The organism is Variovorax sp. RCC_210 (assembly GCF_041355175.1).
Taxonomy (GTDB): domain Bacteria; phylum Pseudomonadota; class Gammaproteobacteria; order Burkholderiales; family Burkholderiaceae_C; genus Variovorax.
In genome coordinates this window covers 111671-165768 of sequence record NZ_JBFUPJ010000013.1, presented here as the reverse complement: position 1 = coordinate 165768, position 54098 = coordinate 111671, and the positions used below count along the sequence as shown (strand labels likewise).

At 69.1% G+C, this 54098-nt stretch carries 58 protein-coding genes (2 of these 58 running past the window's edge); 30 read left to right on the top strand and 28 right to left on the bottom strand.

The genetic code is table 11. The features are described 5' to 3' along the window. On the top strand, positions 1-780 hold the 3' portion of the coding sequence (gene ftsY, locus AB6807_RS29260) for a signal recognition particle-docking protein FtsY (protein ID WP_371087305.1). Its footprint begins 651 nt before the window's first position; the window shows 780 of its 1431 coding nt (coding positions 652-1431); the start codon falls outside the window, past its left edge; it ends in the stop codon at positions 778-780. Between the two features lie 200 nt (positions 781-980). On the opposite strand, the gene AB6807_RS29255 is transcribed toward ftsY, so the two are convergent. The 3 genes from AB6807_RS29255 to AB6807_RS29245 form a co-directional block, all read right to left on the bottom strand. Next, on the bottom strand, positions 981-1994 hold the full coding sequence (locus AB6807_RS29255) for a hypothetical protein (RefSeq protein WP_371087304.1): 1014 nt from the start codon (positions 1992-1994) through the stop codon (positions 981-983). 216 nt (positions 1995-2210) lie between these two features. Next, positions 2211-4001, bottom strand: coding sequence for an ATP-binding protein (locus AB6807_RS29250; RefSeq protein WP_371087303.1), 1791 nt, complete (start codon positions 3999-4001; stop codon positions 2211-2213). A gap of 8 nt (positions 4002-4009) precedes the next feature. Then, positions 4010-4747 (bottom strand): response regulator, encoded by a 738-nt coding sequence (locus tag AB6807_RS29245; protein ID WP_371087302.1) that lies wholly within the window; start codon positions 4745-4747, stop codon positions 4010-4012. Positions 4748-4931: 184 nt separating this feature from the next. On the opposite strand from AB6807_RS29245, the gene AB6807_RS29240 reads away from it, so the two are divergent. Beyond that, a complete protein-coding gene (locus AB6807_RS29240; RefSeq protein ID WP_371087301.1) occupies positions 4932-5396 on the top strand; it encodes a DUF962 domain-containing protein in 465 nt (154 codons plus the stop codon). Between the two features lie 98 nt (positions 5397-5494). Continuing rightward, the gene (rpoH, locus tag AB6807_RS29235) at positions 5495-6436 is read left to right on the top strand and encodes an RNA polymerase sigma factor RpoH (RefSeq protein ID WP_116909332.1); all 942 of its coding nucleotides are present in this window, start codon (positions 5495-5497) and stop codon (positions 6434-6436) included. A gap of 45 nt (positions 6437-6481) precedes the next feature. Here the strand turns inward: rpoH and AB6807_RS29230 are convergent, their stop codons facing one another. Genes AB6807_RS29230 through AB6807_RS29205 form a run of 6 tightly spaced genes read right to left on the bottom strand, consistent with a single transcriptional unit; the run spans position 6482 to position 11713 of the window. Then, the gene (locus AB6807_RS29230; protein ID WP_371087300.1) at positions 6482-7318 is read right to left on the bottom strand and encodes a DNA alkylation repair protein; all 837 of its coding nucleotides are present in this window, start codon (positions 7316-7318) and stop codon (positions 6482-6484) included. A 22-nt stretch (positions 7319-7340) separates the two neighbouring features. Continuing rightward, complete coding sequence (locus AB6807_RS29225) at positions 7341-7961, bottom strand: SCO family protein (protein WP_371087299.1); 621 nt, start codon at positions 7959-7961, stop codon at positions 7341-7343. Between the two features lie 11 nt (positions 7962-7972). Continuing rightward, on the bottom strand, positions 7973-8878 hold the full coding sequence (cyoE, locus tag AB6807_RS29220; protein ID WP_116909334.1) for a heme o synthase: 906 nt from the start codon (positions 8876-8878) through the stop codon (positions 7973-7975). A gap of 55 nt (positions 8879-8933) precedes the next feature. Beyond that, on the bottom strand, positions 8934-10160 hold the full coding sequence (locus AB6807_RS29215; protein WP_371087298.1) for a heme A synthase: 1227 nt from the start codon (positions 10158-10160) through the stop codon (positions 8934-8936). 10 nt (positions 10161-10170) lie between these two features. Further along, positions 10171-10851, bottom strand: coding sequence for a hypothetical protein (locus AB6807_RS29210; protein ID WP_371087297.1), 681 nt, complete (start codon positions 10849-10851; stop codon positions 10171-10173). Beyond that, the gene (locus AB6807_RS29205) at positions 10838-11713 is read right to left on the bottom strand and encodes an SURF1 family protein (RefSeq protein WP_371087296.1); all 876 of its coding nucleotides are present in this window, start codon (positions 11711-11713) and stop codon (positions 10838-10840) included. The genes AB6807_RS29210 and AB6807_RS29205 overlap by 14 nt, the downstream gene beginning before the upstream one ends. 27 nt (positions 11714-11740) lie before the next feature. On the opposite strand from AB6807_RS29205, the gene AB6807_RS29200 reads away from it, so the two are divergent. Beyond that, positions 11741-11971, top strand: a complete 231-nt coding sequence (locus AB6807_RS29200; RefSeq protein ID WP_093057631.1) for a twin transmembrane helix small protein — start codon at positions 11741-11743, stop codon at positions 11969-11971. A 74-nt stretch (positions 11972-12045) separates the two neighbouring features. Here AB6807_RS29200 and AB6807_RS29195 read toward each other — a convergent pair whose 3' ends face one another. The 7 genes from AB6807_RS29195 to AB6807_RS29165 form a co-directional block, all read right to left on the bottom strand. Then, positions 12046-12927: a cytochrome c oxidase subunit 3 gene (locus AB6807_RS29195; RefSeq protein ID WP_116909337.1), complete on the bottom strand. Its 882-nt coding sequence runs from the start codon at positions 12925-12927 to the stop codon at positions 12046-12048. A gap of 91 nt (positions 12928-13018) precedes the next feature. Beyond that, a complete protein-coding gene (locus AB6807_RS29190; RefSeq protein ID WP_116909338.1) occupies positions 13019-13645 on the bottom strand; it encodes a cytochrome c oxidase assembly protein in 627 nt (208 codons plus the stop codon). Positions 13646-13682: 37 nt separating this feature from the next. Continuing rightward, a complete protein-coding gene (locus AB6807_RS29185; RefSeq protein WP_286516058.1) occupies positions 13683-13796 on the bottom strand; it encodes a cytochrome oxidase small assembly protein in 114 nt (37 codons plus the stop codon). A gap of 19 nt (positions 13797-13815) precedes the next feature. Beyond that, on the bottom strand, positions 13816-15456 hold the full coding sequence (ctaD, locus tag AB6807_RS29180) for a cytochrome c oxidase subunit I (protein WP_116909339.1): 1641 nt from the start codon (positions 15454-15456) through the stop codon (positions 13816-13818). 43 nt (positions 15457-15499) lie between these two features. Continuing rightward, on the bottom strand, positions 15500-16678 hold the full coding sequence (gene coxB / locus AB6807_RS29175) for a cytochrome c oxidase subunit II (protein ID WP_116909340.1): 1179 nt from the start codon (positions 16676-16678) through the stop codon (positions 15500-15502). A gap of 61 nt (positions 16679-16739) precedes the next feature. Continuing rightward, positions 16740-17216 (bottom strand): DUF2244 domain-containing protein, encoded by a 477-nt coding sequence (locus AB6807_RS29170; RefSeq protein WP_116909639.1) that lies wholly within the window; start codon positions 17214-17216, stop codon positions 16740-16742. A gap of 225 nt (positions 17217-17441) precedes the next feature. Continuing rightward, positions 17442-18377 carry a biotin synthase gene (locus AB6807_RS29165; protein ID WP_116909341.1) on the bottom strand — a complete coding sequence of 312 codons (936 nt, stop codon included), beginning with the start codon at positions 18375-18377 and terminating at the stop codon, positions 17442-17444. 104 nt (positions 18378-18481) lie between these two features. Here AB6807_RS29165 and AB6807_RS29160 point away from each other — a divergent pair, with 104 nt between their 5' ends. From AB6807_RS29160 to AB6807_RS29150, 3 genes are all read left to right on the top strand, one after another. Further along, positions 18482-19207 carry a phosphoribosyltransferase family protein gene (locus AB6807_RS29160; protein WP_371087295.1) on the top strand — a complete coding sequence of 242 codons (726 nt, stop codon included), beginning with the start codon at positions 18482-18484 and terminating at the stop codon, positions 19205-19207. 32 nt (positions 19208-19239) lie between these two features. Further along, positions 19240-19701 (top strand): tRNA (uridine(34)/cytosine(34)/5-carboxymethylaminomethyluridine(34)-2'-O)-methyltransferase TrmL, encoded by a 462-nt coding sequence (gene trmL, locus AB6807_RS29155; RefSeq protein WP_116909343.1) that lies wholly within the window; start codon positions 19240-19242, stop codon positions 19699-19701. Between the two features lie 137 nt (positions 19702-19838). Further along, complete coding sequence (locus AB6807_RS29150) at positions 19839-20132, top strand: DUF4148 domain-containing protein (protein ID WP_116909344.1); 294 nt, start codon at positions 19839-19841, stop codon at positions 20130-20132. Between the two features lie 27 nt (positions 20133-20159). On the opposite strand, the gene AB6807_RS29145 is transcribed toward AB6807_RS29150, so the two are convergent. After that, positions 20160-20630 (bottom strand): MaoC family dehydratase, encoded by a 471-nt coding sequence (locus AB6807_RS29145; RefSeq protein ID WP_116909345.1) that lies wholly within the window; start codon positions 20628-20630, stop codon positions 20160-20162. Between the two features lie 113 nt (positions 20631-20743). Then, positions 20744-21364, bottom strand: a complete 621-nt coding sequence (locus AB6807_RS29140; RefSeq protein ID WP_371087294.1) for an AAA family ATPase — start codon at positions 21362-21364, stop codon at positions 20744-20746. A gap of 137 nt (positions 21365-21501) precedes the next feature. On the opposite strand from AB6807_RS29140, the gene AB6807_RS29135 reads away from it, so the two are divergent. Both AB6807_RS29135 and kefC read left to right on the top strand, forming a co-directional pair. Then, positions 21502-22254 (top strand): NAD(P)H-dependent oxidoreductase, encoded by a 753-nt coding sequence (locus tag AB6807_RS29135; protein WP_371087293.1) that lies wholly within the window; start codon positions 21502-21504, stop codon positions 22252-22254. Between the two features lie 2 nt (positions 22255-22256). Continuing rightward, positions 22257-24167 carry a glutathione-regulated potassium-efflux system protein KefC gene (gene kefC, locus AB6807_RS29130; protein ID WP_371087292.1) on the top strand — a complete coding sequence of 637 codons (1911 nt, stop codon included), beginning with the start codon at positions 22257-22259 and terminating at the stop codon, positions 24165-24167. A 13-nt stretch (positions 24168-24180) separates the two neighbouring features. On the opposite strand, the gene AB6807_RS29125 is transcribed toward kefC, so the two are convergent. Together AB6807_RS29125 and AB6807_RS29120 are read right to left on the bottom strand one after the other, a co-directional pair. Further along, positions 24181-25131: a succinylglutamate desuccinylase/aspartoacylase family protein gene (locus AB6807_RS29125; protein ID WP_371087291.1), complete on the bottom strand. Its 951-nt coding sequence runs from the start codon at positions 25129-25131 to the stop codon at positions 24181-24183. A gap of 58 nt (positions 25132-25189) precedes the next feature. Next, positions 25190-26185, bottom strand: a complete 996-nt coding sequence (locus AB6807_RS29120) for a Bug family tripartite tricarboxylate transporter substrate binding protein (protein ID WP_371087290.1) — start codon at positions 26183-26185, stop codon at positions 25190-25192. 122 nt (positions 26186-26307) lie between these two features. Here AB6807_RS29120 and AB6807_RS29115 point away from each other — a divergent pair, with 122 nt between their 5' ends. Beyond that, positions 26308-27195, top strand: coding sequence for a MurR/RpiR family transcriptional regulator (locus AB6807_RS29115; RefSeq protein ID WP_371087289.1), 888 nt, complete (start codon positions 26308-26310; stop codon positions 27193-27195). A gap of 15 nt (positions 27196-27210) precedes the next feature. Here the strand turns inward: AB6807_RS29115 and AB6807_RS29110 are convergent, their stop codons facing one another. Beyond that, positions 27211-28122 carry an amidohydrolase family protein gene (locus AB6807_RS29110; RefSeq protein WP_286516055.1) on the bottom strand — a complete coding sequence of 304 codons (912 nt, stop codon included), beginning with the start codon at positions 28120-28122 and terminating at the stop codon, positions 27211-27213. Between the two features lie 104 nt (positions 28123-28226). Here AB6807_RS29110 and AB6807_RS29105 point away from each other — a divergent pair, with 104 nt between their 5' ends. The 10 genes from AB6807_RS29105 to AB6807_RS29060 all read left to right on the top strand — a co-directional run bounded on the left by AB6807_RS29105 (position 28227) and on the right by AB6807_RS29060 (position 40672). Then, the gene (locus AB6807_RS29105) at positions 28227-29000 is read left to right on the top strand and encodes a crotonase/enoyl-CoA hydratase family protein (protein ID WP_116909350.1); all 774 of its coding nucleotides are present in this window, start codon (positions 28227-28229) and stop codon (positions 28998-29000) included. Continuing rightward, the gene (locus AB6807_RS29100; RefSeq protein ID WP_371087288.1) at positions 28997-30862 is read left to right on the top strand and encodes a feruloyl-CoA synthase; all 1866 of its coding nucleotides are present in this window, start codon (positions 28997-28999) and stop codon (positions 30860-30862) included. The genes AB6807_RS29105 and AB6807_RS29100 overlap by 4 nt, the downstream gene beginning before the upstream one ends. A 31-nt stretch (positions 30863-30893) precedes the next feature. Continuing rightward, positions 30894-31691: an SDR family NAD(P)-dependent oxidoreductase gene (locus tag AB6807_RS29095; RefSeq protein ID WP_371087287.1), complete on the top strand. Its 798-nt coding sequence runs from the start codon at positions 30894-30896 to the stop codon at positions 31689-31691. A gap of 83 nt (positions 31692-31774) precedes the next feature. Further along, the gene (locus tag AB6807_RS29090) at positions 31775-32917 is read left to right on the top strand and encodes an ABC transporter substrate-binding protein (RefSeq protein ID WP_371087286.1); all 1143 of its coding nucleotides are present in this window, start codon (positions 31775-31777) and stop codon (positions 32915-32917) included. A 40-nt stretch (positions 32918-32957) separates the two neighbouring features. Further along, entirely contained in the window at positions 32958-33998 is a 1041-nt protein-coding gene (locus tag AB6807_RS29085; RefSeq protein WP_116909354.1) for a branched-chain amino acid ABC transporter permease, read from the top strand. Position 33999: 1 nt separating this feature from the next. Beyond that, entirely contained in the window at positions 34000-35811 is a 1812-nt protein-coding gene (locus AB6807_RS29080; RefSeq protein ID WP_371087285.1) for an ATP-binding cassette domain-containing protein, read from the top strand. 1 nt (position 35812) lies between these two features. Next, positions 35813-36556 carry an ABC transporter ATP-binding protein gene (locus AB6807_RS29075; protein WP_371087284.1) on the top strand — a complete coding sequence of 248 codons (744 nt, stop codon included), beginning with the start codon at positions 35813-35815 and terminating at the stop codon, positions 36554-36556. Between the two features lie 58 nt (positions 36557-36614). After that, positions 36615-38351: a tannase/feruloyl esterase family alpha/beta hydrolase gene (locus AB6807_RS29070; RefSeq protein WP_371087283.1), complete on the top strand. Its 1737-nt coding sequence runs from the start codon at positions 36615-36617 to the stop codon at positions 38349-38351. Between the two features lie 20 nt (positions 38352-38371). Next, a complete protein-coding gene (locus AB6807_RS29065; protein WP_371087282.1) occupies positions 38372-40135 on the top strand; it encodes an acyl-CoA dehydrogenase family protein in 1764 nt (587 codons plus the stop codon). Positions 40136-40180: 45 nt separating this feature from the next. Next, the gene (locus AB6807_RS29060; RefSeq protein WP_371087281.1) at positions 40181-40672 is read left to right on the top strand and encodes a MarR family winged helix-turn-helix transcriptional regulator; all 492 of its coding nucleotides are present in this window, start codon (positions 40181-40183) and stop codon (positions 40670-40672) included. A 47-nt stretch (positions 40673-40719) separates the two neighbouring features. Here the strand turns inward: AB6807_RS29060 and AB6807_RS29055 are convergent, their stop codons facing one another. Next, entirely contained in the window at positions 40720-41373 is a 654-nt protein-coding gene (locus AB6807_RS29055; protein ID WP_116909360.1) for a TetR/AcrR family transcriptional regulator, read from the bottom strand. Positions 41374-41506: 133 nt separating this feature from the next. On the opposite strand from AB6807_RS29055, the gene AB6807_RS29050 reads away from it, so the two are divergent. The 5 genes from AB6807_RS29050 (at position 41507) to AB6807_RS29030 (ending at position 44905) form a co-directional block, all read left to right on the top strand. After that, positions 41507-41956 carry a VOC family protein gene (locus tag AB6807_RS29050; protein WP_371087280.1) on the top strand — a complete coding sequence of 150 codons (450 nt, stop codon included), beginning with the start codon at positions 41507-41509 and terminating at the stop codon, positions 41954-41956. Positions 41957-42011: 55 nt separating this feature from the next. Then, a complete protein-coding gene (locus AB6807_RS29045) occupies positions 42012-42539 on the top strand; it encodes an SRPBCC family protein (protein ID WP_371087279.1) in 528 nt (175 codons plus the stop codon). Positions 42540-42553: 14 nt separating this feature from the next. Next, a complete protein-coding gene (locus tag AB6807_RS29040; RefSeq protein WP_371087278.1) occupies positions 42554-42973 on the top strand; it encodes a VOC family protein in 420 nt (139 codons plus the stop codon). A gap of 5 nt (positions 42974-42978) precedes the next feature. Further along, entirely contained in the window at positions 42979-44451 is a 1473-nt protein-coding gene (locus AB6807_RS29035; RefSeq protein WP_371087277.1) for a DHA2 family efflux MFS transporter permease subunit, read from the top strand. A 94-nt stretch (positions 44452-44545) separates the two neighbouring features. Next, positions 44546-44905, top strand: coding sequence for a DUF1428 domain-containing protein (locus AB6807_RS29030; protein ID WP_116909365.1), 360 nt, complete (start codon positions 44546-44548; stop codon positions 44903-44905). A gap of 18 nt (positions 44906-44923) precedes the next feature. On the opposite strand, the gene AB6807_RS29025 is transcribed toward AB6807_RS29030, so the two are convergent. From AB6807_RS29025 to AB6807_RS29015, 3 genes are all read right to left on the bottom strand, one after another. Beyond that, positions 44924-45682 (bottom strand): sulfite exporter TauE/SafE family protein, encoded by a 759-nt coding sequence (locus AB6807_RS29025; protein ID WP_371087276.1) that lies wholly within the window; start codon positions 45680-45682, stop codon positions 44924-44926. A gap of 156 nt (positions 45683-45838) precedes the next feature. After that, the gene (locus AB6807_RS29020; protein ID WP_116909367.1) at positions 45839-46444 is read right to left on the bottom strand and encodes a nuclear transport factor 2 family protein; all 606 of its coding nucleotides are present in this window, start codon (positions 46442-46444) and stop codon (positions 45839-45841) included. A gap of 30 nt (positions 46445-46474) precedes the next feature. After that, positions 46475-47344 (bottom strand): intradiol ring-cleavage dioxygenase, encoded by an 870-nt coding sequence (locus tag AB6807_RS29015; RefSeq protein ID WP_371087275.1) that lies wholly within the window; start codon positions 47342-47344, stop codon positions 46475-46477. Between the two features lie 210 nt (positions 47345-47554). Here AB6807_RS29015 and AB6807_RS29010 point away from each other — a divergent pair, with 210 nt between their 5' ends. Both AB6807_RS29010 and AB6807_RS29005 read left to right on the top strand, forming a co-directional pair. Next, positions 47555-48484: a LysR family transcriptional regulator gene (locus AB6807_RS29010; RefSeq protein WP_371087274.1), complete on the top strand. Its 930-nt coding sequence runs from the start codon at positions 47555-47557 to the stop codon at positions 48482-48484. Between the two features lie 234 nt (positions 48485-48718). After that, on the top strand, positions 48719-49123 hold the full coding sequence (locus tag AB6807_RS29005; RefSeq protein WP_371087367.1) for a DoxX family protein: 405 nt from the start codon (positions 48719-48721) through the stop codon (positions 49121-49123). A 12-nt stretch (positions 49124-49135) separates the two neighbouring features. Here AB6807_RS29005 and AB6807_RS29000 read toward each other — a convergent pair whose 3' ends face one another. Further along, a complete protein-coding gene (locus tag AB6807_RS29000; protein WP_207786682.1) occupies positions 49136-49915 on the bottom strand; it encodes a Crp/Fnr family transcriptional regulator in 780 nt (259 codons plus the stop codon). A 29-nt stretch (positions 49916-49944) separates the two neighbouring features. On the opposite strand from AB6807_RS29000, the gene AB6807_RS28995 reads away from it, so the two are divergent. From AB6807_RS28995 to AB6807_RS28985, 3 genes are all read left to right on the top strand, one after another. After that, on the top strand, positions 49945-51618 hold the full coding sequence (locus tag AB6807_RS28995; protein WP_371087273.1) for an adenylate/guanylate cyclase domain-containing protein: 1674 nt from the start codon (positions 49945-49947) through the stop codon (positions 51616-51618). Between the two features lie 113 nt (positions 51619-51731). Then, positions 51732-52118: a helicase SNF2 gene (locus AB6807_RS28990; RefSeq protein ID WP_371087272.1), complete on the top strand. Its 387-nt coding sequence runs from the start codon at positions 51732-51734 to the stop codon at positions 52116-52118. A gap of 225 nt (positions 52119-52343) precedes the next feature. Continuing rightward, the gene (locus AB6807_RS28985) at positions 52344-52706 is read left to right on the top strand and encodes an alpha/beta hydrolase (protein ID WP_371087271.1); all 363 of its coding nucleotides are present in this window, start codon (positions 52344-52346) and stop codon (positions 52704-52706) included. Between the two features lie 34 nt (positions 52707-52740). On the opposite strand, the gene AB6807_RS28980 is transcribed toward AB6807_RS28985, so the two are convergent. Both AB6807_RS28980 and AB6807_RS28975 read right to left on the bottom strand, forming a co-directional pair. Beyond that, entirely contained in the window at positions 52741-53802 is a 1062-nt protein-coding gene (locus AB6807_RS28980; protein WP_371087270.1) for a maleylacetate reductase, read from the bottom strand. A 114-nt stretch (positions 53803-53916) separates the two neighbouring features. Then, positions 53917-54098 carry the 3' portion of a DoxX family protein gene (locus tag AB6807_RS28975; protein WP_371087269.1) on the bottom strand. Its footprint extends 238 nt past the window's final position, so only the last 182 of its 420 coding nucleotides appear in the window; its start codon lies beyond the right edge, outside the window; its stop codon occupies positions 53917-53919.

Below are 54098 nucleotides of genomic sequence, written 5' to 3'. Positions count from 1 at the left end.
CTGCTGATGGCCGACACCGGCGTGAAGGCCACGGAGTTCCTGCTCGACGACCTGCGCGGGCGCGTCAAGCGCCAGATGGCCACCACCGCCCCGCAGGTCAAGCTGCTGCTGGCCGATGCCATCGCCGACCTGCTGAAGCCGCTGGAAAAGCCGCTGGTCATCGGCGAATTCACCCCCACGGTGATCATGGTGGCCGGCGTGAACGGCGCGGGCAAGACCACCTCCATCGGCAAGCTCACCAAGCACCTGGCCACCGAGGGCGCCTCGGTGCTGCTGGCCGCGGCCGACACCTTCCGGGCGGCGGCGCGCGAGCAACTGCTGGTCTGGGCCGACCGCAACACGGTCGAGATCGTGAGCAACGAAGGCGGCGACCCCTCGGCCGTGAGCTTCGACGCCGTGAATGCCGGCAAGGCCCGCGGCAAGGACGTGGTGCTGGTCGACACCGCCGGGCGCCTGCCCACGCAGCTGCACCTGATGGACGAGCTCAAGAAGATCAAGCGCGTGGTCACCAAGGCCGACGCCACCGCCCCGCACGAGGTGCTGCTCGTCATCGACGGCAACACCGGGCAGAACGCGCTCGCGCAGGTGAAGGCCTTCGACGAGACGCTGGGCCTCACCGGCCTGATCGTGACCAAGCTCGACGGCACGGCCAAGGGCGGTGTGCTGTGCGCCATTGCCCGCGAGCGGCCGATTCCGGTTTACTTCATCGGCGTGGGCGAGAAGCTGGAAGACCTCGAGACCTTCAGCGCGCGCGAGTTCGCGCAGGCCCTGCTGGGCTGACACGGCGCCGTCACCGGCGCGGGCAGCGACGCGGGCAGCACCCCATAAAAAAACGGCCCCCGCTCGCGCTGGGGCCGTTTTTTCTTTTTCTTCTTCTCTCCCTGTCTCCCTGACCTCCGGCCCGGTGTGCGAGGTCTGCCCCGTCTACCGGACCTTCTTCCTCGCGGACGGCGAGCCGTCCGCTCCTCGCATGCCTGCCGTCAGAGCCCGAACGGGCTCGTCGGCTTGCAGATGACGACGCCCGCGCAGTTGGTGGGCTTGTAGTAGTAGTTGCGCTGCTCGGTGCCCACGATCAATGGGCCGACAAAGCCGTAGCCGGTCGCGCCCAAGGTGTTCGACTGGACGATGTCGGCCTCCAGCGTGGCCCCCTCGGTCAGCGCCTGGTAGCTGAAGGTGCTGGACTGCGACAGGTCCTTCACGAAGACGCTGCCCTTGAAGCTGCCGAACATGTACGGGAAGCGGTAGCGGAAGCCGCGCGCGCCCTTCTCGTCGAACTGCGCCAAGGCCCCGTTGGTGTCCGACGCGGCGTCGCCCAGTTCGTAGGCGTAGGTGGCGTTGCCGGCCGAGCTCTTCTCGAACACCGCAGAGATGACCCCGCCGAAGCCGTAGCCCGGCGCGGTGTTGAAGTAGCCCGCCGCGCCCTGTGCGTTGACCTGTGCGAGGAAGCCGTCCTTGTCGGTCGCGGGAGCTTCGGTGCGGTAGGTGTAGGTGGCGTCGGCGTCGCTGTCCTTGCGGTACAGCATCACCACCGTGCTGGTGCTGCCGACAGCCAGCGCACCGACCCAACGGAAGCCACGGCTGCCGGCTTCGTTGGCCTGCGACAGGAAAGCACCAGCGTCCGCAGGTGGGGACTTCAGTTCATAGACATAGGTCGCGTCGCCGGTCTTCACATAGACATGGGCCGCGCTGCCACCCGAACCCAGCGCGCTGAGGAACATGAAGCCCTTCGCGCCCTCGCTGTTGAGGTTGCTCAGCAGGCCGGCGTTGTCAGCGGGATACGGCAGTTGCTCGTACAGGAAGGTGTTCGTGGCCGGTGCAGGCGCGGGCGCAGGTGGCGGGGGCGGGGGCGGAGCCGGTGGGGCTGGCGGCGCGGGCGGCACGATGTTGCCGATGGGCGCGAACGAGGCGCCGTTGTCGCCACCACCGCCGCCGCACGCCGCGAGAGCGAGGGTGGCGGCCACTGCAGCGGCCACCGCCGCGAGCTTGAAATTCATTGAAAGAAACCTCCGTTCCGATTGTTTTGAGGCAACGCGGGAACGAGCCCGGTTGCGTGGCACCCCGGGCGAACCGGGAGCGAAGTCGAAGGTAAAGGGAGGCGCTGCAACCGGCCAGTGCCGAAAGTCACGACATCGGTTGGCTACGGATGCCATCGGCATTCAAACGAATACCAATGGCTTCAAATCAAGAAAATTGACGTGCGATGGTCGAAATCAGGCCGAAGGCGCGGCCTCCGCCATGGCGCGCAGCAACGACTCGGCCGCCACAGGCTTGAACAGCACCGGCACCCGCGACTCGCGCACGCGCAGCAGCCGGTCCGGCGAGGTCTCGCCGGTAATGAGCAGCAGCGGCGTCGCCGCGCGTGCTCCTCCGCCCTGGCTCAGCCGCAGTCCGGCGTCGAGCCCATCCGCGCCGTCGGCCAGCCGGTAGTCGCACAACAGCAGCTCGAACGGGCGGCCCTCGGCGGCGGCGCGCCGCAGCGCCTCGGCCGCGGCCTCCTCGCTCGCGACGGCGTGCGCGTCGACCGCGTGGGAGCGAAGCAGGCCGGTCATGGCCTCGCGAATTTCCAGTTCGTCGTCCAGCAGCAGCACGCGGGCCGGCAGCACGGGCGCGGGGCCGCGTCGCAACGCCGAGGGCGCTTCCGCCGACGGGCTGAGCGCGCCCACCGGCGCACCCACTGCGGGCAGCACCACCCGAAAAAAGGTGCCCCGCCCCGGCCGCGAATGCATCTGCACCGGATGGCCGAGCAGCCGAGACAGCCGCTGCACGATCGACAGCCCGATGCCCAGGCCCCGCGAGCGGTCGCGCCCCGGGTTGTTGACCTGGTAGAACTCCTCGAAGATCCGGCTCGACTGCTCGGGCGCGATGCCGATGCCGCTGTCGCGCACCTCGATCCACACCGCGTCGCCGCGGTCGCGCGCCGTCACGGTGACGCCGCCGCGCGCGGTGTACTTCAGCGCGTTGTCCATCAGGTTGGACAGCATGCGGTGCAGCAGCTGCGGGTCGCTGTGCACCCACAGGCCGCTGGCGCGCACGCGCAGTTGCAGCTTCTTGTGCTCGGCGCGCGCGGCGAAGGTGTGGTTCAGCGGCAGGAACAGCGCGTCGAGCTGCACGGGCTGCAGCGCGGGCGTGATCACCCCCGCGTCGAGCCGCGACACGTCGAGCATGGTGTCCAGCGAGGCGCCCAGCGCATTCACCGCGCGCATCAGCCGCTCGGCGTTGCGGCGCTCGGGGCGGTCGCGCAGTTCGTTTTCCAGCGCGGCGCCGAACAGCGCAATGGCGTGCAGCGGCTGGCGCAGGTCGTGGCTGGCGGTGCCGAGAAAGCGGGTTTTCTCTTCGCTGGCGCGCTCGGTAGCGGCAATCTGCTCGCCCAGCCGCGCGGCGAGCGCCTCGTTCTCGAAGCGCAGCATGAGCGACTCGGTCAGCAGCTTGTGCTGGCCCACGCCCGCGTGCAGGGTCAGCAGCAGGTAGGCCGCGCCGGCCGCGGCCAGGAACAGGTGCAGGCCGTCGCCCTGCCAGGCCAGCGCGGTGATCATGCCCATCGACATCGGCATCGTGTAGCCGAAAAGCGCCGGCTTCAGCGGCCAGAGCGACTGCGCCGCGCGCGCGCAGCTGCCGACGATGACGGCCATCAGCAGCGAGGTCATGGGCAGGTTGTCGTGCGGCACGATGAGCCAGGGCACCACCGCCGTGACCATGCTCACCAGCGTGACCATGCGCGAGATCTTGCGCGCCCAGTAGGCGCTTTCGCGCGCCGGGCGCTCGGGCGTCCAGCGCGGCGTGAACAGCACGTAGAGGTCGGCCGCCAGCAGCGTGCCGGCCCAGAACAGCAGGCTCGGGTCTTTCAGCTGCGAATAGATGATGGCGCCGAACACCAGCACGAACGCCATGTGCGTGAGCGTGGAGGCGATGTAGGTGCTGTAGACCGACGCGATGTTCTCGCGCAGCACGCGCTGGGCGAGCGTGTGGTCGGCCAACGGATCGCTCGGCGCCACGGTCGGCACGCCCGGGCTCAGTGCAGGGTGCTGATCAACTGGGCGCGCGAACGCATCCCGAACAGCAGCAGGATGGTCGAGACGTGGTTCTTCACGGTGCCTTCGCTCAGGTTGGCGAGCTGCGCGATTTCCTTGTTGGCCTTGCCTTCGAGCACCCACTGCAGCACCTGCATCTGGCGCGGCGTGAGCTCCTGCCAGGCACTGGCATGGGCGAACTCCGCGTAGCCCGCGAGCGGCTTCGAGACCGCCGGCAGCTCGGCCGCGCCGGTGGCCGGGTCGAGCAGCCCGCAGGCGCGGATGAAGCTCACGACCTCCTTCAGGTCGGCCGATTTCGGCAGGAAAGCGGCCGCGCCCAGCGCGAGCACGCCCTGCGCCAGCGTGCTGTTGCCGGTGCCCGAGAGCACCACGATGCGCGCGGACGGAAAGCGCAGCCGGAATTCGGCCAGCCCGCTCAGGCCGTGCGTATCGGGCAGCGCCAGGTCGAGCAGCACGAGGCCGATGCGGGCCTGGTGGGTTTCATACAGCGCGAGCGCGTCGGCGGCGTTGCCGGCCTCGAACACCTCGATGGTCGCGCCGGACGAGGCGGCCTGCGCCTGCACCAGCGCGCAGACACCCAGGCGCAGCAGGTCGTGGTCGTCGACCACCAGGATGGCCGTGGGCGCGCGGGTTGACGTGCTGGGCGCGCCGGGCGTGCCAGGCTTGCCGGGCTGCGACGAGGAGGACAGGGGTGCGGGGGCGGAGTCGATGGAGGACACGCGTCGATCTTAGCGGCGTAACCTTTTGGTGACAGTGTAGAAAGTCATGGGACAGCCCACGGCCGTAGTGCTTAATGCTACTTTTTTGATAGCGATTTCTCATGGCTTGCTCGCTTGCCATCGGGCTTTTCTGTCGGCACCATGGTCGTTCGGCCGCATCGCAAGGCGGTCCTGGAGACATCGCATGACCCACACCGCCGCCGCCCCGCTGGCCTCGAGCGACCGCAAGGTCGACCGGTTGCTTGCCCACTATGAAGAGAGCCACCGCAACCCGACCAACGAGCTGATCCACTTCGTGGCCATCCCGGCCATCATGCTGAGCATCGTCGGGCTGCTGTTCGCGATCCACCCCTGGGTGGCGTATGGCTTCGTGGGCGCCAGCCTCGTCTATTACGCGCTGCTGCGGGCGCCCGCCTTCCTGCTGACGATGGTGCTGCTGACCGCGCTGGCGCTGGCGCTGGTGCACGCGATGGGCGGGCTTGTATTGCCGGTTTCAGCCGCTATCTTTGTAGTGGCCTGGGTGTTCCAGTTCGTGGGCCACAAGATCGAAGGCAAGAAACCTTCGTTCTTCGAAGACATCCAATATCTGTGGGTCGGACCGCTGTTCGTACTGTCCAGGCTTTTTCTAAAGCTGGGCATCCGTTGGTAGCCCCTGACTATCTTGCCGATAGGAATTCAAGGGAACCCTTGGCTTAGCACTCCCTCTAACCGAGTGCTAATATGGCCAACACTAAGGAGTTTTCCCTGATGACAACGCTGTCTGGAGTCTCTGCCAACCAGCTGGCCGTCGCCAACCCATGGTCGATGGTTCCCCCGCTGGGCAACCTGGATGCCTACATTTCGGCCGCCAACCGCCTGCCGATGCTCACGCTCGAAGAAGAGCAGGGCTTCGCTCGCAAGTTGCGCGACCAGAACGACCTCGAATCCGCCGGCGCGCTCGTGCTGTCGCACCTGCGGCTCGTGGTGTCCATTTCCCGCCAGTACCTGGGCTACGGTCTGCCGCACGGCGACCTGATCCAGGAAGGCAACGTCGGCCTGATGAAGGCCGTGAAGCGCTTCGACCCCGACCAAGGCGTGCGGCTCGTGAGCTACGCCATGCACTGGATCAAGGCCGAGATCCACGAGTACATCCTGAAGAACTGGCGCATGGTCAAGGTCGCGACGACCAAGGCCCAGCGCAAGCTGTTCTTCAACCTGCGCTCGATGAAGCAGGGCTTCAAGGCCGACTCGGCCGCGGCCGACAACGGCACGCACCGCGAAACGCTGAGCCCCGACGAGGTCTCGCAAATGGCGACCCGGCTGAACGTCAAGCCCGAGGAAGTGCTCGAGATGGAAACCCGCCTGTCGGGCGGCGACGTCATGCTCGATCCGGGCCCGACGGACGACGGCGACGAGGCCTTCGGCCCCATCGCCTACCTGGCCGACGCCACGCAGGAACCGACCGCGCTGCTCGAATCGCAGCAACGTGACCGCCTGTCGAGCGACGGCATCGCCACCGCGCTCGAGGCGCTGGACGATCGCAGCCGCCGCATCGTCGAAGAGCGCTGGCTCAAGGTGAACGACGACGGCTCGGGCGGCATGACGCTGCACGACCTGGCCGACGTGTACGGCGTGAGCGCCGAGCGCATTCGCCAGATCGAAGTCGCCGCCATGAAGAAGATGAAGAAGGCGCTCGCGGACTACGCGTAAGTCTCTTCACGTCAATGAACGAAGCCCGGCAATGCCGGGCTTTTTTCATTTGGAGAGCGTTCGCATCGCCCGCTTGGCGATGTAGCGGGTCTGGTCGCAGTCCGACTCGGCCACCCAGCGCGCGCACAGACCGTCGACCCATTCGCCCTGGCCGGCCTGGCCCTTGCTCGCGTCGTTCAGCCAATTGGCCACCGAGTTCTGCACGTAGCGGCTCGGGTCGGCGCGCAGCGGCTCCAGCAACGGCAACGCGCGCCACGGCTCGGCCTTCAGCGCCTCGATCTGCGCGCACCACACGCCGCGCGGGCGCGTGAGTTCGCTCGCGAAGCGGCGGATGTTGGGGTCGGCGTCGAACACCCAGGGCTGCAGCAGCGCCAGCGCTTCGTCAAGCGATGCGATGACCGCGTCGCGCACCGCCATCCACGCGATCTCGCGCACGCCGAAGTGCGGATCGGCCGCAAAGCGGCGCACGGCCTCGAGCTGCGCCGGCAGCGGCAGGCCCGACAGCGTGACCCACTGCGCGGCCCAGCAGCGCGCCACGTCGCTGGCATGCGTGGCGAGCCTGTGGGCGACCGCATCGCGCTCGCCATGCAGGGCCGCCAGGTCGTAGAGCGCGCGTGCGATGTGCCCGTGGCGCTGCATCGGCTTGAACGCGGCCAGCATGGCCAGCGTGTCCACCAGCCGTTCGCTTTGCGCATCGAGCCCGATGTGCCCGGCCACGCTGTGCGCCAGCCGTGGCAGCTCGAGCGCCATGAATTCGTTGAGGTTGACGGTTTCGAGCAGCCCGTCGTTCAGCGCGCCCAACACTTCGGGCGGAATCAGCGCGATGCGAAAGGCGCCCTTGCGCCCTTTCAGGTGCGCGACCGCGTCGCTAGGGACCACCACCGCGTTCATCCGCAGGCCCGGCTCAGGAAGCCAGCAGCATCTTCAGGTCGGACACCATCGGCGCGACGCCCGCGCCGTAGCGCGCATAGAGCCGCAGGCGGCCTTGCGTGTCGTAAACGTAGCTGGCGGCCGAGTGGTCCATCGAGTAGCTGGTCGGCGTCTTGCCGTCGACCTTCTTGTAGTAGACCTTGTAGTCCTTGGCGACGGCCGCGAGCTCGTCGGCCGTGGGAATCAGCGCGACGAAGCTGGGGTCGAACGCGCCCATGTAGGCCTTCAGCACCTCGGGCGTGTCGCGCGCCGGGTCGACCGTGAGGAACAGCACCTGCAGCTTGTCGCCGTCCTTGCCGAGCTGCTGCTTGACCTGCGCCATCTCGGTCATGGTGGTCGGGCAGACGTCGGGGCACTGCGCGTAGCCGAAGAACAGCACCACCACCTTGCCCTTGAAGTCGGCCATGGTGCGGACCTTGCCGTCGGCGTCCTTCAGCGAAAAATCTTTCGCGTAGTCAGCGCCGGTGATGTCGACGGCATTGAAGTTCTGCTTCGCCTCGCCGCTGCACGCCGACAGGCCCAGCCCCAGGCCTGCGCCCGCGCCCACCCAGGCGGCACCGGTGGCAATCAACTTGAGGGCGTGGCGCTTGTTCATGGAAAAGATGTTCAACGAAGGTAGTGGTCGACGAGCAGCGCCAGGAACAGCACGCTCAGGTGGATCAGCGAAAACCTGAAGGTCTTGCGCGCCAGCGTGTCCGAGTAGTTGCGCCACAGCGCGAACGCGTAGCCGGTGAAGCCGATGCTCACCACCACCGCGACCGCGAGGTACAGCCATCCGCTCATGCCGTAGATGAAGGGCATCAGGCAGGCCGCGAAAAGAATGAAGGTGTACAGCAGCACCTGCAGCCGCGTGAACTCGTTGCCGTGCGTGACCGGCAGCATCGGCAGGCCGGCCTTGCGGTAGTCCTCGACACGGTAGAGCGCCAGTGCCCAGAAGTGCGGCGGCGTCCACAGGAAGATGATGAGGAAAAGAATGAGCGCCTCGGGGCCCACGTCGCCCGTCATCGCGGCCCAGCCCAGCACCGGCGGCATCGCGCCCGAGGCACCGCCGATCACGATGTTCTGCGGCGTCAGCGGCTTCAGGATGACGGTGTAGATCACCGCGTAGCCCACGAAGGTGGCAAAGGTCAGCCACATGGTCAGCGGGTTGACCGTGAACCACAGCAGCACCGAGCCCGCCGCGCACAGCAGCGCCGAGAACACCAGCGCCTGCATGTCGCTGAGCTGGCCGCGCGCGGTGGGCCGCCAGGCGGTGCGCTTCATCTTCGCGTCGATGCCCTTCTCGACCAGGCAATTGAACGCCGCCGCCGCGCCCGCCACCAGCCAGATGCCGATGCAGGCCAGCACGCCGCGCTGCACGTCGGCCCAGCTCGGCAGCCCGGGCACGGCCAGCACCATGCCGATGAGCGCGCAGAACACGATCAGCTGCACCACGCGCGGCTTGGTCAGCGCGTAGAACTGGCGCAGCACGTTCGCGGTGCTGGTTTGCTGAACGGGAATCGGGGTACTCATTTGAAAAACTTCGCGCTGCGCGCTGCGGCGTTCGCCTTGGGAACGGCCACGCAGCTCACGCAGTGGCCTTTCTTGGGTTGTTGTTGCGACCGCCTGCATTGTCACTGGCATGCGCGGTCCGTACCGACGCATCGCGGCGGCTCTCGCACAGCGCCCAGGTCAGCACCACGGCCAGCGCCGCGGCACCGCCGGTGTGCAGCACGGCCGCTGCCAGCGGCCAGCCGAGCAGCACGTTGCCCAGGCCGGTGGCCAGTTGCAGCAGCGCCAGGCCGGCGAGCCAGTGCGCCTGCGGGCGCAGCGTGTCGATGCGCCGCAGTCGCCACGCCAGCACGCCGAGCGCGACGAACACGGCATAGGCCATCAGCCGGTGCGCGTAATGGATGGCGGTGAGCGCGGAAAAATCGAGCGGCTGGCCTTCGCCGGTCACGCCCAGGTGACGCCAGATTTCAAAGCCTTGCGCGAAATTCATCGCCGGCCACCAGCTGTCCTGGCAGGTCGGAAACTGCGTGCACGCCAGCACCGCGTAGTTGGTGCTGACCCAGCCGCCGAGCGCAATCTGCAGCACCAGGAGCACGGTGGTCACGACAAGGCCGTTGCGCAGCGCGGGCGACACGGGTGTCGGCAGCCGCTGCGCGGCGGCCTGGCGGTAGTGCACGGCCTGGATGCAGAGCAGCGCGAGGAGCACCACGGCGCCCAGCAGGTGCAGCGTGACGATCGCGGGAAACAGCTTCCAGGTGACGGTGAGCGCGCCGAAGGCGCCTTGCAGGCAGACCCAGACCAGCGTGAACGCGGGCCACCAGGCGCTCAGCGTCGCATGGTGCGAAGGATGCCCACCGTCGCTCGAGGGCGGCGGCGCGCGGCGCTGCCGGCGGCGCACGATCCAGGTCGCGCCCGCGAGCGTGAGGATCAGCACGCCCACGCCCGTCGCCAGGTAGCGGTGAACCATCTCGACCCACGCCTTGCCGTGCGTGACCGGCCCGGTCGGCTGGGCGGCCTGCGCCATGGCGATTTCATGGCGCGCACCGGCAGGGCTGGCATTGCCGTAGCAGCCGGGCCAGTCGGGGCAGCCCAGGCCCGAATCGGTGAGCCGCGTGAAGGCGCCGAACAGCGTCAGGTCGAAGGTGAGGAACAGCGTGAGCACGGTGAGCGCGTGCAGCCGGCGCGCCGGCCCGGCGCCCGCGTTGCGGCGCCACACCCACACCAGCGGGCCGAGCGCAATCAGCACGCCCGCGGCCATGAGCCAGGCGATGGGCGTCAGATCGTAGAGCGAGCTCGTGTCCATGCGGCGTCTCTCAGCGGCCCGGTTCGTCCCACGACGCGGAGGCGCGCAGCAAGCGGTCGAGGTCGCGCTTGGCGCGGCTGGCGCCGGCGGCGTCCATGCGGGCGGGGAAACGCATCATCCAGTTGCCCATGGGATCGACGACGTAGAGGTGCTCGGCCAGGCTGTGGCCCGACACGGGCGCCAGCCACCTGGCGATCTGCTCGGCCGGCACGCGCAGTACGGTGGCGCCGCGCAGCCCGTTGTCCAGCCGCTCGGGCACGGGAGCGGCGTCGCTCACGAGCCAGACGCGGTCCATGCGGTCTTTTTCGCGGCCCAGGCTCTCGCGCAGCTGGCGCTGCAGGTACAGCTGCTGCTCGCACAGCGCATCGCAGGCCGCATCGGCCACAGCCACCAGCAGCCATTGGCCCTTGAGCGTGGCGAAGTCCACGGGTGCGCCGCTGCGGTCGGTGGCAACCAGCCTGGGAAGCTCGTGCTGCGGGTCGATCAGCTCGCCGTACACGCTGCGGCCTTCGGGCCGGATCACGTAGTACGTGAAGTACGACGCAATGACCGGCGCCGCGCACATCAGCATCACCGCGACCATCTTCCAGCGCCCGTTGACCGTGCGCCGGCCCTCGGCCCCGTCGAGCGCCTGGTTGGGCGACGGCATCGAATGCACCGTCAGGCCCAGCGGCTCGTCAGAAGCGGCCATCGCGTGCGCGGCGCCTTGAGCGGAAGAAGGGTGTGATGAATTGGAACCAGACATAGAGGATGACGACGAGGGCCGACAGGCCGAACCACTGGAATGCGTAACCGTAGTGCCTCTCCAGGCCCAGCGCCGGGGCCGGCCAGTCGCGCTGCAGGCCCTCGGAGGCCGCCCCGGTCTGCTGCAGCGACACGTCGGTGCGCAGCGGCTGCTTGGTCTCGGCGCGGAAGGCCTCCAGGTCGAGATTTTGCCGGATGGGCGAATACCCTTCGACGGCCGCTGTTGCACTGGCAGATGAGGAGGCCGGCGCGGTGGCAGGCGCGGAAGCTGCGGCGGCGGGTGCCGATGCCGCGGCGGCCGGCGCGGGCGTGGACGTGCCCAGCTCCAGCAGGTGGCTGGGCGGTGCCTCGATCAGGCCCGTGACCTCCACGATGCCTGCCGGCGTTTCGACGGCGCCCAGCTGCGTGCGGTCGACGAAGTTGCGCTGGACCCAGCCGCGCTGGACCATCACCGTCTGCTCGGTGCCCTCCAGCGCGAAGGGTGTCAGCACATAGAAGCCGGGCGTGCCGTGCATCTGGCGGTTGTCCAGGTACACGGTCTGCGGCGTGAGCCACAGGCCGCGCAGGCGCACCGGCCGGTGCAGCGCGTCGGTGGCCTTGTCCATGGCCAGGAACTCGGCCTGCGTGAGCGGCGGCTTGAGCTTCTGGGCGTCGATGCTGGCCTGCAGCGCTTCCTTCTGGGCCGCGCGCGAAAGTTGCCAGCGGCCGAGCGACACGGTGGCGGCCACCGTCAGCACGGCGGCAAGGGTGATCACCCAGAAGCGGCCCGGGCGGCGCCGTTCTTCGGGGTACAGGGGTTCGGGAGTCACTGGATGGAGCGAGGCCTGCGGCCGATAATGCGGGTCATGAAATATTTCGTCGCCCTGGTGTTCCTGGGCATCTTCGCGAGCCTCGCGTTTGCCCTGTACTTCATGCTGAAGGACGGGCGCAACGGGCGCGCCAAGAGCGGCGGCATGGCGCGCGCCCTCACCTTTCGGATCGGCCTGTCGGTGTTTTTGTTCCTCTGCATGCTGCTCGCCTGGAAACTCGGCTACATCCAGCCCACCGGACTCCCGCTCGGCAAGTAGATGGTGCTCGTTCCACGAGAACCATGAAAAAGGCGCCTTCCGGCGCCTTTTTTGTGGAATGCCGCGCGGTTCGCTCAAAGCCAGTAAACCAGCATGTAGAGGCCGAGCCAGACCACGTCCACGAAGTGCCAGTACCAGGCCGCACCCTCGAAGCCGAAGTGGCGCTCCGGCGTGAAGTGGCCCTTTTGCAGCCGCAGCGTGATGAACAGCAGCATCAGCATGCCGATGAACACGTGCAGGCCGTGGAAGCCGGTCAGCATGAAGAAGGTCGAACCATAGGTGCCCGAGCTGAGCTTGAGGTTCAGCTCGGTGTAGAGGTGGTGGTACTCGTAGCCCTGCACGCCTAGGAAGACGATGCCCAGCAGCACGGTGAGCCACATGAAGCGGATGGTCTGTGCGCGGTGGCCTGCACGCAGCGCGTGGTGGGCAATGGTGAGCGTCACGCCCGAGCTCAGCAGCAGCGCGGTGTTGATCGTGGGCAGCCAGAACGGGCCCACCGTCTGGAAGGGCTCGACGATGCCGGCCGGCGAACCCGTCACGCCGGCGGCCACGCTGGGCCACACGGCCTTGAAGTCGGGCCAGAGGATCGCGTTGTCCAGGCTGCCGAGCGTGGGCAGCGCATGGGTGCGGGCCCACCACAGCGCGGTGAAGAAGGCGCCGAAGAACATCACTTCCGAGAAGATGAACCAGCTCATGCTCCAGCGGAACGAGAGGTCGATCTTGTGGCCGTACTGGCCGCTCTCGCTCTCGCCGATGGCGGTGCGGAACCACACGAACAGCGTGCCGAGCCAGACCACCATGCCCACCAGCAGCGACCAGGCGCCCCAGGCGTGCCCGTTGATCCATTGCGCGGCACCCAGGATCACGAAGAAAAGGCCGATCGCGGCCGAGACCGGATAGGCCGACGGTCCGGGCACGAAGTAGTAGGGCGTGGTGCCGTGGGTGGTTGAACTCATATCAGCTCCTGGCTTTCTTTCTTCTCTCGATTCGGAAAATTCTGCTTGTCGTGGGTTGCTGCTTGCTGCTTCGCTGGCTGCCGGCCACCGCCTACGAGCGCGGCTCGGTCGCCGCGCCCGACACGGCCGCCACCGGCGCCGCGGGCGTCTTGCCGCCCACCTCGAAGAAGGTGTACGACAGCGTGATGGTCTTCACGTCCTTCGAGATCTTGGGGTCGATCACGAACGCGACCGGCCACTGCTTCTTCTCGCCCGGGTCGAGCGTGTACTGGTTGAAGCAGAAGCACTCCAGCTTGTTGAAGTACGGCGCGGCCTGCTGCGGCGCATAGCTCGGAATGGCCTGCGCGGCCATGCGGCGGTTCTGCACGTTCTGGAACTCGTACATCACCGTGTTGAGCTGGCCCGGGTGCACCTGGATGGTCCGCTCCGCGGGCTTGAAGTCCCACAGGCCGCCGCGCACGTTGGAGTCGAACTCCACGGTGATGGTGCGGGTCATGTCGACCTGCGTGTTGTCGGGCACGCGCACGTTCTTGCCGCCGCTGGCGCCGCCGGGCACCTCGAGCTCGGAGAGCGCGAGGATGTTGATGCCGGTCATCTCGCAGATGGCGCGGTACATCGGGACCAGCGCGTAGCCGAAGGCGAACATGCCGCAGGCCACCACGGCCAGCTTGCCGACCATGCGGACGTTGGCGCGCCGGATGCGTTGACCGAGGCTCATGCGTGTGCTCCCGTTCGTTGCGTGCGTGAATGCCGGCTCAGCGACCGCTGAACCAGACCATGCGCACGATGAAGCCGACGAAGAACACCACGGCGATGGAAGCCAGCGTGAGGCCCATGCGGCGGTTGTTGCGTTTCTGCTCGGGTGTCATCGTGCGAAGGCTTGTTCGATCAGCCGATCACCTTAGAGGCGGTCGCGTCGAGCTTGGGCGGGGTCTCGAAGGTGTGGAACGGTGCCGGCGACGGCACTTCCCACTCGAGGCCCTCTGCGCCTTCCCACGGCTTCTGCGTGGCCTTCTCGCCCTTGCCGCGCATGGTGGGCAGCACGACGAACAGGAAGAAGTACACCTGCGCGAAACCGAAGAAGAACGCACCGACCGACGCCACCGCGTTGAAGTCGGCGAACTGCATCGGGTAGTCGGCGTAGCGGCGCGGCATGCCCGCCAGGCCCAGGAAGTGCATCGGGAAGAAGGTGACGTTGAACGAGATCAGCGACCACCAGAAGTGCACCTTGCCGCGCGTTTCGTTGTACATCACGCCGGTCCACTTGGGCACCCAGTAGTAGAAGCCCGAGAACATGGCGAACAGCGAGCCGGCCACCAGCACGTAGTGGAAGTGGGCCACCACGTAGTACGTGTCCTGCAGCTGCGTGTCGATGGGCGCCACCGCCAGGATCAGGCCGGTGAAGCCACCCATGGTGAACACGAAGATGAAGCCCACCGCGAACAGCATGGGCGTCTCGAAGGTCATCGAGCCCTGCCACATGGTGGCGATCCAGTTGAAGATCTTCACGGCCGTAGGCACCGCGATCAGCATGGTCGCGTACATGAAGAACAGCTGGCCGGTGAGCGGCATGCCGGTCGTGAACATGTGGTGCGCCCACACGATGAACGACAGGATGGCGATCGACGAGGTGGCGTACACCATCGAGGCGTAGCCGAACAGGCGCTTGCGGGCAAAGGCCGGCACCACCTGGCTGATGATGCCGAAGGCCGGCAAGATCATGATGTAGACCTCGGGGTGGCCGAAGAACCAGAAGATGTGCTGGTACATCACCGGGTCGCCGCCGCCAGCGGGGTTGAAGAAGCTGGTGCCGAAGTGGCGGTCGGTCAGCGTCATGGTGATGGCGCCTGCGAGCACGGGCATCACGGCGATCAGCAGGTACGCGGTGATGAGCCAGGTCCAGCAGAACATCGGCATCTTCATCAGCGTCATGCCGGGAGCGCGCATGTTCAGGATGGTGACGATGATGTTGATCGAGCCCATGATCGACGAGGCGCCCATGATGTGCATCGCGAAGATGCCGGCGTCCATCGAGGGGCCCATCTGCAGCGTGAGCGGCGCGTACAGCGTCCAGCCCGCAGCGGGTGCGCCGCCGGGCATGAAGAAGGAACCGACCAGCATCAGCGCGGCCGGAATCAGCAGCCAGAAGCTGAAGTTGTTCATGCGCGCGAACGCCATGTCGGAGGCGCCCACCTGAAGCGGAATCATCCAGTTCGCGAAGCCCACGAAGGCCGGCATGATGGCGCCGAACACCATGATCAGGCCGTGCATGGTGGTGAACTGGTTGAACAGCTCCGGATTCACCAGTTGCAGGCCGGGCTGGAACAGCTCGGCGCGAATCAGCAGCGCGAGCACGCCGCCCACCATCAGCATCGTGAAGCTGAACAGCAGGTAGAGCGTGCCGATGTCCTTGTGGTTGGTCGCGAACACCCAGCGGCGCCAGCCGGTGGGCGCATGGTGGTCGTGATGGTCGTCGTGTGCGTGGTCGCCTGGGGCTGCGTGACCGTGGGGGTCGAGGACTGCGCTCATGTCGTTGTTCCTTGCAATTTCTTCTTCGCGGGGCGCTGCCGTATCACTTGCCGCGCAGGGCGAGCACTTCGGCCGGCTGCACCAGCTGGCCCGTCTTGTTCGACCAGCTGTTCTTGGTGTACGTGGCCACGGCCGCGAGGTCGGTGTCGCTCAGCTGCTTCCAGGAGGGCATCGCGCCGTTGTTCTGGCCGTTGAGCAGCACGTGCAGCTGCACCGAGTGGTCGGCGTCCAGCACCTTCGGGTCGCCGTCGAGCGCCTTGATCGGGCCCGCGCCCTTGCCGTTGGCCTGGTGGCAGGCCGCGCAGTTGGCGGCGTAGACCTTCTCGCCGCGCACCAGCATGTCGGGCAGCGTCCAGACCTTGGTCGGGTCGTCGAGCTTGGCGGCGGCTTCCTTGCGCTTGGCGTCCACCCAGGTCGTGTAGTCGGCGGCCGAGACCACCTTCACGTGGATGGGCATGTAGGCGTGTTCCTTGCCGCACAGTTCCTGGCACTGGCCGTAGTAGTCGCCCACGGTCTCGGCGCGGAACCAGGTGTCGCGCACGAAGCCGGGAATGGCGTCCTGCTTCAGGCCCAGCTGCGGCACGGCGAAGGCGTGGATCACGTCGTTCGCGGTGGTGATGATGCGCACCTTCTTGTTGACCGGCACCACCAGCGGGTTGTCGACCTTCAGCAGGTAGTCGTCGGGCATCGCGCCCTTGGCGCCGGCGTCGGACATGGCGCGCTGCGAGCTGTCCAGCGTGGAGATGAAGGCCAGGCCCTCGCCTTCGCCGTTCAGGTAGTCGTAGCCCCACTTCCACTGGTAGCCGGTGGTCTTGATCGTGAGGTCGGCGTTGGTGGTGTCCTTCTGGGCCACCAGCACCTTGGTGGCTGGCAGCGCCATCACGATCACGATGAGGAAGGGCACGATGGTCCAGATGACCTCGACCACCACCGATTCATGGAAGTTGGCCGCCTTGTGGCCGACCGACTTGCGGTGCTTCCAGATGGAATAGAACATGACCGCGAACACGGCGACGAAGATGACCGTGCACAGGATCATCATGATCGTGTGGAGCAGATGCTGCTCCTGCGCGATCTTGGTCACGCCGACCGGAAGATTGAGCTGGCGCACCGAAGGTCCACCGGGCAGGTCGTTGACTGCGTGCGCCGCGCTGCTGAAAGCCGCGCCGGCCGCCAGCAACAGATTCGCCGGCCTGTACTTGTTGCGCCAAATGCTCTTCATCGTGTTCACGTTTCTTCAATTTTTTCGACAAACCCAACCGTGCGGCACTGCGCGAGCCCCCTCAGGCGCCGCGCAACGCCATGCGAATCTCGCGGGCCAACGCGGCACGCAACTCCGGGCGTACATAGCGCCCCACCCTGACCGATCGACCCTGCCCCGAGACCTCGATCAGCGAGCGATCGCCGGTCTGCGGTTCGATCCGCACCTGGTGCGGAAGAAATTCAGTGCGTTCGTAGTGGCCGCCGTTTTCTAGCTCCACGACGAGGCGTCCTTCCTGCAGCGCGATCCTTTCGCCGTCGGTCGCGTGCCGGGCGTAGACCATGAACGCCACCCCTACCGCAGTCAGTTCGAGCCAGGCGAAGGGCAAGACCAGCGGCGCACCGTGCAGCCAGAACAGGGTGCCGATGCCGAGCGATACCACGCACAGCGAGGCGTAGAGCCAGCCCAGCTGGCTCGGCGTCACCGAGCAGTTCCGCTTCAGGAACCAGTGGATGTTCTGGCCTGAAACGGTGGCAAATCGAAACACGGAATTCGACACGGGCGAGTTCAGCAAATCGGTGCGTCGACGGTTGCCAAACCCCTCGTACAAACAGGATTCGACACCCCTCGTTCACGGGACAGTACCCGCGAGTTCCACGCAACGGCGGATTGTAGCGGGTAGATACCGGCGTCCGAGTGCCCTGTGGGACGCCTACGGGTCACTACTAGTAGGCAAAAAACGGCTTGTGCGACAGGCATTTACCGCTCTCTTTTGCAGCCGCTGTCAGGCGCCCGGACGACCCCGTTGCAGCATCGAGCGCATCTCGCGCAGCGACACCGCGCTTTCGGCCGCCAGCGACACGCGCGGCGCCGGCTTGAAGGCATGGCCGTAGATGACCTCGAAGGTCAGCGCGATGCGCCCGCCAGCCCCATCCTCACCCCCCCCGTCGTCTTCGGCCGGGGCGAGCTCGGGCAGCGCCTTCTTCAGCGCCTGGTGCCAGGCCTTGCCGCGCAGCGCCGCGAAGCGCTGCGGGTGCAGGTTGCGGCCCAGCCCGCGCAGCTCGGCCAGCGCGGCCTCGGGCGTGGCCCAGGTCAGCACGATGCGCTCCATGTCCATCACCGGCTCGGCGAAGCCGGCATGCACCAGCATGTCGCCCCAGTCGTGCATGTCGGTGAACTCGTGGCCCGCCGCGGGCCAGCCCAGGCGGGCATGCAGCGCGCGCAGCTCGCGCACGGTGTCGGGGCCCAGGCAGGAGAACATGAGGAAGCCGTCGGTCGCCACCAGCTTGTGCCAGTGCGAGATGAGCGCCTCGGGGTCGGCCGCCATGTGCAGCGACATGTTGGCCCAGAGCAGGTCGACGCCCTCTTCCGGCGTGGCGTCGAAGCGCGCCTTGCCGCCTTGCCAGCGGCGTGCGCTCCACCACGGCGCGCTCAGCGCCTGGCCGGTGGGGGCCGCCAGCGCGGCCTCCGGCTCGATGACGAACGCGGCGGCGTCCTTGTAGCGCCTGGCGACCAGCTCGTGAGCCTCGAGGCCGCCGCGCAGCGGCGCCCAGTCGGCCCAGGTGCGGGGCTGGGCCTTGATCCATTGCAGGCGGTCTTCCATGCGGCGGCCGATTTCCTCGTGCAGCCAGGGGGAGCCGTCGGTGGGGGGCAGGCGACGCCAGCGGGCGGCCGCCGTGGCATCGATGGTCGGCGGTCTTCTTGTGGGGTCGGTGGCCATGGGGCCGTGAGTATATTGAGACATGCCCGGCCACCGGGCCCTGTGGCCTTTATCGCTTTTTGTCGCTCTCGTCATCCTCCTCGTCCTCGTCGTCCTCGTCGCCTTTGCCGTTCCTCCCCCCGCCATCGCTCTCGCGGCCCTTCACCGCCCTGCTCTCGCGCCTGCCCAGCCGGTGCGCGGTCTGCCGCGCCTGGCCCTCGCTGCCCGTGTGCGATGCCTGCGTGGCCCGCTTCGCACCACCGGCGGCGCGCTGCGGCGGCTGCGCCCTGCCGGTGCCCGTTGGCGTGACCCGTTGCGGCGACTGCGTGAAGCACCCGTCGCCGCTGGACACCTGCCTCGCCGCCTGCACCTACGCCTGGCCGTGGCCCGACGCCATCGCCGCCTTCAAGTTCCGCGGCGACGCCGGCTGGGCCGGGCCCTTCGCCACGCTGTTGCGCAGCGCGCCCTGGGTCGAGCCGGCGCTGGAGCAGTGCGACATCGTGCTGCCCATGCCGCTCGCGCCCGCCCGGCTGCGCGAGCGCGGCTTCAACCAGGCACTGGAGCTCGCGCGGCGGCTGTCACCGGCCAAGACCGACGCCACCCTGCTGCTGCGCACCCGCGACACGCCCGCCCAGAGCGGCCTGGCGCGCGCCGACCGGTTGCGCAACCTGAGCGGCGCCTTCGCCGTCGAGCCCCTGCGCGCGGACAAGCTGCGCGGGAGCCGCATCGTGCTGGTCGACGACGTGATGACCAGCGGCGCCTCGCTCTTCGCCGCGGCGCAGGCGCTGCGGCTGGCGGGCGCGTCGCACATCACGGCCGTGGTGCTGGCCCGCACCGATCCGCCGCGCTGACCGGACCACGCCGTGCCGTCGACAATCGCCGCATGTTCCATATCGTCCTGGTCCACCCCGAGATTCCGCCGAACACCGGCAACGTGATCCGCCTGGCGGCCAACACCGGCTGCACGCTGCACCTGGTCGAGCCGCTGGGCTTTTCGATGGACGACCGGCTGCTGCGCCGCGCCGGCCTCGATTACCACGAGTACGCCGAAGTCAGGCGCCACGCCGACTGGCAAGCCCTGCTCGCCACCGAGCAGCCCGCGCCCGAGCGCATGTTCGCGCTGACCACGCGCGGCACGCGCGCCGTGCACGACGTGCGCTTCCAGCCCGGCGACTGGCTGGTGTTCGGCTCCGAGACCAGCGGCCTGCCGCCGGCGGTGCGCGACGGTTTCGCCGAGCCGCAGAAGCTGCGCCTGCCGATGCGCGAGGGCCAGCGCAGCCTGAACCTGTCGAATGCGGTGGCCGTCACCGTGTTCGAGGCCTGGCGGCAGAACGGCTTCGGCTGACAACTGGAAACAAGCTCGTGCCCACCTGAGCGGCGCGGGGCGCATCCGATCGGCCCGGCGGGCCGTATGGAAGACATGCCGGTTGCAAAGCGCGCCGGCATCAGGTTCCTTCCATCACCGCCACCAGGAGTTTCACCATGAACGCCAAGTCGATTGCCTTCGCTGCCTTCGCCACGCTCGCCTTCGCCAGCGGCGCCCAGGCCTTCCAGGGTGAAGAAAACCCGCTGCCGCCCCAACCCTTCCAGTCGACGCTGTCGCGCGGCCAGGTGCAGGCCGACGCGCGCCAGCCGTTCAAGATCACCAACGGCGGCACCGGCGCGCTGCAGCCGCGCAACGGCAGCACCGACCGCAACGCGGTGCGCCAGAGCGCGCTGAGCATCACGCGCCAGGGCGCCGCCACCTACGGCGAAGTGACCGACCGCCGCATGTAAACCGCGTGGCCGAACAAAGCCGCTCCCTCAGCGGTAGCGGCGCGACACCGACTCGGCCACGCATGCCGGCTTGGCGGCGCCTTCGAGCTCGATGGTGGTCTCCCAGATCATCTGGAAGCCGTCGTCGGCAATCGCCTCCGAGGCCAGCAGCTTCATGCGCGCGCGCAGCCGCTGGCCCACGGGCACCGGCGACATGAAGCGAACCCGGTTCAAGCCGTAGTTCACGCCCATGCGCGACTCGACCACCTCGATCGCCACCTCGAAGAACTTCGGCAGCAGCGACAGCGTGAGAAAGCCGTGCGCAATCGGCGCGCCGAACGGGCCGGCCTTGGCCCGCTCCACATCCACATGGATCCACTGGTGGTCGCCCGTCGCCTCGGCGAACTGGTTCACCTGTTCCTGCGTGATGGTGATCCAGTCGCTCACGGCGACTTCCTGGCCGACGCACGCGGACAGGTCCTGAAGGGTCTGGAATGTCTTTTTGGTCATGCGGCGCATTCTGGCGTCTGGCGCATTCGCCCGGCTGTCGGCATCGCGACAACGGGCCTCAGGGAAAACCGGGGGAAATCAGGGAAGACGCCGGGGCGGCTGCCGCGACAAAGCCGATGCCCTCAAGCGTCCAGCCACTCGCAAATCGGCTGCCACTGGTCGAGGTCGCGCTGCACGCGGCCGGGCGCGATGTCGAACATGGTGAGCCCGCGCGCCGCGAGCTGCACGTAGTTTTGCGTGTCGCGCAGCTCGCCGATCACCGGCACGCCCAGCCCCGCGATGAACTCGTGCAGCCGGTCGGCCGCCAGCGTGCGCGCGTTCACGCGCATGCCGACCAGGCCGATGCGCGTCTTCTCGGCGCGGCGGCTTTCCAGCAGCCGGTCGAGGAAGTCGCGCGTGGCGTAGATGTCGAAGATGCTGGGCTGCAGCGGCACGATCACCCGGTCGGCCAGCGACAGCACCTCCTTGAAACGCCAGCCGTGCAGGCCGGCCGGCGTGTCGAGCACCGCATGCGTGGTGCCGCGCGGCGGGCGCACCACGGTGCTGTCGCCCGAGGCTTCCCAGGTGGCGATGGGCCGGGCCTGCGCCGGGCGCAGCCCCAGCCAGAGCCGCGACGACTGCTGGCGGTCCACGTCGCCGAGCATCACGGCGTGGCCGCGGCTTGCGAAGTAGCCCGCGACGTTCGTCGCGATCGTCGACTTGCCTACGCCACCCTTGGGGTTGGCGACCAGAACCACCGGCATAGCGCTCTCCTCCAGAACTGGGAACGGGCTCCATGGTAGTGGCTGGCCCCTGCGGGCAACCTTCCGGCATCCTTTTGACACGCCCATGACATCGCTTTCGCCGGGCAGACGCCCCGCGTCTGCGCTATGTTCGCGGGATGCCTACAACAACATCCATGGGAAACCCCGCCGCTGAAAGCCGCGGCGTCTACGTGCTCGCCGCGCACCCGCACTGGCGCGACTCCCGCGTCAACCGCCGCATGCTCGCCGCCGCGCGCTCGGTGCCGGGCGTCGACGTGAACGACCTCTACGGCAGCTACCCCGACTTCGCCATCGACGTCGAGGCCGAGCAGGCCCGCCTCGCCCGCGCCAGCCTGGTGGTGCTGATGCACCCGATCCAGTGGTACTCGATGCCCGCGCTGCAGAAGCTCTGGGTCGACGACGTGCTCGCCTACGGCTGGGCCTACGGCCCGGGCGGCAACGCGCTGCAGGGCAAGGACCTGTGGCTGGTCGCCACCACCGGCAGCCCCGAGGCCAGCTACCACCCGCAGAACTACCACCGCTACTTCTTCGACGCCTTCCTGCCGCCCTACGAGCAGACCGCCGCGCTGTGCGGCATGCGCTTCCTGCCGCCGCTGCTCTTCCACGGCGCGCGCAGCGCCACCGAGGCCGAGGTTGCCGCCCATGTGGAAACCTTCGCGCAGCGCCTGGGCAGCTACCCCGACTGGCCCGAGATCGAGGAGATCGACGCCTGCGTCGCCTGCCCCGTGCCCGAGAGCGACCGCCCGGTGGACGACGACATCGGCAAGATGGCCGGCACCGCCTTCCACGCCGCCATGACGCGCGGCCTGGCGGCCGTGTCGGCAGCATCGGCCGCCGCCGCGGCAGCCGCAGAGAACAAGGCGGCCTGAGCATGGAACACGCACCCGCCTGGCTGACCAGCAGCCTGATCTACCTGGGCGCCGCCGTGCTGGTGGTGCCGCTGTCGAAGTTCCTGGGGCTCGGCTCCATCATCGGCTACCTCGTGGCCGGCATCGCCATCGGTCCCTGGGGGCTGGGGCTGGTGTCCAGCGTGGAAGACGTGCTGCACTTCGCCGAGTTCGGCGTGGTGCTCATGCTGTTCCTGGTGGGCCTGGAGCTGGAACCCAAGCGCCTGTGGAACCTGCGCCGGCCCATCTTCGGCTGGGGCGCGGCGCAGGTGCTGAGCTGCGCCGCGGTGCTGTTCGCCGCCGGCTGCGCGGTCGGCGCCGAATGGCGGGTGGCGCTGGTGGCGGCGCTGGGCCTGGCGCTGTCGTCCACCGCCATCGCGCTGCAGGTGTTCGGCGAACGCAACCTGCTGAAGACGCCCAGCGGCCAGGCCGGCTTCTCGATCCTGCTGTTCCAGGACGTGGCCGCCATTCCCATCCTCGCGCTGCTGCCGCTGCTGGCGGGCGCCACCGCGGCCGAGCAGGCCATCAGCGGGCTGGACCGCGCGCTGGAGGCGGCCAAGATCATCGGCGTGATCGGCGGCATCATCCTCGGCGGCCGGCTGCTGTTGCGGCCCGTGCTGCGCTGGATCGCGCGCAGCAACACGCCCGAGATCTTCACCGCCGCTGCGCTGCTGCTGGTGGTGGCCATCGCCGCGCTGATGCAGCTGGTGGGCCTGTCGATGGCGCTGGGCGCCTTCCTGGCCGGCGTGCTGCTGGCGGAAAGCGAATACCGGCGCGAGCTGGAGACCGACATCGAGCCCTTCAAGGGCCTGCTGCTGGGGCTGTTCTTCATCGCGGTGGGCATGTCGATCAACTTCGGCGTGCTCATTGCCAGCCCCTGGGTCATGGCCGCGCTGGTGGTCGGCTTCATGGCCATCAAGCTGGTGGTGATCTACACGCTGGCCAAGGCCATGGGCATCGCCTACCAGGAGCGCCCGGTGTTCACGCTGCTGCTGGCGCAGGGCGGCGAATTCGCCTTCGTGGTGTTCCAGGCCGCCGGCCCCGACGTGCTGCCGCCCGAGATCACCTCGCTGCTGATCGGCGGCGTGGCGCTGTCGATGCTGCTGTCGCCGCTGCTGCTGGTGCTGCTCGACAAGTTCGTGCTGCCGCGCTACAGCCGCAACAACGGCCCGCAGCTGGAAGAAATCTCGGAACAGCAGGACGCCAAGGTGCTCATCTGCGGCTTCGGGCGCTATGGCCAGATCGTGGGGCGCGTGCTGATGTCGCAGGGCCTGCGCGTGACCGTGCTCGACCACGACGCCGACACCGTCGAAGGCCTGCGCCAGTTCGGCTTTCGGGTGTTCTACGGCGACGCCACCCGGCTCGACCTGCTGCGCACCGCGGGCGCCGGCACGGCCAAGGCCATCGTGGTGGCGGTGGACGACATCGAGCAGTCGCTGGAAATCGTCGACCTGGTGAAGGAGAACTTTCCGCAGGCCCGCATCATCGCGCGGGCACGCAACGTGACGCACCTGTTCCAGCTGCGCGACCGCGGCGTGACGGAGGTGGAGCGCGAGGTGTTCGAGTCGTCGTTGCGCAGCGCGCGCTCGGTGCTCGAGGCGCTGAACTGGCCGGCGCACGAGGCGCGCGAATCGGCCATGCGGTTTCGCCAGCGCAACCTGAAGCTCGCCGACGAGATCTATCCGCACTACAAGGACCGCGCCAAGCTCATCGCGGCCAACAAGGAAGGCCGCCAGCAGTTCGAGGAGCAGATGGCGCGCGAGCGCGAGGAGCGCCAGCGCCGCTCGGGGCTCGACTGGGACCAGCTGGCGGAAGGTGAAAGCGGCGAACAGCCGTCGCAGACTGGACAGCCACAGCCATCGCAACCACCCAAGCAGCCCCAGCAGGTGCCCTGAGGCACCCGCGCGCTTAAACGGCCACCGTCAGGTACACGCCCTCGCGCCCGACCAGCGGCGCGCGCGTGGGCATGAAGATGGTGCAGTCGTCGCAGGGCGAGCGAATTTCCTCGCCCGCGTCGACGGCGATCAGCTCGCCCTTCTGGAAGGTCTCGAAGCCGAGCACCGGCCGCGCGAAGGCAAAGCCCTCGGTCTTGACCATGTGCACCTCCAGCAGCCGGAAGCGGCGCGCCGGCGGCTTGGCCGCGGCGCCCGGCGCCGCATCGACCAGCCCCAGGTGCGCCAGGAAGCGCAGCGTCACGTCGGTGGCCAGGTCGGCCGCCGACTGGCTGAAATGCTGGCCGCACTCCACCACCACCGCGCCGCCGTCCACGCCCGCCTGGCCGTGGCGGCCGTACGCCGTCACCCCCGTGCCGGGCGCGCCGCCCACCGGCATCACCAGGTGCACCAGCGGGTTGCCGATGGCCAGCGCCAGCCCCGCGTTGCGCTCGAACTCCGGGTACACCCAGAAGGGCTGCACCGGCGCGCGCGTCGAGTGGATGTCCAGCACGTAGTCGGCCGCGTCCAGCACCGGCCGCAGCGCACGCGCGCGGCGCAGCTCGGGGCTTTGCGCGGTGCCGTCGAGCATGGCGGGCGACCAGATGCGGTTGAGGTTGTGCACCAGCTGGCGGTTCTCGTAGGGTTGCTCGATGTCGAAGGCCTCGTAGGCCTCGACGTTCGCGAAGCTCACCGTGAGCGTGCCCACCTTCGGGCGCACGCCGGTGTCCAGCAGGTGCGTGGCGGCGACCATGCCGCAGATTTCGTTGCCGTGCGTCAGCGCGTTCACCAGCACGTGCGGGCCGGGCCGGCCGGACTCGAAGCGGTGCACGTAGTCGATGCCGGTGTTGCCTTGCCGGTAGGCGGAGATGTCGCGCGGGAGCACCTCCAGCGGCGCGGTGTCGGGGGCGAAAGACGATTCGGTCATGGCCATGCTCGATTCATTCGATTCATTCGATTCATTCGATTCATTCAATTCATTCGATTCACTCGCCACGGATGCCCGCGCGCTTGACCATCTCGCCGTACACCACCAGTCGCTCCGACATCATGGCCGTGAACTGCGCGGGCGACTGCACCTCGGGCGGCAGCGAGCCGCGCGACAGCAGCGCTTCGGCCATGGCCGGCTGGTCGGCCACCGCGCGCACCGCCTTGTGCAGCGCGGCGATGACCTCGGGCGGCGTCTTCGCGGGCGCGGCCAGGCCGATCCACGAGGTGGTGTTCAGCACCGGGTAGCCCAGCTCGGCGAAGGTGGGCACGTCGGGCAGCGCCGCCACGCGCGTGGGCGACGCCACCGCCAGCGCACGCAGCTTGCCGGCCTGGATGTGCGGCAGGAAGGGCGCGAGGTTGTCCAGGCCGAACTGCACTTCGTTCGAGATCAGCGCCGTCACCAGCGGGCCGCCGCCGCGGTAGGGCACGTGCGTGGCGTTGAGCTGCAGCTGCGACTTCATCAGCTCCACGTTGAGCTGGCCCATGCTGCCCGGCCCGGCGCTGCAGAAGTTGAGCTCGCCGGGGCGCGACTTCACCAGCGCCACGAACTCCTTGAAGGTCTTCGCGGGCACCGCCGGGTTCACCAGCAGCACGTTGATGGAGCGCGCCAGCTGGCTGATGGACGCAAAGTCCTTGATCGGGTCGTAGCCCGGGTTGGTCTGCGTGAGCGGGTTGGCCAGGTGCGAGCTTTGCGAGGACACCACCAGCGTGTAGCCGTCGGGCTTGGCGCGCGAGACCTGCGCGCTGGCAATGGAGCCGCCCGCGCCGGCGCGGTTGTCGATGACCACCGGCGTGCCCAGCGCCTTCGACAGCGGGTCGGCGTACAGCCGCGCGATCAGGTCCACCGAGCCGCCGGCCGGGAACGGCACCACCAGCGTGACCGGGCGCGCGGGCCAGGCCTCGGCGCGCGCGGCCAGCGGCAGCAGGGCGGCAAGGCCGGCGCCGAGCATCGTGCGTCGGCGCAGGGCGGGAACGGTGAAGGTGGGGTTCATGGCGGTCCTGGTCCCGGGAGGGCAATTGAAAGTGCGCGCATTGTTGCAAGACCATTTCAATTTTGCAATAGTCATTGCAAAATCGGCCGTGACACGACTTCGCATGCAGAATGCCCGCGACCATGAATCTGAACCAACGCATCTCGGGTTACGGCAAGAAGCTCACCAAGAGCGAGCAGCGCCTCATCGCGCAACTGCAGGCGCAGCATCCGCAGGGGCTGCTCGAATCCGCCACCAGCCTTGCAAGGAGCGTGGGCACCAGCGCCTCCACCGTGGTGCGGCTGCTGGCCAAGCTGGGCTACGAGAGCTTCGCGCAGGCGCAGATGGAAGCCCGCCAGGAAGTGACCGCGCTGCTGGCCTCGCCCGCCACGCGCGCGGACGCCGTCATCGGCGACGACGCCTCCATTCGCACCTGCCTGGACAACGCGCTGCTGCACGACCAGCACAACCTGGCCGCCACCTTCGCCTCGCTCGACGTGGCCGCGTTCGAGGGCGCGGTGCGCCTGCTCACGCAGCGCAAGGCGCGCGTGCACGTGCTGGGCCAGCGCCACGGCGCGCAGCTGGCCAACCACCTGGCGCTGCACCTGAACATGTGCCTGCCCGACGTGCGCTCCATGACCTCGGCCAGCCCGCTGCTGCTGGAAGACCAGCTGCTGTGGATCGACGAGCACGACGTGCTGCTCACGCCCACCTTCAGGCGCCATTCGCTGGCCATCGTGCGCGCGGCGAAGTACTTTCGCGAGAAGGGTGCGAAGGTCATCGTGATGACCGACGGGCCCACCGCGCCCGCCGCCGCATCGGCCGACCACCTGCTGCTGGTGCGCACCTCGAGCGCCTCGCCGTTCGACTCCTACACGGCGGCGCTGTCGGTGTGCAACGCGCTGATCACCGCCGTGGCGCAGCGCCGCAAGAAGGAACTGGGCGCCGCGCTGGAACGCGGCGACGCCCTGTGGGAGCAGCACTGGAACGACGCGGCCGACCCGGCGCGCCGCGCCGGCTCGGTCCGCTGAAGCAGCCGAAGCCGGTCAAGCTGCCGGTGCTGCCGGTGCTGCCGGTGCTGCAGGAACAGCCGCCTTGTCCAGCCCCAGCAGCCGCACCGCGTTGCCCTTCAGGATGCCCGGCATCACCTCGGGCTTGAAGCCCGCCACCTCGAAGTCGCGCATCCAGCGGTCGGGCGTGATCAGCGGGTAGTCGCTGCCGAACAGGATGCGGTCCTTCAGCAGCGTGTTGGCGTACTGCACCAGCTGCTTCGGAAAGTACTTCGGGCTCCAGCCCGACAGGTCGATCCACACGTTGGGCTTGTGCGTGGCCACGCTCAGCGCCTCGTCCTGCCAGGGAAAGCTGGGGTGGGCCATGACGATCTGCATGTCCGGAAAGTCGATGGCCACGTCGTCCAGGTGCATCGGGTTGCTGTACTCCAGGCGCAGGCCGCCGCCGCAGCGCATGCCCGAGCCGATGCCGCTGTGGCCGGTGTGGAAGATGGCCGGCAACCCGTACTCGGCAATCACCTCGTAGATGGGCCAGGCCATCCTGTCGTACGGGTGGTAGCCCTGCACCGTGGGGTGGAACTTGAAGCCCTTCACGCCGTGCTGCTCGATGAGCCGGCGCGCCTCGCGAGCGCCCATCTTTCCCTTGTGCGGATCGATGCTGGCAAAGGCAATCATCATGTCGGCGTTTTTCTGCGCGTGCTCCGCGATCTCCTCGTTGGGGATGCGGCGGCGGCCCATGTTCGACTCCGCGTCGACCATGAACATCACCAGCCCGATCTTGCGTTCACGGTAGTACGCCACGCTCTCCGCGATGGTGGGCCGGCCGCTGGAGCCGAAGTACTTGTCGGCGGCGCGGTCGTACTCCTCGCCGTAGTTGTCGAACGGGTTCCAGCAGCTCACTTCGGCGTGCGTGTGGATGTCGATCGCGATCAGGTTCTGGTGGTCCATGTCGTTGTCTCCGGTACGGGTAAGTCCCTAGGGAATGCAGGCCTCAAGTGCCTTGAATTGATTATTTCTCATAACCATAATCCAACGCAACCCCAAGCACCATCATGACCAATCCAGACCTTCACATCGACATCCGCGACGAAGTCGCCATCGTTCGCCTGACGCGCGGCGCCAAGCGCAACGCGCTGTCCGACGGCCTGATCCTCGCGCTGCGCAACACCTTCGAGACGCTGCCCTCCACCGTGCGCGCCGCGGTGCTCGACGGCGAAGGCCCGCACTTCTGCGCCGGCCTCGACCTGAGCGAGCTGAAGGAGCGCGACGCCGGCCAGGGCCTGCAGCATTCGCGCATGTGGCACGCCGCGCTCGACCTGGTCCAGCACGGCCCGGTGCCGGTGGTGGCGGCGCTGCACGGCGCGGTGGTCGGCGGCGGGCTGGAGCTGGCCAGCGCCTGCCACATCCGCGTCGCCGACAAGAGCACCTTCTATGCGCTGCCCGAAGGCTCGCGCGGCATCTTCGTGGGCGGCGGCGGCTCGGTGCGCATTCCCAAGCTCATCGGCGTGGCGCGCATGACCGACATGATGATGACCGGGCGCGTCTACAACGCCGAGGACGGCGAGCGCGCCAACTTCGCGCAGTACCTGGTCGACGAGGGCACCGCCTTCGACAAGGCATTCGAACTCGCCAAGCGCATCGCCACCAACGCGCCGCTGACCAACTACGCCCTCATGCATGCGCTGCCGCGCATCGCCGAGCAGTCGGCCGACCACGGCTTCTTCACCGAGGCGCTCATCTCCGGCATCGTGCAGGCCGCGCCCGAAGCCAAGGCGCGCGTGCGCGACTTTCTCGAAGGCCGCGGCGCCAAGGTGAGCAAGGGATGACAACCGCTCACGCCTCCATTCGCTACCGCCCGCTGGCCTTCGGCGTGACGCGCGCCACCCTGCGCGAAGGCGCGCCGGGCACGCGCTACCTGAAGGCCGAGACCCCGCTGGCGCCCTACCGCGACCGCATGACCGACCGGCTGCAGCACTGGGCCGACATCGACCCCGGGCGCACCTTCATCGCCCGGCGCGAGCGGCTGGCCGACGGCAGCACCGGCGAATGGATCCGCGTGAGCTACGCCGAGGCGCTGCACAAGGCGCGCGGCATCGGCCAGGCCCTGCTGGCGCGCGGCCTGGACGCCGAGCGCCCCGTGGCCATCCTCAGCGAGAACGGCATCGAGCACGCGCTGCTCGCGCTCGGCTGCCTGTATGCGGGCGTGCCCTACTGCCCCGTGTCGCCGCCCTACTCGCTCGTGAGCCAGGACTTCGAAAAGCTGCGCCACGTGCTGGACACGCTCACGCCCGGCCTGGTGTTCGCGAGCGACGCCGCGCGCTACGCCCGCGCCATCGCCGCCGTCGTTCCGGCCGACACCGAGGTCGTGCTTGCAGACGGCACGCTCGAAGGCCGCGCCGTCACCGCGTTCGACGCGCTGGCCTCGACGCCCGCCACGCCCGCCATCGACGAGGCCATGCGCGCCACCGGCCCCGACACCATCACCAAGTTTCTTTTCACCTCGGGCTCCACCAAGATGCCCAAGGCCGTGGTCAACACGCACCGCATGTGGTGCGCCAACCAGCAGCAGCTGCGCCAGTCGATTCCCGCGCTGGGCGACGAGCCGCCGGTGCTGGTCGACTGGCTGCCCTGGAACCACACCTTCGGCGGCAACCACAACGTGGGCATCGTGCTGGACAACGGCGGCACGCTGTACGTGGACGACGGCAAGCCCACGCCCGCAGGCATGGCCGAGACGCTGCGCAACCTGCGCGAAATTGCGCCCACCATCTACTTCAACGTGCCCACCGGCTTCGAGGCCATCGCGCAGGCCATGGAGACCGACGCCGTGCTGCGGCGCAACCTGCTGTCGCGCGTGAAGATGTTCTTCTACTCGGGCGCGGCGCTGTCGCAGCCCGTGTGGGACAGCCTGCACAAGACGCAGGAGTCGGAGGTGGGCGAGCGCATCGTCATGGGCACCGGCCTGGGCATGACCGAGTCGGGCCCCTTCGCGCTGTACGTGACCGGCCCCGACGTGAAGTCCGGCGACGTGGGCCTGCCCGCGCCGGGCATCGAGCTGAAGCTGATCGACGTCGACGGCAAGACCGAGGTGCGCTACCGCGGCCCCAACATCACGCCCGGCTACTGGCGCGCGCCCGAGGCCACGGCCGAGGCCTTCGACGAAGAGGGCTTCTTCTCCACCGGCGACGCCGTGAAGTGGATCGACGACGCCGACATCCACCGCGGCCTGCGCTTCGACGGCCGCATCGCCGAAGACTTCAAGCTCGCCACCGGCACTTTCGTGAGCGTGGGCCCGCTGCGCGCGAAGATCATCGCGGCCGGCTCGCCCTATGTGCAGGACGCGGTGCTCACCGGCATCAACCTGAAGGAAGTCGGCGCGCTGGTCTTCCCCACGCAGAAGGTGCGCCAGCTCGCGGGCCTCGGTGCCGACGCCACGATGCAGCAGGTGCTCGAGAGCGCGCCGGTGCAGGCGCACTTCCAGCAGGTGGCCGACGAGCTGTCGGCCAGCGGCACCGGCAGCGCCAACCGCGTCGCGCGGCTGCACCTGATGGCCGAGCCGCCGTCCATCGACAAGGGCGAAGTGACCGACAAGGGCTCCATCAACCAGCGCGCCGTGCTCAAGCACCGCGCCGCGCTGGCCGATGCGATGCATGCCGGCACGCTGCCTTTCACCCTCGTACCCCGCTGATCCACGCTCACGCTTCCAGGAGACCACACACATGAAGATCGAAGGACAAGCCGCCCTCGTCACCGGCGGCGCATCGGGCCTGGGCGAAGCCACCGCGCGCGAACTCGCGCGGCTGGGCGCCAAGGTGGCCGTGCTCGACCGCAACGCCGCGCTCGCCGAGAAAGTGGCCGCGGAAATCGACGAAGAATTCGGCAAGGGCCGCGCCGTGGCCTGCGTCTGCAACATCACCGACACCGACAGCGTGAACGCCGCGCTCGACAAGGCCGAGGCCGCGCACGGCCCCGCGCGCATCCTGATGAACGTGGCCGGCATCGGCAGCGCCAAGCGCATCGTCGGCAAGGACGGCAACCCCGCGCCGCTGGAAGACTTCGTGCGCGTGGTCAACATCAACCTGGTCGGCGGCTACAACATGGCGCGCCTGTTCGCCGCGCGCTGCGCGAAGCTCGCGACGCTCGACAGCGGCGATGAAAAAGGTGAAAGGGGCGTGATGCTCTTCACCGCCTCGGTCGCCGCCTTCGACGGCCAGGTGGGCCAGCAGGCCTACAGCGCCTCCAAGGGCGGGCTGGTGGGCATGACGCTGCCGATGGCGCGCGACCTGGCGCAGCACGCCATCCGCGTGTGCACCGTGGCGCCGGGCCTGTTCGCCACGCCGCTGCTGCTGGAGCTGCCCGAGCCGGTGCAGCACTCGCTGGCCGCGTCCATTCCGTTTCCGCCGCGCCTGGGCAAGCCGTCGGAGTTCGCCGAGCTGGCCTGCCACGTGGTCACCAACGGCCACCTCAACGGCGAGGTGATCCGGCTCGACGGCGCGCTGCGCATGGCGCCGCGCTGAGCCCCCGTCTTTTTTTCGTTCCGCGTTCCAGAGTTACAGCGTTCTCGCGTTCCAGTTTTGCAAAGACATACCAGGAGACATCGATGACCTTCAAGAAGACCACCCTCGCCGCCGTGCTGGCGCTCATGGGCATGGGCATCGGCTTGGCCCACGCCGACATCACCATCGGCGTGGTGCAGCCGCTCACCGGCCCCGCCTCGGGCCTGGGCATTCCGGTGAAGAACGGCATCGCCATCTGGCCCAAGACCATCGCCGGCGAAACGCTCAAGGTGGTGGTGCTCGACGACGCCACCGACCCGACCACGGGCGTGAAGGACGCGCAGCGCCTGGTCACCGAGGACAAGGCCGACGTCATCGTCGGCTCCAGCGCCACGCCGGTCGCCATTCCCATGGCCGACGTGACGGCCGAAGCCGGCACGCCGCAGCTGTCGACCGCGCCGGCCGGCCTGCCGCCGGGCAAGGACAAGTGGTTCTTCCGCCTGCCGCAGTCGAACGACGTCATGGCCTACGCCGTGGTCGCGCACATGAAGAAGCAGAACGTGAAGACCGTCGGCTTCCTCGGCTACACCGACGCCTACGGCGAGCTGTGGCTGAAGGCGCTGACGGCCGAGGCCGCCAAGAACGGCATCAAGATCGTCGCCACCGAGCGCTTCGCGCGCGCCGACACCAGCGTGACCGGCCAGGTGCTGAAGCTCACGTCCGCCAACCCCGATGCGATCCTGATCGTGGCCTCGGGCAGCGGTGCCGGCATGCCGCAGAAGGCGGTGATGGAGCGCGGCTTCAAGGGCAAGGTCTACCAGACGCACGCCGCCGCCACGCAAGACCTGATGCGCACCGCCGGCAAGGACGCCGAAGGCACCTTCGTGGTGTCGGGCCCCGCCACGGTGGCCGAGCAGCTGCCCGACAGCCACCCCTCGAAGGCCGCGGCCGTGGCCTTCGTGCAGGGCTACGAGAAGGCCTACGGCCCCGGCTCGCGCAACCAGTTCGCCGGCCACGCGGCCGACGCGCTTACAGTGCTCGAGAAGGCCGTGCCGGTCGCGCTGAAGAAGGCCAAGCCCGGCACGCCGGAGTTCCGCGCCGCGCTGCGCGACGCGCTCGAAGGCATGGGCCGCACGGTGCTCGCGCACGGCGTGCTCAACTGGACGGCGCAGGACCACTGGGGCTACACGACCGAGACCGGCGTGATGCTCAAGGTGGTGAACGGCGCGTTCAAGGTCGAGCAGTAATCCTTTTCCAGACCTTTTCGCACAGCCTGCACCCCACGCCATGGACTTCTCGATCGCCAGCATCCTGACGCTGGACGGACTCACCAACGGCGCGATCTATGCCCTGCTGGGCATGGGCATCGTGCTGGTCTTCACGGTGACCCGCGTCATCTTCATTCCGCAGGGCGAATTCGTGGCGTACGGCGCGCTGACGCTGGCGATCTTCCAGACCGGCAAGACGCCGGGCACGGTGTGGCTGCTGCTGATACTCGCCGGCGTCGCCGCGCTGATGGACCTGGCGACCACCTGGCGCCACAGCGGCAGCGCGGCCAGCGGGCTGAAGGCGGCGCTGCGCACCTTCGCGCTGCCGGCCGTCATCTGCGCGGTGTCGGCGTGGGCCGGCCCGCGCAACCTGCCCATCGGCGTGCAGGCGCTGCTCACGGTGTTCATCGTCACGGCCTTCGGGCCGCTGGTGTACCGCGTGGCCTACCAGTCGCTGGCGGGCGCGAGCTCGCTGGTGCTGTTGATCGTCTCGGTGGGCGTGCACTTCGCGATGACGGGGCTGGGCCTGCTGTTCTTCGGCGCGGAAGGTTTTCGCAACCCGCCGTTCTGGGACGAGCGCATGGCGCTCGGGCCGCTGAACGTGAGCGGGCAGGCGCTGATCATCTTCGCGATGTCGGCGGCGCTGATCGTGCTGCTGTACCTTTTCTTCGAGCGCAGCCTGTACGGCAAGGCGTTGCGCGCGACGGCGGTGAACCGGCTGGGCGCGCGGCTCATGGGCATTTCCACGCAGGCCGCGGGCCAGCTCACCTTCGCCATGGCCGCGCTCATCGGTGCGTTGTCGGGCCTGCTGATCGGGCCGACGACCACGATCTTCTACGACTCGGGCTTTCTCATCGGGCTGAAAGGTTTCGTGGCCGGCGTCATCGGCGGCCTGGCCAGCTACCCCGGCGCGTTGCTGGGTGCCTTGGCCGTGGGCGTCATCGAGGCCTTCGGCTCTTTCTGGGCGAGCTCGTTCAAGGAAGTGATCGTGTTCACCATCATCCTGCCGGTGCTGCTGTGGCGTTCGCTGACCAGCGGGCATTCGGACGAGGAGCATTGACATGGAAGCGCTACTCAACCCGACCCAGACACAGGCGCCCGACAAGAGCGCGCTGCGCACCTGGGGCCCGCTCGCGCTGATCCTGGTGCTGGCAGCCCTGCCCTTCCTGCCGCTGCCCGACTTCTGGATCATCCAGCTCAACTACATCGGCATCTACACGCTGCCCGTGCTCGGCCTGGTGCTGCTCACCGGCGTAGGCGGGCTCACCTCCTTCGGGCAGGCCGCGTTCGTGGGCATCGGGGCGTACACCACCGCCTACCTCACGGTGAACACCGGGCTGTCGCCGTGGGTCACGCTGTTCATCGGGCTGGCGTTGACCGGCCTGAGCGCGGCGATCATCGGCGCGATCACGCTGCGCATGTCGGGCCACTACCTGCCGCTGGCGACCATCGCATGGGCGCTGTCGCTGTACTACCTCATGGGCAACCTCGACGCGCTCGGCAAGTACGACGGCATCCTGGGCGTGAAGGGTCTGTCGCTGTTCGGCTTCGAGTTCGGACAACAGCGGCTGTTCTACGGCGTGGTCTGGCTGTTCGCGATTCTTGCGGCCTTCGCGGTGATTCGCCTGCTCGACTCGCGCAGCGGCCGCGCCATCCGCTCGCTGGCCGGCGGCTCGCAGATGGCCGAGGCCATGGGCGTGAACACGCTGCGCTTCAAGATCGGCATCTTCGTGCTCGCGGCCATGCTGGCCTCCATCTCGGGGTGGCTGTTCGCGCACTTCCAGCGCACGGTGAACCCCTCGCCCTTCGGGCTGAAGATGGGCATCGAGTACCTCTTCATGGTGGTGCTCGGCGGCGCGGCCCACGTGTGGGGCGCCATCGCCGGCGCGGGCATCGTCAAGCTGCTGGAAGACCAGCTGCAGGTGCTGCTGCCCAAGCTCATCGGCACGGCCGGCAGCTATGAGCTGATCGTGTTCGGCATCATGATCGTGCTGGTGCTCAAGTACCTGCCCGACGGGCTCTGGGCCTTTGTCGACCGGCGCCTGCCGCGCCCGCGCCGCAGCGTCGACTGGCAAGGCGCCAGGGACCTGCCCGCGCGCGCCAGGCCCGCGGCCGGCGAGGTGGTGCTCGACGTGCAGGCCATCCGCAAGACCTTCGGCGGACTGGTGGCGGTGAACGACATCAGCTTTCAGACCCGCGCCGGGCAGATCGTCGGCCTCATCGGGCCGAACGGCGCGGGCAAGTCGACCACCTTCAACCTGGTGACCGGCGTGCTCGGCCTCACGAGCGGCGCGGTGCGCTTCCGGGGCGAGGCCATCGGCGGGCTGGGCGCGCGGCAGATCGCGCAGCGCGGCGTGTCGCGCACCTTCCAGCACGTGAAGATGGTGGCCGACATGACGGTGCTGGAAAACGTGGCGCTGGGCGCGCACCTGCGCGGGCGCAAGGGCGCCATCGCGGCCATGCTGCGCATCGACCGCGCCGAGGAGCGCGCGCTGTTCCGCGAGGCCGAGCGCCAGCTGCAGCGCGTGGGCATGGGCGAGCACCTGCACGAGCTCGCGGGCAACCTGGCCATGGGCCAGCAGCGCCTGCTGGAGATTGCGCGCGCCCTGTGCGCCGACCCGGCCCTGCTGCTGCTCGACGAGCCCGCGGCCGGCCTGCGCCACAAGGAAAAAGAAGCGCTGGGCAAGGTGCTGCGGCAGCTGCGCGGCGAGGGCATGAGCATCCTGCTGGTGGAACACGACATGGGCCTGGTGATGGACATCTGCGACCACATCGTGGTGATGGAATTCGGCACGCACCTGATGGAGGGCACGCCCTCCGAAGTGCAGGGCAGCGACAAGGTGCGCGCCGCGTACCTGGGCACGGAGCACTGACATGACGAGCAGCAACACCCCCTTGCTCCGCATTCGCGACCTGCACGCCGGCTACGGCCGCGCCGAAGTGCTGCACGGCATCGACCTGCAGGCCGGCCAGGGCAGCGTGGTGACGGTGATCGGGCCGAACGGGGCCGGCAAGTCGACCCTGCTGAACGCGCTGATGGGCGTGCTGCCTTCCAGGGGCGTGATCGAGTTCAGGGGCCAGCCCATCTCGGCGCTGTCGCTGGAAGAACGCGTGATGCTCGGCATTGCGCTGGTGCCCGAGAAGCGCGAGCTGTTCGGCACGATGCCGGTGGAAGACAACCTGGTGCTCGGCGCCTTCCGCCAGGTGCGCCTGCGCAACAAGCAGTGGCGAGACCGCATCGACGAGGTCTACACGCTGTTTCCACGCCTGAAGGAGCGCCGCGCGCAGCTGGCCGGCACGCTCTCGGGCGGGGAGCGGCAGATGCTGGCGGTGGGCCGCGCGCTGATGTCGCGCCCCACGCTGCTGATGCTCGACGAGCCCAGCCTGGGCCTGGCGCCGCTGGTGGTGCAGGAGATTTTTCGCACGGTCGATGCGCTGCGCGCCACGGGCGTGACGATCCTGCTGGTGGAACAGAACGCGCGCGCCGCGCTCGAGGTGGCCGACCACGGCTACGTGCTCGAGATGGGCAGCGTGAGCCTCGAGGGCGAGGCCAGCAAGCTGGCGGTGGATTCGCGCGTGATCGACACCTACCTGGGTGCGGCGCGCAAGGCCGCCTGAACCTGCGCGAAGCGGCGAACCGACAAGCACGCCGCGTCCGCCGCGGCAAGGAGACGACATGACACGACCGCGCCACTTTCACATCGGCCTGTGCGCGAGCGCGCTCGGCGTTGCCGCCTTGCTCGCGGCGTGTGCGGGCCGAGCACCGGCAACGCATGCGCCGCTGACCGCCGCGCGCCCCGGCACGCTGCAGGCCTGCACCGACCTGGCGGCGCGCGCCGCGTTGTCGGGCACGGTCTACACGTCGGTCACCGACGTGCCGGCGGGCAACGTCACGGTCGGCGGCGTGGCCATGGCCGCGCCCGCGCACTGCCTGGTGCAGGGCCGCATGAACGAACGCACGAGCCCTGTCGACGGCCAGCGCTACGCCATCGGCTTCGAGATGCGGCTGCCCGCCGCATGGAACGGGCGCTTCTTCTACCAGGCCAACGGCGGGCTCGACGGCGTGGTGCTGCCCGCGCTCGGCGGCATCGGCGGCGGGGGCCCGCGCAGCAGCGCGCTGCAGATGGGCTTCGCCGTCATCAGTTCCGACGCGGGCCATGCCGGCGCCATGGGCCCACGCTTCGGGCTGGACCCGCAGGCGCGGCTCGACTACGGCTACAACGCGGTCGCGCAGCTCACGCCTATGGCGAAGAACCTCATCGCCAAGGCCTACGGGCGCGAGCCCGACCGCTCCTACTTTGGCGGCTGCTCCAACGGCGGGCGGCATGCGATGGTGGCCGCGGTGCGCTCGGCCGGCCAGTACGACGGCATCCTCGCGGGCGACCCGGGCTTCAACCTGCCGAAGGCGGCGGTGGCGCAGCTGTATGGCGCGCAGCGGTACGCGGCCGTCGCCAGCGCGAGAACGCCGCAGGGCCAGCCCGACCTGCAGAGTGCCTTCACCCCGGCCGAGATGAAGCTGGTGGCCGACAAGGTGCTGCAGCGCTGCGACGCGCTCGACGGCCTGGCCGACGGCATCGTGTCGGACCTGCAGGCCTGCAGGACGCGCTTCGACATCCAGACCGCCGTGCCCACCTGCGCCGCCGGCGCGACGAATGCGCGCGACGGCCAGTGCCTGAGCGCGCCACAGAAGCAGGCGCTCTCCGACGTGTTCAAGGGCGCGCGCAACAGCGCGGGCCAGCCGCTGTACAGCAGCTTTCCGTTCGACGCGGGCGTGAGCGGCGCCAACTGGCGCGAGTGGAAGTTCGCGAGCCCGCCCACGCGCGACGCGGGCGCCGTGGCCTTCATCTTCAGCACACCGCCGCTGGCCGACCGGCCGCAGGGCCTGCCCTTTGCGCTGGGCTTCGACATGGACCGCGACGCGCCGCGCATCGCGGCCACCGACGGCGTGTTCCGCGAATCGGCGCTGTCGTTCATGACGCCGCCGGACGCAGCCCAGCTCGGCGCGCTGCGCGACCGGGGCGGCCGCATGATCGTCTACCACGGCACCAGCGACCCGGTGTTCTCGTCGGACGACACGGCCGCCTGGTACGAGCGCGTGCAGGCGGCCAACGGCGGCGACGCCTCTTCGTTCGCGCGCTACTTTCCCGTGCCCGGCATGAACCACTGCGCGGGCGGCCCGGCCACCGACCAGTTCGACATGCTGGGCGCGCTGGTCGACTGGGTCGAACAGGGCAAGGCGCCCGCATCGGTCGTTGCCGCCGCGCGCGGCGCGGGCACGCCGGTGCCGAACGCCGAGGTGCCTTCGAACTGGTCCGCCCAGCGCACGCGGCCGCTGTGCCCCTACCCGCAAGTCGCCACCTACACCGGCGGCGACACCGAGCGCGCGAGCAGCTTCGCGTGCAAGGCCCCCTGAATTCCGAACCCGAGCCCCCGATGGACTACCAGCCCCGCCCCGACGACATCCGCTTCCTGCTGAACGCCGTGCTCGACGCACCGGCCCGCCTGCGCGCGCTCGCGCCCTTCGCCGAGGTCGACGAGGCGCTGCAGTCGCAGGTGCTCGACGAGGCCGGCCGCTTCGTCGGCGAGGTGGTGGCGCCCCTCAACCGCGCCGGCGATGAAACCGGCTGCCGCTTCGCCGCCGGCGAGGTGGTGTCGCCGCCGGGCTTTCGCGAGGCCTACCAGGCCTTTGTCGACGGCGGCTGGCCCGCGCTGTCCGCCGCCACCGAAGACGGCGGCCAGGGCCTGCCCGCGGTGCTCGAGGCCGTGCTGTACGAATGGCTGGCAGCCGCCAACCACGGCCTCACGATGGCGCCCGGCCTGCTGCACGGCGCCTATGCCTGCCTGAAGCACCACGGCAGCGATGCGCTGAAGCAGCGCTACCTGTCGAAAATCGCGACCGGCGAATGGCTCGCGACCATGTGCCTGACGGAAGCGCATGCGGGCAGCGACCTGGGCCAGGTGCGCACGCGCGCTGTGCCCCACGAAGAGAAGGCGGATGGCAGCCTGCGCGTGACCGGCGGCAAGATCTTCATCTCCGGCGGCGAACACGACCTGACGCCGAACATCGTGCACCTGGTGCTGTGCCGGTTGCCCGATGCACCGGCGGGCCCCAAGGGCCTGTCGCTGGCGCTGGTGCCCAAGCTGCTGCCCGACGGCATGCGCAACGCGGTGCACTGCGAGCGCATCGAGGAAAAGATGGGCCTGCACGGCAGCCCCACCTGCACGATGCGCTTCGACGACGCCACCGGCTGGCTGGTGGGCGAGCCCGGCCGTGGGCTGGCCGCGATGTTCGTGATGATGAATTCGGCCCGCCTGCACGTGGCGCTGCAGGGCATCGGCCTGCTCGACGCGGCCTGGCAGAAGGCCGACGCTTATGCGGCCGAGCGCCGCCAGATGCGCGCGCCCGGCCCGGTGCCCGCGAGCCGCGGCAGCGAAAGCGCGGACCTGATCGCCGAGCACCCGGCGGTGCGCCGCATTCTCGACACGCAGCGCGCCTGGATCGACGGCGCGCGCACGCTGGCCTACCGCAGCGCGCTGATGCTCGACGTGGCCGCGCACGACGCCGACCCCAAGGCGCGCGAACGCGCGCAGCGCTGGTGCTCTTTCGTCACGCCGGTGCTGAAGGCGGCGTGCACGCAGCAGGCCTTTCAGGGCGCGAGCGAATGCCTGCAGGTGTTCGGCGGCCACGGCTACGTGCGTGAATGGGGCATCGAGCAGATCGTGCGCGACGCGCGCGTGACCATGATCTACGAGGGCACCAACGAGATCCAGGCCATCGACCTGCTGGTGCGCAAGGTGCTGCCCGACGGCGGCGCCGGCATGTCGGCCGTGCTGCTGGAGTTGCGCGACACGCTCGACGCCTCGCGCGAGGCCGATGCCGACGTACAGCGCCGGCTCGCGCAGCTGCGCTACCTGGGCACGACCGTGGCAATGGCCGCGCATGCCAACCCGGTGCTGCCGCACGAGGTGGCCGACGACTACCTGCGCGTGACGATGCTCACGATGATGGCCTGGGCCTGGGCACGCATCGAAGTGGCGGCGCCGCAGGATGCGGGCAAGGCCCGCGCGGCCGCCGCCTTTCGGCGCTGGGTGCTGCCCGAATTCGAGATGCGGCTGGGCATCGTCAAGAAGGCCTGCGAGACCGTGGCGCTCACGCACTCGGCGCAGGGCGGGGAGCGTGCGGGTGTCGCGCGGTAACCAACGGGCACCGTCGCGGCCGGGCCGGGCGGTTACGCTCGTGCCATGGCGTCTTCCCCGAAATCCGTGGCCGCGAAAAGCGAACTGAACATGGCCTCGCAAGGCAAGCCCGACCGGCTCGACGCACGCATGCTCGAAGCGCTGGTCGGCTACAACGCGCGCCGCGCATGGCTCATCGTGAGTGCCTTCTTCGCCGAGCGCATGGCGCCCTACGGCCTGAAGCAGATCGACTTCTCGGTGCTCTCCCTGCTCGCGCACAACCCCGGCGCCACCTCGCGCCAGCTGTGCAATGCGCTGGACATACTTCCGCCGAACCTGGTGAGCCTGGTGGCCACGCTGGACAGCCGCGGCCTCATCGAGCGCCGGCCGCATCCGCACGACGGCCGCGCGGTGGGCCTGCACCTGACGCCGGACGGCGAAACGCTGATTCGCGAGGCCGAGCAGGCCGTGGTGCAGCTCGAGGCCGATGCCAGCGCCAAGCTCAGCGCCCGCGAGCGCGAGACGCTGATCAAGCTGCTGCAGAAGATCTATCTGTAGCTGCTGGCGCGGCGGCTGGAGCCCTGCCGCCCCGCAGCCCGACAGCCTTACAGCCCGCGCTCGACCATGTCGATCAGCTGCTGGCCCAGCGCGTGGATCGCCCGCGCATCGGTGCCGCGCAACGGCCCGTCGATGATGAGCAGCGCCAGCCCGTGCACCGCCGACCACGCGAGGTATTCGGCATTGGGCCGCCGCGCCGGGTCGAGCACGCCGGCGTCCACCAGGCGGTCGATGGCCTTGCCCAGCAGCTCGAAGGGGTCGAGCCCGCTCGCGCCGGCCTTGGCCGGGCCCAGCTCGCCGCGGCCCTCGTCGGAGATCACGAACGCCGTGCGGAACAGGCCGGGCTCGGCCTGCGCGAAGCCCAGGTAGGCGGTGCCGATGGCGCGCACCTGCGCACGCGCGAAGTCGGCGGGGGGCTGGTCGCAGGGGAGCACGGCCAGTTCCTTTTCCATGGCGCCCGCCGCGGCGGCCAGCGCCTCCGCGCGCACGGCCAGCAGCAGTTCCTGCCGGCTGCCGAAGTGGCGGTACGCCGCGTTCGGCACCACGCCCACGCGCCGCGTGGCTTCGCGCAGCACCACGGCGTCGGGGCCGCCGTCGCGCGCCAGCTCGATGCCCGCGTCCAGCAAGGCCCTGCGCAGGTCACCGTGGCGGTAGGTGCTGCGAGCGGGCGGCAGGCTTTCTGGGACGTTGTTGAGCTTCATCTGATTTCCATGTGGACACTGTCCATTATCCCTGCTATTCTTTGTGGACGGTGTACACAACTTAATCAGATCGTTTGCGGAACCAGACACCGGGGCCTGCAACACACCCATCCTCGAAACCCAAGGAGTTGCCATGAAAGTCCAGTCGTATCTCTCGTTCGAAGGCCGCTGCGACGAAGCGCTCGGCTTCTACAAGAAGGCGCTAGGCGCCGAGGTCGTGCAGCTGATGCGCTACAGCGAGGCCCCAGCGAGTGCCACCTCGGGCGCCCCCTCGGACAACGCCGACGCCAGCTGCGGCGGCGCCACCCCCAGCGGCGACAAGGTGATGCACGCCGTGGTGCGCATCGGCGAAACCGAGCTCATGGCCTCCGACGGCCGCTGCTCCGGCCAGGCCGAGTTCAAGGGCGTGATGCTCGCCCTGACCGCCAGCACCGACGCCGAGGCCCGCCAGTGGTTCGACGCGCTGGCCGACGGCGGCCAGGTGATGCAGCCGCTGATCCCCACCTTCTTCACCTCCAGCTTCGGCATGCTGAACGACCGCTTCGGCGTGAGCTGGCTGCTGGTGGTGCACCAGGCAAGCTGACCCGGTCGACCCATCACCTGCACGTCATCCACACCCTTCGCCAGAGACGCCTTCCATGCTCAAGACCATCGCCCTCGTCATCGTCGCCGCAATCGCCGCGCTGCTGATCTTCGCGGCCACCCGGCCCGGCACCTTTCGCGTGGAGCGCACCGCGCGCATCGACGCGCCGGCCGAGAAGATCTTTGCGCTGATCGACGACTTCCACCGCTGGGGCACGTGGTCGCCCTACGAAAAGCTGGACCCCGCCATGAAGCGCAGCTTCGGCGGCGCCGCCAGCGGCAAGGGCGCCACCTATGCCTGGGAGAGCGACGGCAAGGCGGGCGCGGGGCGCATGGAAATCATCGAGTCTGTGCCCGCGTCGAAGGTGGGCATCAACCTCGACTTCACCAAGCCCATCGAAGGCCACAACCTCGCGGAGTTCACGCTGCAGCCGCAAGGCAATGCCACCCAGGTGACCTGGTCGATGCAGGGCGAGAGCCCGTACATCGCCAAGCTCATGGGCATCTTCTTCAACATGGACCAGATGATCGGCAAGGACTTCGAAGCAGGCCTCGCCAATCTGAAGACCGCCACCGAAAAGTAAGCAAGGAAAAACTCATGTCCCCCATCAACGCCTACCTCACGTTCGACGGCAACGCCGCCGAGGCCATGCGCTTCTACGAGAAGACGCTCGGCGGCACCCTGCAGATGATGATGACCATGGGCGAGGCGCCCGGCGCGGAGCAGTTTCCGCCCGGCGCGGCCAGCCGCATCATGCATGCCGCGCTGGCCTACGGCGGCGGCCTGCTCATGGCCTCCGACAGCATGCCCGGCCAGCCCTACGAGGGCATGAAGGGCTTCGGCGTGGCGCTCACGCTGGACACCGTGGCCGAGGGCCGGCGCGTGTTCGACGCCCTCGCCGAAGGCGGCAAGGTCGGCATGCCGTACGACAAGACCTTCTGGGTCGAGGCCTTCGGCATGGTCACCGACCGCTTCGGCACGCCGTGGCTCGTCAACGGCGGCAAGCCCCTGCTGTGACGGCGATGACCGCGACGGCCGGCCCGCTCGACAACCGCAAGCGCTGGCTCGCCCTGATGGTGCTGTGCCTGGGCGTGCTGATGATCGTGCTCGACACCACCATCGTGAACGTGGCGCTGCCCTCCATCCGCACCGACCTGGGCTTCAGCGAAACCTCGCTGGTGTGGGTGGTGAACGCCTACATGCTCACCTTCGGCGGCTTCCTGCTGCTGGGCGGGCGGCTGGGCGACCTGTACGGCCACCGCCGCGTGTTCCTCGCGGGGCTGGTGCTGTTCACGCTGGCGTCGCTGGCGTGCGGCGTGTCGACCTCGCAGGGCCTGCTGGTGGCCGCGCGCGCGGTGCAGGGCCTGGGCGGCGCGGTGGTGTCGGCCGTGTCGCTCTCGCTCATCATGAACCTGTTCACCGAGCCGGCCGACCGCGCCAAGGCCATGGGCGTGTACGGCTTCGTGTGCGCGGGCGGCGGCAGCATCGGCGTGCTGCTGGGCGGCCTGCTGACGAGCACGCTGAGCTGGCACTGGATCTTCCTGGTGAACCTGCCCATCGGCGTGGCGGTGTACGCGCTGTGCGTGGCGCTGCTGCCCGGCGCGCGCGGCCATGCGCACGGCGAGAAGCTGGACGTGGCCGGCGCCGTCACGGTCACGCTGTCGCTCATGCTCGCGGTGTACGGCGTGGTCAACGGCAACGAGGCCGGCTGGGCCTCCGCGCAGACGCTCGGGCTGCTCGGCGCGGCGGTGGTGCTGCTGGCGGCGTTCATCGCCATCGAGTCGCGGGTGCGCCATCCGCTGATGCCGCTGGGCCTGTTCAGGCTGCGCAGCGTGTCGGTGGCCAACGTGGTGGGCGTGCTGTGGGCCGCCGCCATGTTCGCGTGGTTCTTCATCTCGGCGCTGTACATGCAGCTGGTGCTCAACTACACGCCCATGCAGATCGGCCTGGCCTTCCTGCCGGCGAACATCATCATGGCGGTGTTCTCGCTGGGCCTGTCCGCCAGGATCGTGATGCGCTTCGGCATCCGCAAGCCGCTGGCCGCGGGGTTGTGGCTGGCGGCCATCGGGCTGGCGCTGTTCGCGCGCGCGCCGGTCAACGGCAGCTTCGTGGTCGACGTGCTGCCCGGCATGATGCTGCTCGGCCTGGGCGCGGGCATGGCCTTCAACCCGGTGCTGCTGGCCGCCATGAGCGAGGTGAGCCCGAGCGACTCGGGCCTGGCCTCGGGCGTGGTCAACACCGCCTTCATGATGGGCGGCGCGCTGGGCCTGGCCGTGCTGGCCAGCGCCGCGGCGGCGCGCACCGCGTCGATGGACGCCGCCGGCGCGCAGCTGCCGCTGGCGCTCACCGGGGGCTACAACCTGGCGTTTCTCGTGGGCGCCGTGTTCGCGGCGGCGGCGGGGTTGATCGGGGCCTTGCTGCTTCGCTCGGCCATGCCGGGCCAGATGCAGCACGGCAGCGACGCGGCCACCTCCCGCGAAACGGCGGCGTCATGAGCACCGCGTCATGCGACCCACGCAAGCCATGCAAGCCATGCAGATGCCGCTTTTCTTCCTCCAACGTTTCCACTCTTTGTTCAGGAGAAACACCATGGCCCGCTATGTAGACGGATTCATCGTCGCCGTTCCCACCGCCAACGTCGAGGCCTACCGCAAGCTGGCGCGCAAGGCCGGCAAGGTGTGGATGGAGTACGGCGCGCTTGAGTACGTGGAGTGCATCGCCGACGACGTGAAGCCCGGCAAGCTCACCTCGTTTCCGCAGAGCGTGAAGCAGAAGGCCGACGAAACCGTGGCCTTCTCGTGGATCACCTACAAGTCGCGCAAGCACCGCGACACGGTGAACGCCAAGGTCATGGCCGACCCGCGCATCGCGTCGATGGACCCGAAGACCATGCCCTTCGATGCGAAGCGGATGATCTTCGGCGGCTTCAAGAGCATCGTCGAGTTCTGAGCCCGCGCGCGCAGGTGTTCAGGCCAGGAAGCCGTCGTAGACGAGCTTCAGGCCGGTGAGCAGCATCCCGAGGTACACGAAGCGGTAGAACCATGTCGCGTCGATGCGCCGCGCGATGCGAATGCCGACCCATACGCCGAAGGGCGCGATCGGCATCAGCACCAGCGAGGTGGCCAGCGTGCGCAGGTCGATGAGCCCGAGCCATGCGTAGGGAATCCACTTGCTCAGGTTCACCACGAAGAAGAAGTACGCCATGGTGGCCGTGAACACCACCGGCGAGAGCCGCAGCGGAATCACGTAGGCGTTGATCGGCGGGCCGCCCGCGTGCGCGATGAAGCTGGTGAAGCCCGACACCGTGGTCAGCAACGCGCCCACGCCGCGCGAGGGCAGCGGATCGTTCGGCTTGGGCGGGAACAGCAGGCGCTGCGCCAGGAACACCAGCGTGAACACGCCCACGATGCCCGCCACCGTGTGCGCCGACAGCATGCGGAACAGCAGCGTGCCGATCACCGTGCCCAGCAGGCCGAAGGGAACCAGGAACTTGAGCAGCGAGCGGTCGAAGTCGCGCCGGAACGCCGCCAGGCCCAGCACGTCCATCAGCAGCAACAGCGGCATGAGGATGGCGGCCGCCTGCGGCACCGTGACGGCCAGCGCCATCATCGGCACCGCGAGCGAACCGAAGCCCGCGCCGAAGCCGCTCTTGCTGATGCCGAGCAGCAGCACGGCGGGAATGGCGACCGCGTAGAAATGCGGGTCGGTGATGAGGGGAAAGGCCATGGAGAAGCTGGAAACTGGGGAACGCAACGCAAAAAAAGCCCATCGGGGCGGCGGGCTTGGCGAGCGTAGCAGGATGGGGCGGGCCCTGCTGGAGCCCATCGGACACAGGACGTGGCGTGCGTGACGTGCCTGGGTGTGAGTTGCGCTTGGCGTGCGTCAGCGCTCGAGCGCGCCGCCGGCCAGCCAGCTCGCGCCGCGCCGGTACAGCGCCTCCACCGCCGGGCCCTTGAGCATCGGCATGTCGAGCTTCACCGTGTAGCCGATGCGCTGCTGGATGTAGGTGAGGTGGCGGTAGCCCTCGGGCAGGCCGGCCAGCACGTCGGCGTCGAGCCGCACCGTGGCGGCCGGGTCCACCGGGTCGATGCGGTCCTTCTCGTAGATCGGCTGGCGGTGCAGCAGCTTCCACTCGCCGCCGTGCTTTTCCACGAAGTCGTAGAAGCGGCCGGTGCACACCACGTCGCACAGCACGCCCTCGACCATGCCGCGCTGCGAGATGGTCATCTTGGTCTGCGCGATGGCGCGCTCGCCCGCCACCTCGATGGCCGAGCCGCCCAGGAAGTGCAGGATGCTCACGCCCTTGGCCCAGCCCTCCTGCGTGACGCGGATGAACTCGGTGTATGGGCCCTGGAACCAGGTGGCCATCATCACGCCGTCGGGGTGCCACACGGTGGCGAAGCGCTCCCAGTCGCCGGCGTCGCGCCACACGGCCCAGCGCTCGATCATCTGGCGGATCAGCAGCTCCTGCTGCAGGGTGTCGGTCATGGGCGTTGTCTCCTTGCTGTTCTCTTCGGGTCAGGCGGGTTGCGCTGCCGGCTGCTTCAGCGGGTCAAGCGGTTTCAGCGGGTTCAGCACGAAGTCGAAGTCGAGCAGCCAGCGCCCATTGGCCTGCTGCGTCCACGGCGCCACCAGCGACTGGCGCACCGCGAACACCGCGTCGGAGTCCAGCCACTGGTCGCCCTCGCGGAACACGTGCGTGATGAGCGGCTCGTAGCCCGGCGCCTCGATCTTGAAATGCAGGTGCGCGGGCCGCCACGGGTGGCGCCTGGTCGCGCGCAGCAGGTCGCCCACGGGGCCGTCGACCGGAATGGGGTACGCCTCGGCCAGCACGCTGCGAAAGTGCAGCGAGCCATCGGGCGCGGTGCGCAGGCGGCCGCGGTTCTCGGAGTGGTCCAGCCCTTCGTGCTGCACGTCGTAGTGGCCGCCCTCGTCGGCCTGCCACACGTCGACCACCGCGTCGGGCACCGGCTCGCCGCCCAGGCCGCGCACCGTGGCGCGCACGTCGCAGGGGGCACCCGCGGCGCCGTTGGCCACGTCGGCGCCCTGCTCGTACTCGGGGGCGCCCTCGAAATAGAAGGGGCCGAACACCGTGGCCTCGGTGCAGCCGGCGGGCTTGTCGTTGTTCATGGCAATGGTCAGCATCGACAGGCCCAGCACGTCCGACAGCAGGATGAACTCCTGGCGCTTGTCGTCGCACTTCTGGCCCGTGGCCGTGAGGTACTGGATGCCCTGGAACCACTCGGCTTCGGTGAGCTTCACCTCGCGCGCGAAGGCGTGCAGGTGCTGCACCAGGCTGGTCATGATCTCGTGCAGGCGCGGGTCGGGCGTGTCGGCGAAGCGCGCGAGCACGGCCTGCGTGATGTTGTCCTGGTTCAGGTTGCGCATCGTGGTGTCTCCAATGGAATCTCGGTAGGTAGCGCGCACTGTAGGTCGCGGCCCGTTCCCCTGAAAGCACCGGGGGCGCAAATGATTTTTCCGCCCAGCGGAACGGTCGACCCCGCCGCTGCGCCAAAATCCCCCGGCGCCACAAAAGCCAAGGCCACCAGGCGAAGGAGCCGAGGCGCCGAGCCCTACAAGCACCCGGAGACATTCCCCATGGACCGCTGGACCGAGATCGCCCTGCTCGTGCAGATCGCCGACGCCGGCAGCCTGAGCCGCGCGGCCGAGGCGCTGGGCCTGTCGAACGCCGCGGCCAGCCGCCACCTGAGCGCGCTCGAGGCCCGGCTTGGCGCGCGGCTGGTCGAGCGCAACACCCGGCGGCTGTACCTGACCGACACCGGGCGCGAGTTCTGCGGCCGCGCCCGCACCATCCTGGCCGACCTGTCGGACGCGGAATCGACCGTGAACGCCACCGCGCTGAACCCCACCGGCGTGCTGCGCGTGACGGCCTCGCTGTCTTTCTCGATCCACCACATCGCGCCGCTGCTGCGCGAGTACACCCAGCGCTACCCGGGCGTGACGGTGCACGTGGAGGCGGCCAACCGCTACTTCGACCTGATCGACAACAACATCGACGTGGCGATCCGCACGCGCGAGTACGAGCCCGACTCCAACGTGACCATCCGCCGGCTGGGCGAGACGCGGCGCATCCTGGCGGCCTCGCCGCGCTACTTCGCGCAGCACGGCTTTCCGAAGACGCTGGAGGAGCTCACGCGACACAAGCTGCTGATCTACACCCACGCCAACAACCCGAACGAGCTGCGCTTCAGCCGCGGCGGGGAGACCCGCACGGTGTCGGTCACGGGGCTGCTGGAGTCGAACGACGGCCAGGTGCTGCGCGCCGCCGCGCTCGACGGCATGGGCATCCTGGTGCAGCCGACCTACATCGTCTACGAGGACATCGTGGCCGGGCGGCTGGTGCCCACGCTGGACGACTGGGACCTGCCCCACCTGGCCATCAACCTGGCCTACCCGAGCCGCAAGCACCTGTCGGCCAAGGTGCGCAGCTTCATCGACTTCATGGCCGCGCATTTCCAGAAGATGGACTACGAGCGCAAGTGGACGGGGCATTTCGGCACGCATTGAGCGATGGAGCCGGCTGGGGGCGGCCCGGGCGGGCTTTGCGGCCAAAGATGTGCGTAAACGCACATCCCGCGTTCCGGCGGCTGCGCACACTGGAGGCGCAACCGCCGCATCCCGTGGCGGACCTCCCATGTTTTCCTCCAAGGATCTGCCATGAACACCCAGGCTGCTGCCGCCAACGCCAACACCCAGCGTGCGCCGATCGCGCCGTCGCTGGCTTCCCTTTCCCCCGCCGCCATCGCGAACGGCGACGACGCCGGCAAGCTCGTGCTGCGCGTGGCGGTCGGCCTGCTGGTGCTGCTGCACGGCATCTTCAAGCTGTCGGCCGGCGTCGGCTTCATCGGCGGCATGCTGGCCAAGGCCGGGCTGCCGGGCGGGCTGGCCTACCTGGTGTACGTGGGCGAGATCGTGGCGCCGCTGCTGATGATTGCCGGCGTGTTCACGCGCGGCGCGGCCGCGGTGGTGGTCATCAACATGCTGGTGGCCTTCGGCCTGGTGCACATGGCCGACCTGTTCGCCCTGGGCAAGCAAGGCGGCTGGGCGCTGGAGCTGCAGGGCCTGTACCTGTTCGGCGCGCTGGCGGTGGTGCTGCTGGGGGCGGGGCGCTTCAGCGTGGGTGGCCGCAACGGCCGCTACAACTGAAGCTCCTGCTACTCAGCCGCCGTCGCCCCGCACCTGCGACACCATCAGTTCCAACCGCCCCACATCGGCCACCAGCAACGCCTTGTCGTCCTTGCGCAGCACCCCGCTGCGCACCAGCACATTGAGCTCGCGGGTCACCTGCTCGCGGTTGGTGCTGATCTGGCTGGCCAGCGCCGCGTGCTTGGGCGCCGGGTCGAGCCGGGCCTGGTTGGCGTCGCCCTCGTGGGGGCCCGCGGCACGCGCCAACCGTAGCAGCTCGGCATGCAGCCGGTTCTGCACGCCCAGGGTGCTCAGGTCGATCACGCGCTCCGACAGCTGCCGCACCAGCGACGCCAGCCGCTGCATCACCCGCTCGGCCACCAGCGGCTCGTCGCGCAGCAGGGCCATGAAGGCGGCGCGGTCCAGGCTGGCGACCACGCTGGGCGCCAGCGTGACCACGTCGGCGGAGCGCGGGCCGCCGTCGATGGCGGCGATGTCGCCGAAGTGCTCGCCGGCCTCCGAATCGCGGAAGGTCACCTGCCGGCCGTTGGCCGAATAGGTCGTCACCCGCACCCGGCCCGAGACCAGCAGGAACACCTCGCCCTGTTGCTCGGCGCGCAGCAGCAGCGGCTTGCCGGCCTCCACGCTGTGCCACAGGCACTGCTGGGCCAGCAGGTCCAGGCGCTGGTCCGACAAACCTTCAAGCAGCGCGACGTGGCGCAGCGCGAGGCTGGACCGCGGGGCAACGCCGGGGGAGGTGGAGGGGGACGTTTCAGGTTTGGCCATGCCAGGGGTCGGTAAGGGCGCGCGCATTATGCTCGGGTGCCGTTTCGAACCCGTTCATGGACAGACGTTCCCCCCCCACCCCTTTTTCGCTGAGACCGCCCACGCGGCGCAATCTCCGCTGGGTGAGCGGGCTGGTGCTGATGGCCTACGTGACGGCGCACCTGCTGAACCACGCGCTGGGCATCCATTCGTTCGCCGCGGCCGAGACGGTGCTGCGCGGCGTGCAGAAGTTCTGGCACAGCGGGGTCGGCACCGCCCTGCTGTACGGCGCCGCGGCCACGCACCTGGCGCTGGCCGTGCTGGCGCTGTGGGAGCGCCGCACCCTGCGCATGCCGCCGCTGGAAGCCGTGCGCGTGCTGCTGGGCTTCGCGCTGCCGCTGCTGCTGGCCACCCACCTCACCGCGATGCGCGGCGCCTACCTGGCCTACGGCATCGAAGGCTCTTACGTGCGCGTGGTCTGGGGCCTGTGGGACTGGCAAGGCGCCGCCGCGCAGCTGGGCATGATGCTGGCGGCCTGGGCGCACGGCTGCCTGGGCCTGCACTTCGCGCTGCGGGTGCAGCCGGCCTACCGCCGCTTCTCGCACCTGCTGCTGGCCGTGGCGGTGGTGCTGCCGCTGGCGGCGGCGATGGGCTTCGTGTCGATGGGGCGCGAGTTCCAGTGGACCGGCGTGCCGCCCGTGGTGCTGCCGACCGCCGAACAGGGCCAGTCGCTGGCCGCGGCTGAAAACTACATCAAGTGGGGCTACGGCCTGGCGCTGCTCGCACTGCTGGCCGCGCGCTGGGGGCGCAACGGCTTCGCCCGGCTGTCGCGCCAGCCGTCGGTCACGCTGCGCTACCCCGGCCGCGCGGTGCAGGTGCCGCGCGGCTGGAGCGTGCTGGAGGCCAGCCGCTCGCACGGCATCGACCATGTGTCGATCTGCGGCGGGCGCGCGCGCTGCTCGACCTGCCGCGTGCGCGTGGCGGGGCCCGCCGAGCACATCGGCCAGCCGGGCCGCGACGAGCAGCGCACGCTGGAGCGCGTGCGCGCCCCGAGCGACGTGCGCCTGGCCTGCCAGCTGCGCCCGCGCGGCGACATCGAGGTCACGCCGCTGTTCGCGCCGCGGCCCAACGAAGGCCGGCCCGCGCCGGTCGGCCACTTCGGGCGCGAGCACGACGTGGCGATCCTGTTCGTCGACCTGCGGCGCTGGTCGGGCCTGTCGGAGCGGCAGTGGCCCTTCGACCTCGCCTATGTGCTCGACCGCTACTTCGCCACCGTGGGCGGTGCCGTGCGCGAGAGCGGCGGCGTGCCCAATCAGTTCATCGGCGACAGCGTGATGGCCATCTTCGGGCTGGAGTGCGACCTGCCCACGGCCTGCAGGCAGGCGCTGCAAGCGACCGCGCTCATCGCCGAGCGCATGGACGCATGGAGCGAAGGCTTCGAGGCGCAGTTCGGCCAGCGGCTGGAGTTCGGCATGGGCCTGCATGCGGGCCGCGCGGCGGTGGGCGAAGTGGGCTACCTGGAGACCACCACCTTCACCGCCATCGGCGAGGTGGTGAACACCGCGAGCCGGCTGCAGGACCACTCGAAGACGGCCGCGTCGCGCCTGGTCGTGTCGCTGTTCGCGGCGCAGCAGGCGGGCATCGCGCACACGATGGGCGACGCGCAAACGCTCGCCGTGCGGGGGCGCTCCGAGCCGCTGCAGGTGCTGTATCCGCAGCCTGCGAACCCTGCTGCGCACTCTCTTGCGTAGTTGACGAAAGCGGTGCGCAAACGCACAGCGCCCCAGGCACCGCGGTTTCACACTGGCTGCGTGGCAACGACGAATGTCCGCCGTCCACACCGTCAGTCGAAGGGACTCGCATCATGAACACCAAGCAACGCCTCGCTCTGTCCGCCGTCACGTTCGCCCTGCTGGGCGCCGTGGGCGCGGCACATGCCGAAACCTACGACGGGGTGCACCCGATCACCTCGTCCGCCAGCCGCACCGATGTGCGCGCCGAAGCCGTGGCCGCCGCGCACAACGACAACCCCTATGCCGACGGCGCCAGCGCCGGCCCCGCCCCGGTGGTTGCCTCGTCCGCCAGCCGCGCCGAGGTGCGCGCCGAAGCCGTGGCCGCCGCGCACAGCGACAACCCGTACGCCGAAGGCGCCTCGTCGGGCACGGCCCCGATGGTGGCCAGCACCATCGACCGCGCGACGGTGCGTGCCGCGGCCCGCGCCGCCGCACGTGGCGACGCGCTGCCGCTGTAAGCGACGCGCCGCGCACAGCCCGCTTCGGCGAGCATTCGCCTCGAGGCCGGCCCTTGCGAAGCAGGGACCGGCCTTTTTCATTGGGCAGGGCGCGATCGTGGAGCGGACGGCACACGAAAAGCGGTGCGCAAACGCACAGCGCCTATCGTGCCGCGGTTTCACACTTCATCGCGTGGCAACGACGGATGTCCGCCGCCCACACAGTGAACCCAAGAGACGCTCACCATGAACTCCAAGCAACGCATCGCCGCTTCCGCCCTCGCCACCGCCTTCGCCCTACTGGGTGCCGCCGGCACGCACGCGGAAACCTATGACGGCGTGCATGCCATCACCTCGGCCGCGAGCCGCGCCGCCGTGAACGCCGAAGCCGTGGCCGCCACGCGCGAAGGCAATGCCTATTCGGACGCCGCCGCCGAAGGCACCGTGGCCGTGAATTCGACGCTGGACCGCGCCAGCGTGCATGCGCAGGCCGTGGCCGCCGCCAGCAACCCGCTGCAAAGCCTGGACCGCCGCGCGTTCTACCGCGACGAAGTGCCTGCCGCCTACAAGAAGCCCGCGGTGTCGTTCACCCGCCAGGCCGGCCGCTGAGCCACGGCGCGGCCCCTGCCGCAGCCTCGCCGGCTCAGGGCCGCGCGCCTTCCCAGGCGTTCTGCAGCAGGGCGCGGATCGCATCGCGCTCCAGCGGGCGCGGGTTCGGGTACTGGTTCTTGAGCGCGTGCGCGCAGGCCAGGTCGAGGTCCGACTCCTTCATGCCGATGTCGCGCAGCGCGACCGGCGCGCCGTTGTCGCGCGCCAGGTCGTACACCGCCTGCGCGGCGCTGCTGCCGCCCAATGCCTTCGCGATGCGGGCCATCGCACCCGGCGCCGCCTCGGCGTTGTAGGCCAGTGCATGCGGCAGCACGATGGTGTGCGTCTCGGCATGCGGCAGGTTGAAGCTGCCGCCCAGCGTGTGGCACAGCTTGTGGTGCAGTGCCATGCCGACGTTGCCCAGCACGGTGCCGCACAGCCAGGCCCCGTAGAGCGCGTCGCTGCGCGCGCCCAGGTCCTTGGGCATGGCGCGGATGGCGGGCAGTGCGCGGCCCAGCGCGGCGATGCCTTCCTGCGCCATCAGGTCCATGATCGGGTTCGAATCGACCGCGTACAGCCCTTCGGCCGCGTGCGCGATGGCGTTGATGCCGCTGGTCACGCTCATGCCCACGGGCAGCGTGAGCGACAGTTCGGGGTCGTAGATGACGGTGCGCGGCAGCACCTTGAAGTCCTTGCCCGTCTTCTTCATGCCGGCCTCGGTGATGCCGTAGATCGGCGTCATCTCGGAGCCCGCGTACGTCGTCGGAATGGCCAGGATCGGCAAGCCCGAATCCAGCGCGATGGCCTTGCCCAGCCCGGTGGTCGAGCCGCCGCCGATGGCCACGGCGCAGTCGGCGCCCAGGCGCTGCGCCACCTCGCGGGCTTCGCGCGCCGTCTCGATGGGCACGTGCATCACGGCGCGATCGAACACGCCGGCCGCGTGCGCGCCCAGCATGTCGGCGACGCGCTCGGCCTGCGGCCGCTGCTCGGGCGTGGACAGCACCAGCGCGCGGCGCGCGCCCAGCGCGTCGATCTCGCGGGCCAGGTGCTGCAGCGCACCGGCACCGAACACCACCCGCTGGGCAACGCTGTTGTAGATGAAGGGCTGTAGGGACATGCTGCTGGCTTTCTTCGGACGCGATCTTGCGGCCACGCGAGTGTTCACCCGGGCCGGGCGCCGTTCAACCCCTCGGGCGGAAAGGAGTTTTCCGCCCGGCGGCAGGGTTGGCGTTCAGCCGGTCACGCCAGCCGGACTGCTCTTGCGCCCGCCGCTGCCGGCCTGCGCGATGAGCAGCACGAAGCCGCCCACCATCGCCACGTTCTTCAGGAAGTTGTTGAGCTGACCCGCGAACTGCGCCGCGTCGGCGGCCCAGAAGGCGTGCGCGGTGAAGGCCGTGGCCAGCGTGAACACGG

Bases quoted from the DNA above. Each gene is read 5' to 3' on its own strand.
- AB6807_RS28980 (WP_371087270.1), bottom strand. From the start codon at position 53,802: ATGTCCCTACAGCCCTTCATCTACAACAGCGTTGCCCAGCGGGTGGTG.
- AB6807_RS29215 (WP_371087298.1), bottom strand. From the start codon at position 10,160: ATGGACACGAGCTCGCTCTACGATCTGACGCCCATCGCCTGGCTCATG.
- AB6807_RS29210 (WP_371087297.1), bottom strand. From the start codon at position 10,851: ATGGCCGCTTCTGACGAGCCGCTGGGCCTGACGGTGCATTCGATGCCG.
- AB6807_RS29240 (WP_371087301.1), top strand. From the start codon at position 4,932: ATGACCCACACCGCCGCCGCCCCGCTGGCCTCGAGCGACCGCAAGGTC.
- kefC (WP_371087292.1), top strand. From the start codon at position 22,257: ATGGAACACGCACCCGCCTGGCTGACCAGCAGCCTGATCTACCTGGGC.
- cyoE (WP_116909334.1), bottom strand. From the start codon at position 8,878: ATGAGTACCCCGATTCCCGTTCAGCAAACCAGCACCGCGAACGTGCTG.
- AB6807_RS29045 (WP_371087279.1), top strand. From the start codon at position 42,012: ATGCTCAAGACCATCGCCCTCGTCATCGTCGCCGCAATCGCCGCGCTG.
- AB6807_RS29070 (WP_371087283.1), top strand. From the start codon at position 36,615: ATGACACGACCGCGCCACTTTCACATCGGCCTGTGCGCGAGCGCGCTC.
- AB6807_RS29135 (WP_371087293.1), top strand. From the start codon at position 21,502: ATGCCTACAACAACATCCATGGGAAACCCCGCCGCTGAAAGCCGCGGC.
- AB6807_RS29105 (WP_116909350.1), top strand. From the start codon at position 28,227: ATGACCAATCCAGACCTTCACATCGACATCCGCGACGAAGTCGCCATC.
- AB6807_RS29115 (WP_371087289.1), top strand. From the start codon at position 26,308: ATGAATCTGAACCAACGCATCTCGGGTTACGGCAAGAAGCTCACCAAG.
- AB6807_RS29035 (WP_371087277.1), top strand. From the start codon at position 42,979: ATGACCGCGACGGCCGGCCCGCTCGACAACCGCAAGCGCTGGCTCGCC.
- AB6807_RS29195 (WP_116909337.1), bottom strand. From the start codon at position 12,927: ATGAGTTCAACCACCCACGGCACCACGCCCTACTACTTCGTGCCCGGA.
- AB6807_RS29110 (WP_286516055.1), bottom strand. From the start codon at position 28,122: ATGGACCACCAGAACCTGATCGCGATCGACATCCACACGCACGCCGAA.
- AB6807_RS29165 (WP_116909341.1), bottom strand. From the start codon at position 18,377: ATGGCCACCGACCCCACAAGAAGACCGCCGACCATCGATGCCACGGCG.
- AB6807_RS29120 (WP_371087290.1), bottom strand. From the start codon at position 26,185: ATGAACCCCACCTTCACCGTTCCCGCCCTGCGCCGACGCACGATGCTC.
- trmL (WP_116909343.1), top strand. From the start codon at position 19,240: ATGTTCCATATCGTCCTGGTCCACCCCGAGATTCCGCCGAACACCGGC.
- AB6807_RS29030 (WP_116909365.1), top strand. From the start codon at position 44,546: ATGGCCCGCTATGTAGACGGATTCATCGTCGCCGTTCCCACCGCCAAC.
- AB6807_RS29025 (WP_371087276.1), bottom strand. From the start codon at position 45,682: ATGGCCTTTCCCCTCATCACCGACCCGCATTTCTACGCGGTCGCCATT.
- AB6807_RS29095 (WP_371087287.1), top strand. From the start codon at position 30,894: ATGAAGATCGAAGGACAAGCCGCCCTCGTCACCGGCGGCGCATCGGGC.
- AB6807_RS28995 (WP_371087273.1), top strand. From the start codon at position 49,945: ATGGACAGACGTTCCCCCCCCACCCCTTTTTCGCTGAGACCGCCCACG.
- AB6807_RS29200 (WP_093057631.1), top strand. From the start codon at position 11,741: ATGCGGGTCATGAAATATTTCGTCGCCCTGGTGTTCCTGGGCATCTTC.
- AB6807_RS29020 (WP_116909367.1), bottom strand. From the start codon at position 46,444: ATGACCGACACCCTGCAGCAGGAGCTGCTGATCCGCCAGATGATCGAG.
- AB6807_RS29055 (WP_116909360.1), bottom strand. From the start codon at position 41,373: ATGAAGCTCAACAACGTCCCAGAAAGCCTGCCGCCCGCTCGCAGCACC.
- AB6807_RS29075 (WP_371087284.1), top strand. From the start codon at position 35,813: ATGACGAGCAGCAACACCCCCTTGCTCCGCATTCGCGACCTGCACGCC.
- AB6807_RS29190 (WP_116909338.1), bottom strand. From the start codon at position 13,645: ATGAGCCTCGGTCAACGCATCCGGCGCGCCAACGTCCGCATGGTCGGC.
- AB6807_RS29185 (WP_286516058.1), bottom strand. From the start codon at position 13,796: ATGACACCCGAGCAGAAACGCAACAACCGCCGCATGGGCCTCACGCTG.
- AB6807_RS29255 (WP_371087304.1), bottom strand. From the start codon at position 1,994: ATGAATTTCAAGCTCGCGGCGGTGGCCGCTGCAGTGGCCGCCACCCTC.
- AB6807_RS29080 (WP_371087285.1), top strand. From the start codon at position 34,000: ATGGAAGCGCTACTCAACCCGACCCAGACACAGGCGCCCGACAAGAGC.
- AB6807_RS29140 (WP_371087294.1), bottom strand. From the start codon at position 21,364: ATGCCGGTGGTTCTGGTCGCCAACCCCAAGGGTGGCGTAGGCAAGTCG.
- AB6807_RS29145 (WP_116909345.1), bottom strand. From the start codon at position 20,630: ATGCGCCGCATGACCAAAAAGACATTCCAGACCCTTCAGGACCTGTCC.
- AB6807_RS28985 (WP_371087271.1), top strand. From the start codon at position 52,344: ATGAACTCCAAGCAACGCATCGCCGCTTCCGCCCTCGCCACCGCCTTC.
- AB6807_RS29010 (WP_371087274.1), top strand. From the start codon at position 47,555: ATGGACCGCTGGACCGAGATCGCCCTGCTCGTGCAGATCGCCGACGCC.
- ctaD (WP_116909339.1), bottom strand. From the start codon at position 15,456: ATGAGCGCAGTCCTCGACCCCCACGGTCACGCAGCCCCAGGCGACCAC.
- AB6807_RS29225 (WP_371087299.1), bottom strand. From the start codon at position 7,961: ATGAACAAGCGCCACGCCCTCAAGTTGATTGCCACCGGTGCCGCCTGG.
- AB6807_RS29125 (WP_371087291.1), bottom strand. From the start codon at position 25,131: ATGACCGAATCGTCTTTCGCCCCCGACACCGCGCCGCTGGAGGTGCTC.
- coxB (WP_116909340.1), bottom strand. From the start codon at position 16,678: ATGAAGAGCATTTGGCGCAACAAGTACAGGCCGGCGAATCTGTTGCTG.
- AB6807_RS29040 (WP_371087278.1), top strand. From the start codon at position 42,554: ATGTCCCCCATCAACGCCTACCTCACGTTCGACGGCAACGCCGCCGAG.
- AB6807_RS29150 (WP_116909344.1), top strand. From the start codon at position 19,839: ATGAACGCCAAGTCGATTGCCTTCGCTGCCTTCGCCACGCTCGCCTTC.
- AB6807_RS28990 (WP_371087272.1), top strand. From the start codon at position 51,732: ATGAACACCAAGCAACGCCTCGCTCTGTCCGCCGTCACGTTCGCCCTG.
- AB6807_RS29050 (WP_371087280.1), top strand. From the start codon at position 41,507: ATGAAAGTCCAGTCGTATCTCTCGTTCGAAGGCCGCTGCGACGAAGCG.
- rpoH (WP_116909332.1), top strand. From the start codon at position 5,495: ATGACAACGCTGTCTGGAGTCTCTGCCAACCAGCTGGCCGTCGCCAAC.
- AB6807_RS29060 (WP_371087281.1), top strand. From the start codon at position 40,181: ATGGCGTCTTCCCCGAAATCCGTGGCCGCGAAAAGCGAACTGAACATG.
- AB6807_RS29000 (WP_207786682.1), bottom strand. From the start codon at position 49,915: ATGCGCGCGCCCTTACCGACCCCTGGCATGGCCAAACCTGAAACGTCC.
- AB6807_RS29015 (WP_371087275.1), bottom strand. From the start codon at position 47,344: ATGCGCAACCTGAACCAGGACAACATCACGCAGGCCGTGCTCGCGCGC.
- AB6807_RS29090 (WP_371087286.1), top strand. From the start codon at position 31,775: ATGACCTTCAAGAAGACCACCCTCGCCGCCGTGCTGGCGCTCATGGGC.
- AB6807_RS29100 (WP_371087288.1), top strand. From the start codon at position 28,997: ATGACAACCGCTCACGCCTCCATTCGCTACCGCCCGCTGGCCTTCGGC.
- AB6807_RS29085 (WP_116909354.1), top strand. From the start codon at position 32,958: ATGGACTTCTCGATCGCCAGCATCCTGACGCTGGACGGACTCACCAAC.
- AB6807_RS29065 (WP_371087282.1), top strand. From the start codon at position 38,372: ATGGACTACCAGCCCCGCCCCGACGACATCCGCTTCCTGCTGAACGCC.